Source organism: Pseudomonas sp. ZY71 (assembly GCF_036542145.1).
GTDB lineage: Bacteria > Pseudomonadota > Gammaproteobacteria > Pseudomonadales > Pseudomonadaceae > Aquipseudomonas > Aquipseudomonas koreensis_A.
Genome location: NZ_CP144274.1, coordinates 1,832,700 through 1,889,532, shown reverse-complemented (window position 1 = coordinate 1,889,532; position 56,833 = coordinate 1,832,700). Strand labels below are relative to the sequence as shown.

The 56,833-nt window shown below is 58.4% G+C and carries 55 protein-coding genes and 2 pseudogenes (2 of these 57 only partly in view); 24 read left to right on the top strand and 33 right to left on the bottom strand.

The features are described from left to right. The 3 genes in view from purM to VY732_RS08410 are tightly spaced (at most 8 nt apart) and all read left to right on the top strand, a layout consistent with a single transcriptional unit that may run on beyond the window. Positions 1–188, top strand: the final stretch of a protein-coding gene (gene purM / locus VY732_RS08420; RefSeq protein ID WP_077571719.1) for a phosphoribosylformylglycinamidine cyclo-ligase. 871 nt of this gene lie to the left of the window's left edge; the window shows 188 of its 1,059 coding nt (coding positions 872–1,059); its start codon lies off the left edge, out of view; it ends in the stop codon at positions 186–188. Next, complete coding sequence (gene purN / locus VY732_RS08415) at positions 188–838, top strand: phosphoribosylglycinamide formyltransferase (RefSeq protein WP_137219631.1); 651 nt, start codon at positions 188–190, stop codon at positions 836–838. The genes purM and purN overlap by 1 nt, the downstream gene beginning before the upstream one ends. A gap of 8 nt (positions 839–846) precedes the next feature. Further along, positions 847–1,560 (top strand): DUF3108 domain-containing protein, encoded by a 714-nt coding sequence (locus VY732_RS08410; protein WP_034156239.1) that lies wholly within the window; start codon positions 847–849, stop codon positions 1,558–1,560. A gap of 400 nt (positions 1,561–1,960) precedes the next feature. Here VY732_RS08410 and VY732_RS08405 read toward each other — a convergent pair whose 3' ends face one another. Together VY732_RS08405 and VY732_RS08400 are read right to left on the bottom strand one after the other, a co-directional pair. After that, on the bottom strand, positions 1,961–3,586 hold the full coding sequence (locus VY732_RS08405) for a methyl-accepting chemotaxis protein (RefSeq protein WP_331695166.1): 1,626 nt from the start codon (positions 3,584–3,586) through the stop codon (positions 1,961–1,963). A gap of 130 nt (positions 3,587–3,716) precedes the next feature. Further along, positions 3,717–4,748, bottom strand: a complete 1,032-nt coding sequence (locus VY732_RS08400; protein ID WP_331695165.1) for an amidohydrolase family protein — start codon at positions 4,746–4,748, stop codon at positions 3,717–3,719. 153 nt (positions 4,749–4,901) lie between these two features. Between VY732_RS08400 and VY732_RS08395 the strand changes: the two genes are divergently transcribed. Next, entirely contained in the window at positions 4,902–5,318 is a 417-nt protein-coding gene (locus VY732_RS08395) for an OsmC family protein (RefSeq protein WP_007919858.1), read from the top strand. Between the two features lie 61 nt (positions 5,319–5,379). Then, positions 5,380–6,246, top strand: a complete 867-nt coding sequence (locus VY732_RS08390; protein WP_331695164.1) for a pirin family protein — start codon at positions 5,380–5,382, stop codon at positions 6,244–6,246. Positions 6,247–6,725: 479 nt separating this feature from the next. Here the strand turns inward: VY732_RS08390 and VY732_RS08385 are convergent, their stop codons facing one another. The 4 genes from VY732_RS08385 to VY732_RS08370 all read right to left on the bottom strand — a co-directional run bounded on the left by VY732_RS08385 (position 6,726) and on the right by VY732_RS08370 (position 10,435). Beyond that, positions 6,726–7,454 (bottom strand): dienelactone hydrolase family protein, encoded by a 729-nt coding sequence (locus VY732_RS08385; RefSeq protein WP_331695163.1) that lies wholly within the window; start codon positions 7,452–7,454, stop codon positions 6,726–6,728. Positions 7,455–7,522: 68 nt separating this feature from the next. After that, positions 7,523–9,427, bottom strand: coding sequence for a molecular chaperone HtpG (htpG, locus tag VY732_RS08380; RefSeq protein ID WP_077572237.1), 1,905 nt, complete (start codon positions 9,425–9,427; stop codon positions 7,523–7,525). An 82-nt stretch (positions 9,428–9,509) separates the two neighbouring features. Further along, positions 9,510–9,962 (bottom strand): PaaI family thioesterase, encoded by a 453-nt coding sequence (locus VY732_RS08375; protein WP_331695162.1) that lies wholly within the window; start codon positions 9,960–9,962, stop codon positions 9,510–9,512. Then, positions 9,959–10,435 (bottom strand): PaaI family thioesterase, encoded by a 477-nt coding sequence (locus tag VY732_RS08370; RefSeq protein ID WP_331695161.1) that lies wholly within the window; start codon positions 10,433–10,435, stop codon positions 9,959–9,961. Before VY732_RS08370 ends, VY732_RS08375 begins: the two co-directional genes overlap by 4 nt. Positions 10,436–10,593: 158 nt before the next feature. Between VY732_RS08370 and VY732_RS08365 the strand changes: the two genes are divergently transcribed. Further along, on the top strand, positions 10,594–10,830 hold the full coding sequence (locus VY732_RS08365) for a hypothetical protein (RefSeq protein WP_007959016.1): 237 nt from the start codon (positions 10,594–10,596) through the stop codon (positions 10,828–10,830). A 78-nt stretch (positions 10,831–10,908) separates the two neighbouring features. Here the strand turns inward: VY732_RS08365 and VY732_RS08360 are convergent, their stop codons facing one another. From VY732_RS08360 to sdhC, 12 genes are all read right to left on the bottom strand, one after another. Continuing rightward, on the bottom strand, positions 10,909–11,310 hold the full coding sequence (locus VY732_RS08360) for an MAPEG family protein (protein WP_077571710.1): 402 nt from the start codon (positions 11,308–11,310) through the stop codon (positions 10,909–10,911). After that, positions 11,310–12,047 (bottom strand): DUF599 domain-containing protein, encoded by a 738-nt coding sequence (locus tag VY732_RS08355; protein ID WP_077571709.1) that lies wholly within the window; start codon positions 12,045–12,047, stop codon positions 11,310–11,312. Before VY732_RS08355 ends, VY732_RS08360 begins: the two co-directional genes overlap by 1 nt. Before the next feature lie 203 nt (positions 12,048–12,250). After that, positions 12,251–13,564, bottom strand: coding sequence for a branched-chain amino acid transport system II carrier protein (brnQ, locus tag VY732_RS08350; protein WP_077571708.1), 1,314 nt, complete (start codon positions 13,562–13,564; stop codon positions 12,251–12,253). Positions 13,565–13,967: 403 nt separating this feature from the next. Continuing rightward, complete coding sequence (gene sucD, locus VY732_RS08345; protein ID WP_008082972.1) at positions 13,968–14,849, bottom strand: succinate--CoA ligase subunit alpha; 882 nt, start codon at positions 14,847–14,849, stop codon at positions 13,968–13,970. Next, positions 14,849–16,015, bottom strand: a complete 1,167-nt coding sequence (gene sucC, locus VY732_RS08340; protein ID WP_007919879.1) for an ADP-forming succinate--CoA ligase subunit beta — start codon at positions 16,013–16,015, stop codon at positions 14,849–14,851. Before sucC ends, sucD begins: the two co-directional genes overlap by 1 nt. Positions 16,016–16,197: 182 nt before the next feature. Next, a complete protein-coding gene (gene lpdA / locus VY732_RS08335) occupies positions 16,198–17,634 on the bottom strand; it encodes a dihydrolipoyl dehydrogenase (RefSeq protein ID WP_053118492.1) in 1,437 nt (478 codons plus the stop codon). A gap of 97 nt (positions 17,635–17,731) precedes the next feature. Then, entirely contained in the window at positions 17,732–18,955 is a 1,224-nt protein-coding gene (gene odhB, locus VY732_RS08330; RefSeq protein WP_123592697.1) for a 2-oxoglutarate dehydrogenase complex dihydrolipoyllysine-residue succinyltransferase, read from the bottom strand. A 42-nt stretch (positions 18,956–18,997) separates the two neighbouring features. After that, positions 18,998–21,829 (bottom strand): 2-oxoglutarate dehydrogenase E1 component, encoded by a 2,832-nt coding sequence (locus VY732_RS08325; RefSeq protein ID WP_077571705.1) that lies wholly within the window; start codon positions 21,827–21,829, stop codon positions 18,998–19,000. A 251-nt stretch (positions 21,830–22,080) separates the two neighbouring features. Then, positions 22,081–22,785 carry a succinate dehydrogenase iron-sulfur subunit gene (locus VY732_RS08320; RefSeq protein WP_077571704.1) on the bottom strand — a complete coding sequence of 235 codons (705 nt, stop codon included), beginning with the start codon at positions 22,783–22,785 and terminating at the stop codon, positions 22,081–22,083. Positions 22,786–22,796: 11 nt separating this feature from the next. Beyond that, positions 22,797–24,569: a succinate dehydrogenase flavoprotein subunit gene (sdhA, locus tag VY732_RS08315; RefSeq protein ID WP_008077944.1), complete on the bottom strand. Its 1,773-nt coding sequence runs from the start codon at positions 24,567–24,569 to the stop codon at positions 22,797–22,799. A gap of 3 nt (positions 24,570–24,572) precedes the next feature. Continuing rightward, positions 24,573–24,941 carry a succinate dehydrogenase, hydrophobic membrane anchor protein gene (sdhD, locus tag VY732_RS08310; protein WP_003222999.1) on the bottom strand — a complete coding sequence of 123 codons (369 nt, stop codon included), beginning with the start codon at positions 24,939–24,941 and terminating at the stop codon, positions 24,573–24,575. Continuing rightward, a complete protein-coding gene (sdhC, locus tag VY732_RS08305; protein ID WP_017127965.1) occupies positions 24,935–25,309 on the bottom strand; it encodes a succinate dehydrogenase, cytochrome b556 subunit in 375 nt (124 codons plus the stop codon). The genes sdhD and sdhC overlap by 7 nt, the downstream gene beginning before the upstream one ends. Positions 25,310–25,672: 363 nt before the next feature. On the opposite strand from sdhC, the gene gltA reads away from it, so the two are divergent. Further along, the gene (gltA, locus tag VY732_RS08300; protein WP_003222994.1) at positions 25,673–26,962 is read left to right on the top strand and encodes a citrate synthase; all 1,290 of its coding nucleotides are present in this window, start codon (positions 25,673–25,675) and stop codon (positions 26,960–26,962) included. 1,395 nt (positions 26,963–28,357) lie between these two features. On the opposite strand, the gene VY732_RS08295 is transcribed toward gltA, so the two are convergent. The 3 genes from VY732_RS08295 to VY732_RS08285 form a co-directional block, all read right to left on the bottom strand. Continuing rightward, positions 28,358–30,016: a cation acetate symporter gene (locus VY732_RS08295; protein ID WP_038363942.1), complete on the bottom strand. Its 1,659-nt coding sequence runs from the start codon at positions 30,014–30,016 to the stop codon at positions 28,358–28,360. Beyond that, on the bottom strand, positions 30,013–30,324 hold the full coding sequence (locus tag VY732_RS08290) for a DUF485 domain-containing protein (RefSeq protein ID WP_116032387.1): 312 nt from the start codon (positions 30,322–30,324) through the stop codon (positions 30,013–30,015). The genes VY732_RS08295 and VY732_RS08290 overlap by 4 nt, the downstream gene beginning before the upstream one ends. Positions 30,325–30,565: 241 nt before the next feature. After that, complete coding sequence (locus VY732_RS08285; protein ID WP_034151546.1) at positions 30,566–31,417, bottom strand: glycine betaine ABC transporter substrate-binding protein; 852 nt, start codon at positions 31,415–31,417, stop codon at positions 30,566–30,568. Positions 31,418–31,703: 286 nt separating this feature from the next. Here VY732_RS08285 and VY732_RS08280 point away from each other — a divergent pair, with 286 nt between their 5' ends. Then, complete coding sequence (locus tag VY732_RS08280) at positions 31,704–33,299, top strand: glycoside hydrolase family 17 protein (RefSeq protein ID WP_331695160.1); 1,596 nt, start codon at positions 31,704–31,706, stop codon at positions 33,297–33,299. A 97-nt stretch (positions 33,300–33,396) separates the two neighbouring features. Here the strand turns inward: VY732_RS08280 and VY732_RS08275 are convergent, their stop codons facing one another. Beyond that, positions 33,397–33,765, bottom strand: coding sequence for a hypothetical protein (locus VY732_RS08275; protein WP_331695159.1), 369 nt, complete (start codon positions 33,763–33,765; stop codon positions 33,397–33,399). A gap of 224 nt (positions 33,766–33,989) precedes the next feature. On the opposite strand from VY732_RS08275, the gene VY732_RS08270 reads away from it, so the two are divergent. Both VY732_RS08270 and VY732_RS08265 read left to right on the top strand, forming a co-directional pair. Beyond that, a complete protein-coding gene (locus tag VY732_RS08270) occupies positions 33,990–35,288 on the top strand; it encodes a hypothetical protein (protein ID WP_064117369.1) in 1,299 nt (432 codons plus the stop codon). Beyond that, positions 35,281–36,069 carry an MlaA family lipoprotein gene (locus VY732_RS08265; protein ID WP_108226817.1) on the top strand — a complete coding sequence of 263 codons (789 nt, stop codon included), beginning with the start codon at positions 35,281–35,283 and terminating at the stop codon, positions 36,067–36,069. The genes VY732_RS08270 and VY732_RS08265 overlap by 8 nt, the downstream gene beginning before the upstream one ends. Positions 36,070–36,244: 175 nt before the next feature. On the opposite strand, the gene VY732_RS08260 is transcribed toward VY732_RS08265, so the two are convergent. Continuing rightward, positions 36,245–37,159, bottom strand: a complete 915-nt coding sequence (locus VY732_RS08260) for a DUF808 domain-containing protein (RefSeq protein ID WP_116032402.1) — start codon at positions 37,157–37,159, stop codon at positions 36,245–36,247. Positions 37,160–37,294: 135 nt separating this feature from the next. Here VY732_RS08260 and VY732_RS08255 point away from each other — a divergent pair, with 135 nt between their 5' ends. Continuing rightward, entirely contained in the window at positions 37,295–37,900 is a 606-nt protein-coding gene (locus VY732_RS08255) for a TetR/AcrR family transcriptional regulator (protein ID WP_077571699.1), read from the top strand. Positions 37,901–38,002: 102 nt separating this feature from the next. Here the strand turns inward: VY732_RS08255 and VY732_RS08250 are convergent, their stop codons facing one another. Continuing rightward, a complete protein-coding gene (locus VY732_RS08250) occupies positions 38,003–38,461 on the bottom strand; it encodes an REP-associated tyrosine transposase (protein WP_116032405.1) in 459 nt (152 codons plus the stop codon). A 212-nt stretch (positions 38,462–38,673) separates the two neighbouring features. Then, entirely contained in the window at positions 38,674–39,114 is a 441-nt protein-coding gene (locus VY732_RS08245; RefSeq protein ID WP_331695158.1) for a GlcG/HbpS family heme-binding protein, read from the bottom strand. Positions 39,115–39,382: 268 nt separating this feature from the next. Here VY732_RS08245 and gcl point away from each other — a divergent pair, with 268 nt between their 5' ends. The 8 genes from gcl (at position 39,383) to VY732_RS08205 (ending at position 49,019) form a co-directional block, all read left to right on the top strand. Then, the gene (gene gcl / locus VY732_RS08240) at positions 39,383–41,158 is read left to right on the top strand and encodes a glyoxylate carboligase (protein ID WP_008083509.1); all 1,776 of its coding nucleotides are present in this window, start codon (positions 39,383–39,385) and stop codon (positions 41,156–41,158) included. Between the two features lie 177 nt (positions 41,159–41,335). Continuing rightward, complete coding sequence (gene hyi, locus VY732_RS08235) at positions 41,336–42,118, top strand: hydroxypyruvate isomerase (RefSeq protein ID WP_077571696.1); 783 nt, start codon at positions 41,336–41,338, stop codon at positions 42,116–42,118. 156 nt (positions 42,119–42,274) lie between these two features. Further along, entirely contained in the window at positions 42,275–43,168 is an 894-nt protein-coding gene (locus VY732_RS08230; protein WP_007919937.1) for a 2-hydroxy-3-oxopropionate reductase, read from the top strand. A gap of 154 nt (positions 43,169–43,322) precedes the next feature. Further along, on the top strand, positions 43,323–44,597 hold the full coding sequence (locus tag VY732_RS08225; protein ID WP_116032409.1) for a glycerate kinase type-2 family protein: 1,275 nt from the start codon (positions 43,323–43,325) through the stop codon (positions 44,595–44,597). Then, positions 44,594–46,009, top strand: coding sequence for a pyruvate kinase (gene pyk / locus VY732_RS08220; protein ID WP_116032412.1), 1,416 nt, complete (start codon positions 44,594–44,596; stop codon positions 46,007–46,009). The genes VY732_RS08225 and pyk overlap by 4 nt, the downstream gene beginning before the upstream one ends. Before the next feature lie 146 nt (positions 46,010–46,155). Beyond that, positions 46,156–47,070: an urea transporter gene (locus VY732_RS08215; protein WP_150752215.1), complete on the top strand. Its 915-nt coding sequence runs from the start codon at positions 46,156–46,158 to the stop codon at positions 47,068–47,070. Positions 47,071–47,091: 21 nt separating this feature from the next. Next, entirely contained in the window at positions 47,092–47,916 is an 825-nt protein-coding gene (locus VY732_RS08210) for an ion transporter (RefSeq protein WP_038363916.1), read from the top strand. 104 nt (positions 47,917–48,020) lie between these two features. Further along, positions 48,021–49,019 (top strand): sulfate ABC transporter substrate-binding protein, encoded by a 999-nt coding sequence (locus VY732_RS08205; RefSeq protein ID WP_016771033.1) that lies wholly within the window; start codon positions 48,021–48,023, stop codon positions 49,017–49,019. 238 nt (positions 49,020–49,257) lie between these two features. Here VY732_RS08205 and VY732_RS08200 read toward each other — a convergent pair whose 3' ends face one another. Continuing rightward, positions 49,258–49,869, bottom strand: coding sequence for a DUF5666 domain-containing protein (locus tag VY732_RS08200; RefSeq protein WP_077571692.1), 612 nt, complete (start codon positions 49,867–49,869; stop codon positions 49,258–49,260). 243 nt (positions 49,870–50,112) lie between these two features. Here VY732_RS08200 and VY732_RS08195 point away from each other — a divergent pair, with 243 nt between their 5' ends. Then, the gene (locus VY732_RS08195) at positions 50,113–51,300 is read left to right on the top strand and encodes an MFS transporter (protein WP_212622684.1); all 1,188 of its coding nucleotides are present in this window, start codon (positions 50,113–50,115) and stop codon (positions 51,298–51,300) included. Between the two features lie 69 nt (positions 51,301–51,369). On the opposite strand, the gene VY732_RS08190 is transcribed toward VY732_RS08195, so the two are convergent. Both VY732_RS08190 and VY732_RS08185 read right to left on the bottom strand, forming a co-directional pair. Next, positions 51,370–51,774, bottom strand: a complete 405-nt coding sequence (locus VY732_RS08190; RefSeq protein ID WP_077571690.1) for a type II toxin-antitoxin system HicB family antitoxin — start codon at positions 51,772–51,774, stop codon at positions 51,370–51,372. After that, a complete protein-coding gene (locus VY732_RS08185; protein WP_077571689.1) occupies positions 51,774–51,986 on the bottom strand; it encodes a type II toxin-antitoxin system HicA family toxin in 213 nt (70 codons plus the stop codon). The genes VY732_RS08190 and VY732_RS08185 overlap by 1 nt, the downstream gene beginning before the upstream one ends. Positions 51,987–52,156: 170 nt before the next feature. Between VY732_RS08185 and VY732_RS29930 the strand changes: the two are divergent. The 4 genes and pseudogenes from VY732_RS29930 to VY732_RS08165 all read left to right on the top strand — a co-directional run. Further along, a pseudogene (locus tag VY732_RS29930) lies at positions 52,157–52,271 on the top strand (SDR family oxidoreductase); the annotation flags it as partial. A gap of 26 nt (positions 52,272–52,297) precedes the next feature. Beyond that, positions 52,298–52,411, top strand: a pseudogene (locus tag VY732_RS08175) (LysR family transcriptional regulator); the annotation flags it as partial. 83 nt (positions 52,412–52,494) lie between these two features. Next, positions 52,495–52,962 carry a helix-turn-helix domain-containing protein gene (locus tag VY732_RS08170; protein WP_077571688.1) on the top strand — a complete coding sequence of 156 codons (468 nt, stop codon included), beginning with the start codon at positions 52,495–52,497 and terminating at the stop codon, positions 52,960–52,962. A gap of 81 nt (positions 52,963–53,043) precedes the next feature. Beyond that, positions 53,044–53,547 carry a PIN domain-containing protein gene (locus VY732_RS08165; protein ID WP_331695157.1) on the top strand — a complete coding sequence of 168 codons (504 nt, stop codon included), beginning with the start codon at positions 53,044–53,046 and terminating at the stop codon, positions 53,545–53,547. A 57-nt stretch (positions 53,548–53,604) separates the two neighbouring features. Here VY732_RS08165 and VY732_RS08160 read toward each other — a convergent pair whose 3' ends face one another. The 5 genes in view from VY732_RS08160 to VY732_RS08140 are tightly spaced (at most 25 nt apart) and all read right to left on the bottom strand, a layout consistent with a single transcriptional unit that may run on beyond the window. Continuing rightward, complete coding sequence (locus tag VY732_RS08160; RefSeq protein ID WP_331695156.1) at positions 53,605–54,009, bottom strand: hypothetical protein; 405 nt, start codon at positions 54,007–54,009, stop codon at positions 53,605–53,607. 25 nt (positions 54,010–54,034) lie between these two features. Next, entirely contained in the window at positions 54,035–55,237 is a 1,203-nt protein-coding gene (gene ccmI, locus VY732_RS08155; protein WP_116033274.1) for a c-type cytochrome biogenesis protein CcmI, read from the bottom strand. After that, complete coding sequence (locus VY732_RS08150) at positions 55,234–55,704, bottom strand: cytochrome c-type biogenesis protein (RefSeq protein ID WP_331695155.1); 471 nt, start codon at positions 55,702–55,704, stop codon at positions 55,234–55,236. The genes ccmI and VY732_RS08150 overlap by 4 nt, the downstream gene beginning before the upstream one ends. Then, positions 55,701–56,237, bottom strand: a complete 537-nt coding sequence (locus VY732_RS08145; protein ID WP_007919961.1) for a DsbE family thiol:disulfide interchange protein — start codon at positions 56,235–56,237, stop codon at positions 55,701–55,703. The genes VY732_RS08150 and VY732_RS08145 overlap by 4 nt, the downstream gene beginning before the upstream one ends. After that, positions 56,234–56,833, bottom strand: the 3' end of a protein-coding gene (locus VY732_RS08140; protein ID WP_331695154.1) for a heme lyase CcmF/NrfE family subunit. 1,389 nt of this gene lie beyond the right edge of the window; 600 of the gene's 1,989 nt are visible here — the last part of the coding sequence; its start codon lies beyond the right edge, outside the window — the gene reads right to left on this strand; the stop codon is at positions 56,234–56,236. The genes VY732_RS08145 and VY732_RS08140 overlap by 4 nt, the downstream gene beginning before the upstream one ends.

The window sequence follows — 56,833 nt, the reverse complement described above, 5'->3', positions numbered from 1 at the left end:
ACGAGACCGAGATGCACCGCGTGCTGAACTGCGGCGTTGGCATGGTCATCTGCGTGGCTCAGGAACACGTTGAAGTTGCGCTGAACACCCTGCGTGACGCCGGCGAACAGCCTTGGGTCATCGGTCAGATCGCTGCCGCTGCCGAAGGCGCTGCTCAGGTTGATCTGCAGAACCTTAAGGCTCATTAATGTCCGCAACCTGTGATGTCGTGGTGCTGTTGTCCGGCACCGGCAGTAACTTGCAGGCTCTGATCGACAGCACGCGGGCCGGCGACAGCCCGGTCCGCATCGCTGCAGTGATTTCCAATCGCGCCGACGCCTACGGCCTGCAACGCGCCAGTGACGCGGGTATCGCTACCCGTTCGCTGGATCACAAGGCATTCGAAGGTCGCGAGGCCTTCGATGCTGCTCTGATCGAACTGATCGACGAATTCAATCCGAAACTTGTGGTGCTGGCCGGCTTCATGCGCATTCTCAGCGCTGATTTCGTTCGCCACTATCAGGGTCGCCTGCTCAACATCCACCCGTCGCTGCTGCCCAAATACAAAGGGTTACACACTCATCAGCGCGCGCTGGAGGCCGGCGATACTGAGCACGGCTGCTCCGTGCACTTCGTCACCGAGGAACTCGATGGCGGACCACTGGTCGTACAGGCAGTATTACCGGTAGAGTTGCACGACACGCCGCAGAGTCTTGCGCAGCGAGTTCACGTTCAGGAACACCTGATCTACCCGATGGCAGTTCGCTGGTTTGCCGAAGGCAGACTGGCACTCGGTGAACACGGTGCTTTACTGGATGGCCAGTTACTCGCGGCCAGCGGCCACTTGATTCGACACTAGGAGATATTATGCGTCGCGCCCTGCTCTTCGCTTGCGCTCTGCTCGCCCTGCCCTTCGCGCAGGCAGCGGAACTTCAACCGTTCTCCGCCAGCTACACCGCCGACTGGAAACAGCTGCCCATGAGCGGCACCGCCGAGCGCAGTCTGGTCAAGGAGGCCAACGGCGTCTGGAAGCTCAGCTTCAAGGCCTCGATGATGATCGCCAGCCTCACTGAAGAAAGCACCCTGACCCTGGACAAGGACACCTTGCTGCCGCAGTCCTACCACTTTGAACGTGGTGGCCTGGGCAAAGCGAAAAAGGCTGATCTGGATTTCGACTGGAACAGCAAAATGGTCACCGGCACCGACCGTGGCGACGCGGTGAAAATCCCGCTGAACCGCGGCATGGTCGACAAGTCCACCTATCAACTGGCGCTGCAACATGATGTGGCTGCTGGCAAAAAGACCATGAGCTATCAAGTGGTCGATGACGGCGAAGTCGATACCTATGACTTCCGCGTGCTGGGTTCGGAAAAAGTCGAAACCAAGGCTGGCAAGATCGATGCGATCAAGGTCGAGCGCGTGCGCGACCCGACACAAAGCAAGCGCACCACCGTCCTCTGGTTCGCCAAGGATTGGGATTACCTGCTGGTCCGCCTGCAACAGGTTGAAACCGACGGCAAGGAGTACAACATCATGCTCCAGGACGGCACGGTCAACGGCAAAACCGTTAAAGGCAGCTGATCCGCCGCAAGAACAAAGAGCCCCGCGAAATGCGGGGCTTTTTTTTGCCTGCGTTTAACTCGACTTTTTGTGTCACCTTCGCCCCTCACCCCAGCCCTCTCCCGAGGGAGAGGGAGCCGACCGAGATGTCTCACCAGCTACATCGACCTGAAAGACCGAGTCGATTATGGATTAGATCAGGTCGGCGTAATTTTCTAATCTCCCACGGTCAGCCCCCTCTTCCCTTGGGCGAGGGAGCCGACCGAGATGTCTGGCGCTATGCATCGACCTGTAAGATCGAGTCGATTATGGATTCACCAAAGAACACTCAGGTCGGCGTAACTCGCCAATCTCCCACGGTCAGTCCCCTCTCCCCCTGGGAGAGGGTTAGGGTGAGGGCAGCCTCAGGTTCACCACACACTCAAACCGAAAACTTCGCCACCATGCTGTTCAAATCCACCGCCAACCGCGACAACTCCTGACTCGCCGCACTGGTCTGATTGGCCCCCGCCGAGGTCTGCATCGCCAGATCACGAATGTTCATCAGATTGCGATCCACCTCGCGCGCCACTGCCGCCTGCTCCTCCGAAGCACTGGCGATCACCAGATTGCGCTCGTTGATCAAGGTAAACGCGGAGGCGATTTCCTCCAGCGCCACACCAGCAGCCTTGGCCAGTTCCAATGTTGAGCGCGCCCGCACATTGCTCTGCTGCATCGAACTGACCGCCGAATCAGTGCCCTGCTGAATCCCGCCGATCATCTGCTCGATTTCCTGAGTCGACTGCTGTGTACGATGCGCCAGTGCGCGCACCTCATCGGCCACCACCGCAAATCCGCGCCCGGCATCCCCGGCCCGCGCTGCCTCGATCGCAGCATTCAAAGCGAGCAAATTGGTCTGCTCGGCAATCGAGCGAATCACATCCAGCACTTTGCTGATGCTGTAGACCTTTTGCGCCAAATCTTCTACTTGGCTGGCATTGGCCGTCACATCATCGGCAAGCGATTCGATGGACAACACCGTTTGATGCACCTGTTCCCGGCCATGCTGGGCAATACGATCGGATTCACGAGAGGCCTCGGACGTGGCCACGGCATTGCTGGCAACCTCCTCCACTGCAGCCGTCATCTGATTGACCGCCGTAGCCGCCTGTTCGATTTCCAGGCTCTGCTGGTGCAACCCGCGCGTTGCATCCTCCGTAACGCAACTCAGCTCTTCCGACGCCGAGGCCAATTGACTGGAGGACTCGGAGATTTGCCGAATCGTGTCGCGCAGGTTGTGCTGCATGCTCTTGAGCGCGTGCAGCAGTCGCGCCGGCTCGTCCTTGCCACTGATGTTGATATCGCCAGTCAGATCACCACCGGCCACCACCTCGGCGACACCCAACGATTGCGCCAGCGGCAGCACGATGCTGCGCGTCAGCAGCAGGGCCAGGCCGATGGTAATCAGCGCAGTGACACCGATCATCACGCCGACCCACACCCGCGAACTGGTAAACACCAGCCGCGCTGCTTCGGTGGCGAGATTGGCATTGTGTTTATTCAGCTCAACCAGCTCGCGTAAGAGCACTGCGATTTCATCGGCCAAGGGACTCATCTGCCCATTGAGAATGGTCGCGGCCTCCTCGACCCGATTCTGCGCCGACAACTGCATGACCTGTGCCTGAAACTCCAGATACTGGTGCTCGGCAACCTTGAAGCGATCAAACAGTTTGCGCTCCTCGGGCAACACGATCAGCACGTCATATCGCTGCTGGGCCTCACTGAGCACTCCGCGTAGTTCATTGAGTTTGGCAACGTTCTGTTCGAGCGCCTGCGGATCCCGATTGAGCAACAGGCGCATGGTCAACGCCCGCAGGCGCAACATGTCCTGACTCATCTCACCGACCGCCATCACACTCGGCAGCCAATTGTTATCAACCTCGTCGGACTGCGCGCGCATGTTCGACATTTGCAATAAAGCGAACGCCCCAAGGGCAAATACCATCAGCGCCAACAGACCAAAACCGAGGCCTGCGCGCGGGGCAATATTGAGACTACGGATACTCATTGCTCTGGTTCCTTCCAAAAGCGCTGCATCAACCCTGCAGCTGGTTGCTTTAGAAGGTATCGGCCCCGCGGAAAAATGCGTAAGACGAAAAGGCGATATCAAAAGGCCTTGATCCTTCGAACCGTTGGCATTAACGATTCAGCGTAGTTTTCTCGGACTTGAGCACCGTTCGCGGCAAGATCGCCAGGAAGTTATCCCGAGCGACTTTTTTCGCAACGTCCTCGGGCAACGCATCGAGGAATGGCTTGAAGCTGTGCATTTCCTCACCGAGTTTGTTGAATCGCCCGACTACGTCTGAACCCAGCATGAAGCGCTCTGGGTATTTCTTGACCAGCGCCAGCCATTCCGGACGCGGTTTGCCCTGCTCGTCCAGCAGATACGGCGTGAGCATGCTCCATGACAAGTCGATGAACAGATTGGGATACGCCTCAAGCAGGCGTGTCAGCGTAGGCAACAGGAAATTCAGCTGGGTCTGATGCCGATGGATTTCTGCGCTGGTGCCGGCGTGCGCCCAAATGAATCGCGTGTGCGGGTGATGACGCAGCGGTTCTTCGATTTCCTTCAGGTACAGCGGATTTCTCTCACGCTTGGAAGTGATGTTCGAATGCAGCATCACCGGCAGATCGTTCTCGGCGGCCAGATGATAGATCTTGGTCATGGCTTCGTTGTTGGCGCGCGGCGTGTCGCCGGACGTCAGCGCCGTGAGATCGTCATGACGAGTGAACACTTCGCCGATGCCCTGCCACAGCCCCGGGTACAGATCGAGCATGCGCTGGATGTGTGCGGCGGAGTTCTTGTCGTTGGGGTTGAAGCCGGAAAGAAACGGATGAAAGTACGGGCGTTGTTCTGCGCTCAGCTTTTGCACCGCATCGGCAACAATCACGTCGGTCGCGCTATACCAGTAAGCATCAGCGTCATCCCCGGCGTAATAGCGCGGGCGCTTGGGTTCGTCCTCATGCCACTTCTTGGCGACCGGAATGCCAGAAATCATCACATGCTCGACGGACCCGTCCTGCATGGCTGTCAGCAGTTTCGCCATGCCTGCGCTTTCCTGGAAAAAATCCACGTAATGCAGGTGCGCATCGCTGTAGGTGTATTCGCGGGCGCTGACGTTGCCGGCAAATACCAACAAACAGGCAAGACTCAAACGATACAGGGACACAAGTAATCTCCAGGAAGTAGGCTTAGCCTAGACCCTGCCCTGACGACAAGGGTTCATCCCGCAGGAAAGTGGAACGCGTACCGGTGGGAATGCTCTATAACTGCAAGGTCTTTTTTGATCGAAGCGACTTTTCCTACTGCCAGTGAGGTTCCCATGACTGTTACCGTCAATACCGTCTCCGCTGAAGGTTTTCGTCACACCGTACAGATTGATGATCACGAATTGTTTGCCGACGTACCGAAATCCGCCGGCGGCGAAGGCTCGGCACCCGAGCCGCATGATTATTTCGATGCGGCCCTCGGCGCCTGCAAAGCCCTGACCCTGAAGATGTACGCGAAGAAGAAAGACATCCCGCTGACCGGCGTCGGGGTCGATGTCAAACGCGACAACAGCGAAGAGCAGAAAGGCAAATACGTCTTGCACGTCACCCTCACCCTGAAAGGCGTGCTCACCGACGCCCAGCGCGAGGAACTGCTGCGCGTTGCCGATCGCTGCCCGATTCACAAGCTGATGACCACCACCGACGTCAGCATCGAAACCCACGCCCCGCAAGGCTTCGATAGCCAGTAATCCTCCTGATGCCAGCGGCGGGTTATGCTTCTGGCATCACCCGCTCAGCCTGGAATGCACCATGGACACGCAACCTCTGATCATTCGCCCGCGCGCCGAAGACGTCGAAGGCCAGCCGATTCTGCGCCCGCTGCCGTCAGCCAAATGCCGCAGCGTCGGGCCTTTCGTGTTTTTTGATCACATGCTCGAGACGGTTTATCCGACGGGCAAAGGCATGAACATCCGACAGCACCCGCACATCGGTCTGTCGACACTCACCTATTTGTTTGAAGGCCAACTCCTGCACAAGGACAGCCTTGGCTCGGACCAGGTGGTCAGCGCTGGAGATGTCAGCTGGATGACCGCCGGCGGCGCGATTGCACACGTCGAGCGCACGCCGGAACCGTTGTGGGACCAGAGCTTCACCATGCACGGCTTGCAGATCTGGCTGGCCTCGCCCAAGGATCATGAACAAGGTCCCGGGCATTACAGCCATCACCCGGCGGCGACACTGCCGGTCAGCGATAACCTCGGCGTACAGATTCGCATGATTGCCGGGTCAGGCTTTTGCCTGGAATCGCCGGTGCCGGTGCTTTCTCCTACGTTGTATGCCGAAGTGCAGATGCAAACCGCGACTACCCTGCTGATTCCGACCGAGCATGAAGAACGTGCGGTGTATGTGTTGAGTGGGGATGCGCAGTTGAATGGCGAGGCGATTGAGCCGCATGCGCTGGTCGTGTTGCCGGCTGGGGAAGAGATGAGTTTGTTTGCCGACAGTGATGTGCACGCGGTGGTATTTGGCGGCGCGCCATTGGACGGGCCTCGGCGGATCAACTGGAATTTTGTGGCGAGTGATCCAGCGGCGATTGATGAAGCGCGGCGCAAATGGGCGGCCGGGGATTGGCCGACGGTGCCGGGGGAAGTTGAACGGATTGAATTACCAGGTTAAGCCTTTACCCTCACCCCAGCCCTCTCCCAGAGGGAGAGGGAGCCGACCGAGGTGTCTTGCGTCATACATCGACCTGAAAAATCTTGGCGATTATGGATTCACCAAGACACTTTCAAGGCGACGCGTTGGTTGAGCACCCACCATCAGTACCCTCACCCCAGCCCTCTCCCAGAGGGAGAGGGAGCCGACCGAGGTGTCTTGCGTCATACATCGACCTGAAAAATCTTGGCGATTATGGATTCACCAAGACACTTTCAAGTCGACGCGTTGGTTGAGCACCCACCATCAGTACCCTCACCCCAGCCCTCTCCCAGAGGGAGAGGGAGCCGACCGAGATGTCTCAGGTTATACGCTGACCTGAAAAGTCTTGGCGACTATGGATTCAGCACAGCCCTTTCAGGTCGGCGTTACCCTCAAGTATCCCCCAATCGGTCCCCTCTCCCTCTGGGAGAGGGTTAGGGTGAGGGGCTCTTCGCTTTTCAGCCCTTGAACACTTCATCCAGCAAATCATGCATCGACTTGAACGCGCGCTTGGCGGTCTTCGCGTCGTACATCATCTTGCCCGGCACATTGGCATGCGGATCGGTAAACGAGTGCACCGCACCGCCATAGCTGAGCAACTGCCAATCGACCTTCGCCGCATTCATCTCGTCTTCAAACGCCGGCAACTGCTCCTTCGGCACCAACGGATCGGAAGCACCGTGCAGCACCAGCACCGAGCCCTTGATGTTCTGCGCATCCGCCGGGTTCGGCGAATCCAGCGTACCGTGGAACGACACCGCTGCCTTCACTGGCGCGCCCGTGCGAGCCAGATCCAGCGCACAGCAACCGCCAAAGCAGAAACCGAACACTGCCAGTTTCGACGTATCAACCGCCGCCTCACCCTGCTTCTGCAACTGCTCGAACGCCGCTTGCATACGCGTGCGCAGCAACGCACGGTCCTCCTTCAACGGCATCATCGCCGCGCCAGCCTGATCGGCGTTCTGTGGACGCACAGCCTGACCGTAAACGTCAGCAATCAACACCACGTAGCCCTTGGCCGCCACCGATTTGGCGATTTCTTCGGCACCGGCGCTGACGCCCATCCAGTTCGGCGCCATCAACAAACCCGGACGCGCACCTTTGTGCTCAGCGTCGAACGCCAGGCGACCCTCATAGGGCTGGCCGTCGATCTGATAGACCACGGAACGTACAGTGACTTGGCTCATTTCTGACTCCTGATTGGTTAAACCCCAGAATGAAAAAACCCGCCGAAGCGGGTTTTTCTACGACTTGATTAAACCGACAGTTCAACCAGCAGCTTGTTCAGACGGCGCACATAAGCAGCCGGATCCTTCAAGCTGTCACCAGCCGCCAGCGCAGCCTGATCAAAGAGGATGTGCGACAAGTCGCCAAAACGCTCTTCGCTCTGCTCGCCATCGAGTTTCTCGATCAGCGGGTGGCTTGGGTTGAATTCGAAGATCGGCTTCGAATCCGGCACCTTCTGCCCGCTGGCTTCGAGGATCTGACGCATTTGCAGACCCAGATCCTGCTCGCCGATGGCCAGGATGGCCGGCGAATCGGTCAGACGATGCGATACGCGAACTTCAGCCACGGAATCGCCCAACGCGGTTTTCAGACGCTCAACCAGACCTTCTTTGGACTTGGCGACTTCTTCTGCGGCTTTCTTGTCCTCTTCCGAGTCCAGATTGCCCAAATCGAGATCACCGCGTGCCACGTCAACGAAAGTCTTGCCGTCGAACTCGCTGAGGTAGCTCATCAGCCACTCGTCGATGCGGTCGGTCAGCAGCAGCACTTCGATGCCTTTCTTGCGGAAGACTTCCAGGTGCGGGCTGTTTTTGACCTGCGCGTAGGTTTCGCCGGTGAGGTAGTAGATCTTGTCCTGACCTTCCTTGGCGCGTGCCAGGTAGTCGGCCAGACCGACGATCTGCTCGCCTTCGTCGCCATTGGTCGATGCGAAACGCAGCAGACCGGCAATTTTCTCTTTGTTGGCGAAGTCTTCGGCCGGGCCTTCTTTCATGACCTGACCGAAGTTCTTCCAGAAGCCTTTGTATTGCTCAGGCTCGTTCTTCGCCAGTTTTTCCAGCATGTCGAGCACGCGCTTGGTCAGCGCGGTCTTCATCGAATCGATGATCGGGTCTTTCTGCAGGATCTCGCGCGACACGTTCAGCGACAGGTCGTTGGAATCAACCACGCCTTTGATGAAGCGCAGGTACAGCGGCAGGAACGACTCGGCCTGATCCATGACGAACACGCGTTGCACGTACAGCTTCAGGCCTTTCGGCGCTTCACGCTGGTACAGGTCGAACGGTGCGCGGGCCGGCACGTACAGCAGCGAGCTGTATTCGAGTTTGCCTTCGACTTTGTTGTGGCTCCAGGCCAGCGGGTTTTCAAAGTCGTGAGCGATGTGCTTGTAGAACTCTTGGTATTCCTCGTCCTTCACTTCAGTGCGCGGACGGGTCCACAGGGCACTGGCGCGGTTGACGGTTTCCCACTCAACGGCCGGAGCCTCTTCGCCTTCGGCAGCTGCAGCTTCTTTCGGCAGCTCGATCGGCAAAGCGATGTGGTCGGAGTACTTCTTGATGATGTTGCGCAGACGCCAGCCATCAGCAAACTCGTCTTCTGCAGCTTTCAGGTGCAGAACGATGCGGGTGCCGCGCTCCGGTTTGTCGATGGTGGCGACTTCGAACTCGCCCTCGCCTTTCGACGACCAGTGCACGCCTTCGCTGGCCGGGGTGCCGGCGCGACGGGAGTACACGTCAACCTGGTCGGCAACGATGAAGGCGGAGTAAAAGCCCACACCGAACTGGCCGATCAGATGCGAATCTTTCTTCTGATCGCCCGAGAGGTTCTTCATGAAATCAGCGGTGCCGGATTTGGCGATGGTCCCCAGGTGGGTGATCACATCGTCACGGTTCATGCCGATACCGTTGTCTTCGAGGGTGACGGTCTTGGCGTCCTTGTCGAAGCTCACACGGATTTTCAGATCAGCGCCACCTTCGAGCAACTCTGGCTTGGCCAGGGCTTCGAAGCGCAGCTTGTCGACAGCGTCAGAGGCGTTCGAGATCAATTCGCGAAGGAAAATTTCCTTGTTGGAATACAGCGAATGGATCATGAGGTGCAGCAGCTGCTTTACCTCGGTCTGGAAGCCCAGGGTTTCCTTTTGAGTTTCCACACTCATGGTCATCAAACTCCAATCAGATGGCAGTGGCCGCGACCCGAAATGGTCGGCGGCGGGTTGTCTTGTGAGTTTGGGGCGCTGTTCAGGATTTCAAGGGCTCATCGATTTTGAAGTGTGCACGCGCGGTGGCAATCGGTTCGCTTTCGGTACTTTGCCAGGCCGTGATCGCGACGTTGGCCACGCGCCGGCCCTGGCGGCAGACCTGACACTTGGCCCAGGTGTCGCGAAACTGCCCGGCGCGCAGGTAATCAAGGGAGAAATCGATGATCTTCGGCACGCCCGGGGTCTCGGTGAAAATCAACAAATGCAGCGCGGCTGCCAACTCCATGAACCCGGCAATCACCCCACCGTGAATCGCCGGCAATAAAGGGTTACCAATGTTGTCCTTGTTCGCCGGCAGCTTGAACAGCAATTCATCGCCGACACGTGAGCATTCGATGCCGATCAGCCCGGCGTAGGGAATCAACTGCAACAGCGGCGCGTAGTCGCCCTCAGCGTGAGCCTGCTGCAACTGCTGTTTCAGATCATCGCTCATTGCCCTGCTCCCTTGATCGCGCCGCCGAAGCCTTTGGTGCCTTTAAGGCCCTTGCCCATGCGCATGAACGTACCGACGACGTGGGCGATGGGTTGTTCGGGATCGTCCTGATAGGCGAAACCACGAGCGAAGATCACATCGGTGGTTACCCGGTAGCACTGGGCGTAGCCATAGACGTCTTTGTTCGGTTCGGCGGCGTGCATATAGTCAATGCGCAAATCGAGGGTCGGGCAGACTTCGAATTCCGGCAACACACAGAGCGTCGACATCCCGCAAGCGGTGTCCATTAACGAGGTAATTGCGCCACCATGAATGACCCCAGTCTGCGGATTACCGACGATTTGCGGGCTATAAGGCAGGATCACCGTAAGCCCTTCGCTGGAGGCTTCATGTACTCGCAAACCAAGTACCTGGCAGTGTCTTAACGCTGAAAGAAATCGCGTCGCGCGCTCAAAAACGGGGTTTTCACCCATATGATAATTACTCTCGTTAAAGCCATTGGCCAGTAGTAGCGAACAGACCAAAAGTTCCGTAGCAAAACAAACTTATATATCTGAAACAAATGAGGAACTTAACCTGTAGCGCCAAGCTCTTAAGGCCAGTAGTTATTTTCCATAAGGAGAAACACCCCATGCGTAAGACTTTAGCTATTGCCTTGATGTTGACCGCTTCCCTCGGTCTCGCTGCCTGCGATAAAAAATCCGAGGACAAAGCTCAAGATGCCAACCAACATGCTGAACAAGCTCAGCAAGACATGAACAAAGCTCAGGATAAAGTGAACGACGCTGCGAAAGAAAACGCCGAAGCTGCCAAAGCTCAGGCTGAATCGAACGCTGCCGCGCAAGAAGAAGCTGCCAAGAAGCAATAATTCGCTTTTTGCTGCAGAAAAAAGAAAACCCGCCAAGTGCGGGTTTTCTTTTGCCTGTCATTTAGTGACAAGGTCGCCTTAGAGCAAGACCGTTCTAAAAGTCGGACTAATCATCAACAACAGCGAACACACTATGCCAACTACCCAGGCCAGACTGCGCAGCTTGGGAAGATCGGCGAGATAGAACCACAAGTAGATGATCCGTGCGATCACGAAAATGATCGCCAACGTATCGATCAGCCATCCTGCCGTCTGGGTGGTATGCGCCATCAGCACACCGACCGCGAACAACATGAACGCTTCAATCGTATTCTGATGCGCCGCCAGCGCCCGCGCGCCGTAGCCGGTCAGTTGCGCTTGTTGCTGGCGCGGCAAGTGGTTGTTGTAACCGCCCTGCTCTTTCATCGCCTTGCCCACCGGCATACGCGCGATGTAAATCAACAGCGCAGTGATAAACACACACCAGAACGGAATACTCATCAAGCGACCTCTTTGTTTGTTTCAGGAAGGGGGGCTTCTGTAGGGGTATAGACCATGACATCGAGAACGTCGGAATGAAACTCGCGGCGGTACAGGACCAATACCACACCGGCGCTCATTAGCATGAACAGCCACGGACTGACGAACCACGCGAGCATGGTCATGCCGAAGTAGTATGAGCGCAGCCCGAAGTTGAACTGGTTGGCCGCCATCGAAATCACTCGCGCCGCCCGCGCAGCGAACGCCTTGCGCTCCTGTTCGGAGACATGTCGCTCACCGATCATTGGCGCCGAGCCGACCAAAACCGCCGCAAAGTTGTACTGACGCATGCACCAGCTGAAAGTGAAGAAGGCATAGACGAACACCATCGCCAGACACAGCAACTTGATCTCCGACATGCCCTGCGACGCCTGTTGCACCATCGGAATATCTGCCAGCAACGACACTGCCCGCTCCGACGCGCCAAGCACAGTGAGAATACCGGCGAGAATAATCAGCGTGCTCGAGGCGAAGAACGAGGCGTTACGCTCAAGATTCCCGATCACACTGGCGTCGGCGATGCGGTTGTCACGCAGCAACATGCGGCGCATCCAGTCTTCGCGGTACAGGTGCAGTACGCTCGCCAGACACGCTGTATCGCGGCCCTTCCAGGAGGCATAACGGGTATAACCGCCCCAGCAGATGACAAACCAGACGGCCGCGAGCAGGTGGATCAGGTTGGCTTGGATGAACGACATGCAATTCCTTGTGAGGTGTGTACACGCACTGATTACTTGTGGGAGCGAGCTTGCTCGCTCCCACATTGAGATTTAGGCAACCCTTCGACGTTAGCTCAGGGAAAAAGACACTGCCTGACGCGCATAAAAAATGCCCCGTATCGATTGATACGGGGCATTTCTGTTTAAGCGTTGAAGACCCGCTTTTGGCGGGTCAGACAACGTCAGGCGACCGCTTCGCTGCGCTTGCCCAGCAGGCGATCGCAAACCACTGCAACCACCAGGGTCATCACGCACGGCACCAGCCACGCGAGGCCCTGCTCGCTCAGTGGCAGGTGCGACATTTGCGATGGCATCCAGTCGGCCAGACCGGCGCCTTTCAACGCGTCGATGGTGCCGAAGACGAACGACACCAGCATCACCGGGCCGAGAATGCGGCCGTGCTCATGCCAGAAGTCTTTGCAGAAGCTCAGCGCCACCAGCACGATGCACGGCGGATAGATTGCGGTCAGCACCGGAATCGAGAAGGCAATCAGCTTGGTCAGGCCCAGGTTGGATACCAGCAGCGAGAACGCCGCCAGAATGATCACCAGGGTCTTGTAGGACAGTGGCAGCACACGGCTGAAGTATTCGGCACACGCACAAGTCAGACCGACCGCCGTCACCAGACACGCCAGCGAGATCAGTACCGCGAGGAAACCGCTGCCCAGCGAACCGAAGGTGTGTTGCACATACGCGTGCAGTACCGCCGCGCCGTTGGTCGCGCCCACGGCCACTTCGTGGCTGCCGGAACCGAGGCGGAACAGGCTGATATACACCAGCGCCAGACCGACACCGGCAATCAGGCCAGCGATGATCGCGTAACGGGTGATCAGCGCCGGCGACTCGACGCCACGGGAGCGGATCGCGTTAACGATGACGATGCCGAACACCAGTGCTCCGAGGGTATCCATGGTCAGGTAACCATTGATGAACCCTTGAGAAAACGGTGCCGCCACGTATTCCGGCGTACCGTGGCCGATGTCACCCGCCGGCAAGGCGAATGCAGCGATGCCGAGGACTGCCAGCGCGATGATTTTCAGCGGCGCGAGGAAGCGGCCAACGGTGTCCAGCAAGCGCCCAGGGTAGAGCGAGATGAAGAACACCAGCAGGAAGTACACCGAGCTGTAGAGGAACAGTGCCAACGGGCTTTCGCCGGTCAACGGCGCCAAGCCTACTTCAAAGGATACGGTTGCGGTACGCGGGGTGGCGAACAACGGGCCGACTGCCAGGTAGCACGCAGCCGCGAGAATGCCGCCAGCGATCTTGCCGATCGGGCTGCTCAGCGCATCCATCGCCCCACCGACCTTGGCCAGTGCAACGACAGTGATCACCGGCAAACCCACTGCGGTGATCAGAAAGCCCAGCGCGGCCATCCAGACGTGAGGTCCGGCCTGCAAGCCAACGATAGGCGGGAAAATGATGTTGCCAGCCCCGACGAACAGAGCAAACGTCATAAAACCAAGTGCCAGGATGTCCTGACCTTTCAAAACTTTCATTAAGGTAATACCACACTACTGAATCGGAATTTAGAGGGGGATTGCCCTGTGTAATTAGGGAAATGCTGTCGATCCGTATGGGACTGACCCTTAAAGCGCGTTGCATGCCTTGTGGGCGGCAGACGCAAAAATGGCTGCTAGCCTAACGAATTTGGCGTGTAAACGCACTGTTAGAGGGCGAACTATCCGATACGCGACGTTTCCGTGTCGCGTTTTTGCATGTAATTGGGTAGATGTCTATAAATCGCCTTCGCGAGCAAGCTCGCTCCCACATTGAAATGCGTACAAATGTGGGAGCGAGCTTGCTCGCGAAGGCGATATCACTGATGACGCAGGTGCCAGAAACGACAAAGGCCACCCGAAGGTGGCCTTTGTTTGGTGAAGCGTCAGCTAAGCGCGAGGCTTACTTGACAGCCCAACCAGTCAGCTCGGCCAGGGCCTTGCCGATGTCTGCCAGCGAACGCACGGTTTTAACGCCTGCGTCTTGCAGTGCAGCGAATTTCTCGTCTGCAGTGCCTTTGCCGCCAGAGATGATTGCGCCAGCATGGCCCATGCGCTTGCCCGGAGGAGCAGTCACACCAGCGATGTAGGAAACAACCGGCTTGGTCACGTGTGCCTTGATGTAGGCAGCCGCTTCTTCTTCAGCCGAACCGCCGATCTCACCGATCATCACGATCGCTTCGGTCTTCGGGTCTTCCTGGAACAGCTTCAGGATGTCGATGAAGTTCGAACCCGGGATCGGGTCACCACCGATGCCGACGCAAGTCGACTGACCGAAACCGGCGTCAGTGGTCTGCTTCACAGCTTCGTAGGTCAGGGTGCCGGAACGCGAAACGATACCGACCTTGCCTGGCAAGTGAATGTGACCTGGCATGATGCCGATCTTGCACTCGCCCGGAGTGATAACGCCTGGGCAGTTAGGGCCGATCAGGACTACGCCCAGCTCGTCGCACTTAACTTTAGCGTCCAGCATGTCCAGGGTAGGAATGCCTTCGGTGATGCAGACGATCAGCTTGATGCCGCCGAATGCCGCTTCCAGGATCGAATCTTTGCAGAAAGGAGCCGGAACGTAGATCACGGAAGCGGTAGCGCCAGTGGCTTCTACTGCGTCTTTAACGGTGTTGAACACTGGCAGACCCAGGTGCTCGGTGCCGCCTTTGCCAGGAGTAACGCCACCAACCATTTTGGTGCCGTATTCGATGGCTTGCTGGGTGTGGAAACTACCTTGCGAACCGGTAATACCCTGGCAGATAACTTTGGTGTCTTTATTGATCAGGACGCTCATTATTTGCCCTCCGCAGCTTTGACAACTTGTTGAGCAGCGTCGGTCAGGCTGGTAGCAGCGATGATGTTCAAACCGCTTTCTGCCAGTACTTTAGCGCCCAGCTCAGCGTTGTTGCCTTCAAGGCGAACAACAACCGGGATTTTCACGCCGACTTCTTTCACAGCGCCGATGATGCCTTCGGCAATCATGTCGCAGCGAACGATGCCGCCGAAGATGTTGACCAGTACTGCAGCGACGTTGGTGTCGGACAGGATGATCTTGAACGCTTCAGTTACGCGTTCTTTGGTAGCGCCACCACCTACGTCGAGGAAGTTGGCTGGCTTGCCGCCATGCAGGTTGACGATGTCCATGGTACCCATGGCCAGGCCAGCACCGTTGACCATGCAGCCGATGTTGCCTTCCAGTGCTACGTAGTTCAGTTCGAACTTGGCAGCGTGCGCTTCGCGCGGATCGTCTTGCGACGGATCGTGGAAAGTCTTCAGCTTAGGCTGACGGTACATTGCGTTGGCGTCGATGTTGATCTTGGCGTCCAGGCAGTGCAGATCGCCGTCAGCCTTGATCACCAGCGGGTTCACTTCCAGCAGAGCCAGGTCGTGATCCTTGAACAGTTTGGCCAGACCTACGAAGATCTTGGCGAACTGAGCAACCTGCTTGCCTTCCAGACCCAGCTGGAATGCCAGCTCGCGACCCTGGAATGGCTGAGCGCCAACCAGTGGATCGATAGTGGCCTTGAGAATTTTTTCTGGAGTGTCGTGAGCGATTTTCTCGATGTCCACGCCACCTTCGGTGGAAGCCATGAACACGATGCGACGGCTCGAACGGTCAACGACAGCGCCCAGGTACAGCTCTTTAGCGATATCAGTGCACGATTCAACCAGGATCTTGGTGACTGGCTGGCCATTGGCGTCAGTCTGGTAAGTCACCAGACGCTTGCCCAGCCACTGCTGTGCGAAGGCTTTGGCGTCTTCTTTGCTGCGAACCAGCTTGACGCCGCCCGCTTTACCGCGACCACCGGCGTGGACCTGGGCTTTGACAACCCACTCGCTGCCGCCGATTTTGTCGCAAGCTTCTGCTGCTGCTTCCGGGGTGTCTACTGCGTAACCAGTGGAAACTGGCAGGCCGTATTCAGCGAACAGCTGCTTACCCTGATACTCGTGAAGATTCATGCTTTTTACCGTCTTCGTTAGGTACTGCGCATTCGGCGCTGCGCTCGTTTGAGTGCCGCGCCACCTGTGACTGCTGCTTGCGTAGCTGAGCTACGCAAGACTGCGTCCAGCGGACATTCCGCGGTGAGACTTGCTCGCAAGGCTCACGACGGGCCGTTACCGCCGTGGTTTCTTATTGTGTCTTAACGCTTCTTGCGATTGGCAATGTGGATGGCGCCGCCATTCACAGCCAGAGCAGCTTCGTGCAAGGCTTCAGACAGGGTCGGATGGGAGAAAACCATCATGCCCAGGTCTTCAGCGCTGGTGCCGAATTCCATACCGATCGCGCCCTGCTGAACCAGTTCTGCAGCGCTCGGGCCGATCACGTGCACGCCCAATACGCGGTCAGTCTTGGCATCAGCGATGACCTTGACGAAACCACCGGTATCGTTGGCGGCCATGGCACGGCCGGAAGCGGCGAACGGGAAGGTGCCGACGTTAACTTCAACGCCTTCAGCTTTCAAGGCCTGCTCGGTTTTGCCAACCCACGCGATTTCCGGGTGAGTATAAATAACCGAAGGGATCAGGTCATAGTTCATCTGGGCTTTGTGGCCCTTGATGCGCTCGACAACCATGATGCCTTCTTCGGATGCCTTGTGCGCCAGCATCATGCCGCGAACCACGTCACCAATGGCGAAAACGCCCGGTACGGTGGTCGCGCAGTGATCGTCAACGTGCACGAAACCGCGCTCGTCGAGGGTCACGCCGCTGTCGGAAGCCAGCAGATCAGTGGTCACCGGACGGCGACCAACGGCTACGATCAGCTTGTCGAAAGTGATGGTCTGTTCGCCGTTGGCATCGGTGTAGTTCACAACGACTTCGTCGCCGTTGACTTTCGAGCCGGTTACGCGAGCGCCCAGTTTGATGTCCAGACCTTGTTTGGTCAGGGTTTTCAGCGCTTCCTTGGAAACAGCGGTGTCCGCTGCCATCAGGAAGGTGTCCAGAGCTTCCAGGACAACCACTTCAGAACCCAGACGCGACCACACCGAACCCAGTTCCAGGCCGATCACGCCAGCGCCGATCACGCCCAGACGCTTAGGTACGGTCTGGAATTCCAGAGCGCCAGTCGAATCGACGATGACGTTCTGATCGACCGGAGCCGGTGGAATGTCGATCGGACGCGAACCTGGAGCCAGGATGACGTTTTCCGCTTCGATGACTTCAACCGAGCCGTCTGGCTTGGTGACTTCGACTTTCTTGCCAGCCAGCAGTTTGCCGTGACCCTGGATCGAAGTAACGCCGTTGGCCTTGAACAGGGTGGCAACGCCGCCGGTCAGGTTCTTGACGATGCCAGCCTTGCGGCCAACCATCGCAGCGACGTCCATCTTGACTTCGCCGGTCGAGATACCGTGAACGTTGAAGCTTTCTTTCGCTTCCTTGTATTTCCAGGAACTGTCGAGCAGCGCCTTGGAAGGAATGCAGCCCACGTTCAGGCAGGTGCCGCCCAGGGCTTGCTTGCCTTCTGCGTCGGTGTACTTCTCGATGCAGGCAGTGGTCAGACCCAGCTGCGCGGCCTTGATGGCAGCCACGTAGCCACCAGGGCCAGCACCGATCACTACTACGTCAAATTTCTGCGACATTCAAAAAATCCTCTTTAGCGAAAAGCTTCAAGCCGCGCGCTCCAAGCCAAGCTGCCCTTTCCTGCAGCTTGAAACTTGAAGCCCGCGACTGCTTCTATCAGATATCCAGCAACAGACGAGCCGGATCTTCCAGCAGGTTCTTGATGGTCACCAGGAAGGTCACAGCTTCTTTGCCATCGATCAGACGGTGATCGTAGGACAGTGCCAGGTACATCATCGGACGGATAACGACCTGACCGTTGATGGCCATAGGACGCTGGATGATGTTGTGCATGCCCAGAATCGCTGCCTGCGGCGGGTTGACGATCGGGGTCGACATCATCGAACCGAAGGTACCACCGTTGGTGATGGTGAAGGTACCACCGGTCATCTCGTCCATCGACAATTTGCCGTCACGGGCTTTCTTGCCGAAAGTGGCGATGCCGCCTTCGATTTCAGCCAGGCTCATCAGCTCGGCGTTACGCAGAACCGGAACCACCAGGCCACGATCGCTGGAAACGGCAACGCCGATGTCCGCGTAGCCGTGGTAAACGATGTCGCCGCCGTCGATCGACGCGTTGACAGCCGGGAAGCGTTTCAGCGCTTCGGTAGCAGCCTTGACGAAGAACGACATGAAGCCCAGGCGTACGCCGTTGTGGGACTTCTCGAACAGGTCCTTGTACTTCGAACGCAGGGCCATGACTTCAGTCATGTCGACTTCGTTGAAAGTGGTCAGCATCGCCATGTTCGACTGTGCTTCAACCAGACGCTTGGCCACGGTGGCACGAACGCGGGTCATCGGTACGCGCTTCTCGATGCGGTCGCCAGCAGCGAACACAGGAGCAGCAGCCGATGGAGCAGCAGCCTTGGCAGGCGCGGCAGCCGGAGCGGCTTTCTTGGCAGCAACAGCAGCCACCACGTCTTCCTTGGTCACACGACCGCCTTTGCCGGTGCCGGCAACGGAAGCGATGTTGATGCCGTTTTCTTCAGCCAGCTTGCGCGCAGCAGGAGCAGCAACAGGATCGTCTTCGCCTTCGGCAGCAGCCGGTGCAGCGGCAGCAGTGGCCGGAGCAGCAGCGGCGGCTGGAGCAGCGGCAGCAGCGCCGCCCGCTTCGATGGAGCCCAGCACTTCGTCGGACAGAACGGTGTCGCCTTCATTCTTGACGATTGCGCCCAGCACGCCGTCGGCGGTAGCCAGAACTTCCAGTACGACTTTGTCAGTTTCGATGTCGACGATCAGGTCGTCACGCTTGACGGCGTCGCCCGGTTGCTTGTGCCAGGTGGCAACGGTGCCATCGGCAACCGATTCCGGGAAAGTGGGGGCTTTGATCTCGATAGCCATTATCTGTAGTTCCTTAAATTCGGTTTCAGGTGCGCGAAGGCGTTAAATGGTAAACGCGTCTTGCAGGAGTTTTTCCTGCTGCTCGGCGTGCATCGATGCGTAACCACAAGCTGGGGCAGCAGAAGCCTCACGGCCCGCGTACTCAAGTACGAGAGACTTGTCGAGGTTCCCGATGCTGCGACGCAAGTGGTGCTGGCTGCAGTACCAGGCGCCCTGGTTCATCGGCTCTTCCTGACACCAAACGGCATTTTTGACGTTGGTGTATGGAGCCAGGACTTCTTTCAAGTCGTCCTCAGGGAATGGGTACAGCTGCTCGATACGCACGATGGCGATATCTTCACGGCCTTCGGCACGGCGTTTTTCCAGCAGGTCGTAGTAGACCTTGCCGCTACACAGAACAACACGCTCGACCTTTTTCGGGTCCAGAGTATCGATTTCCGGGATCACGGTCTGGAACGAACCTTCGGCCAGATCTTCCAGGGTCGAGATGGCCAGCTTGTGGCGCAGCAGCGACTTCGGCGTCAGCACGATCAACGGCTTGCGCAGCGGACGAATCACCTGACGACGCAGCAAGTGGTAGATCTGTGCTGGCGTGGTCGGTACCGCTACCTGAATGTTGTGCTCGGCGCACAGTTGCAGGTAACGCTCAAGACGTGCCGAGCTGTGCTCAGGGCCCTGACCTTCGTAACCGTGTGGCAGCAACATGGTCAGACCGCAGAGACGGCCCCACTTGTGCTCGCCGCTGGTGATGAACTGGTCGATTACAACCTGTGCACCGTTGGCGAAGTCGCCGAACTGGGCTTCCCAGATCACCAGCGCATCCGGCGTGGTGGTCGAGTAACCGTATTCGAATGCCAGTACCGCTTCTTCCGACAGGAACGAGTCGTACAGGTCAAAGCGTGGCTGACCGTCGTACAGGTGCTGCAACGGAATGTAGGTGCCCGCGTCTTTCTGGTTGTGCAACACAGCGTGACGGTGCGAGAACGTACCGCGGCCGATGTCCTGACCGGTCATGCGAATCGGGTGACCTTCGAACGCCAGGGTCGCGTACGCCATGGTTTCAGCGTAACCCCAGTTGATCGGCAGGCCGCCGGCTTGCATCTTCTGACGGTCTTCGTAGATCTTCGAAACCTGACGCTGAACCACGAAGCCTTCCGGAATTTCCAGCAGCTTGGCGGACAGTTCTTGCAGGGTCTTCAGATCAAAGCGGGTGTCGTGACGCGCAGTCCAGGCGTGGCCCAGATACGGACGCCAGTCCACGAACAACTCTTTGTTCGGCTCTTTGACCAGCGATTTCACGACGTGCAGACCGTTGTCCAGCGCGTTGCGGTATTCGTCGACTTTCGCCTGAACACGCTCTGCGTCCAGCACACCGCCCTGGGTCAGACGATCAGCGTACAGCTCACGGGTGGTGCGCTGCTTGGTGATCTGCTGATACATCAGAGGCTGGGTACCGCTTGGCTCGTCGGCCTCGTTGTGGCCGCGACGACGGTAGCAGACCAGGTCGATCACCACGTCACGCTTGAACTGCATGCGGTAGTCGATGGCCAGCTGGGTCACGAACAACACGGCTTCCGGATCATCACCATTCACATGGAGGATCGGCGCCTGGATCATCTTCGCAACGTCGGTGGCGTACTCGGTGGAACGCGAGTCCAGCGGGTTGCTGATGGTGAAACCAACCTGGTTGTTGATCACGATGTGCACGGTACCGCCGGTTTTGAAACCGCGGGTCTGCGACATCTGGAAGGTTTCCATGACCACGCCCTGACCTGCGAATGCAGCGTCACCGTGGATGGAGATCGGCAGAACCTTCTCACCGGTCGGGTCGTTACGACGATCCTGACGGGCGCGAACCGAACCTTCTACCACGGGGGAAACGATTTCCAGGTGGGACGGGTTGAACGCCATGGCCAGGTGAACTTCACCGCCGGCGGTCATCACGTTGGACGAGAAGCCCTGGTGATACTTAACGTCACCGGAACCCAGCTCGACCTTCTTCTTGCCTTCGAACTCGTCGAACAGCTCGCGCGGGTTCTTGCCGAAGGTGTTGACCAGTACGTTCAGACGGCCACGGTGGGCCATGCCGATGACGACTTCCTTGGTGCCGTAGGAACCGGAACGCTGGATCAGTTCGTCGAGCATCGGAATCAGGCTTTCGCCGCCTTCCAGACCGAAACGCTTGGTGCCCGGGTATTTGGTGCCCAGGTATTTTTCCAGGCCTTCACCGGCGGTCACGCGCTCAAGCAGGTGGCTCTTGATGTCGGCGGAGTACGTCGGACGACCACGCACGCTTTCCAGACGCTGCTGGAACCACTGGCGCTGCTCGGAATCGGTGATGTGCGTAAATTCAGCGCCGATGGTGCGGCAATATGTCTGCTGCAACGCTTCGTGAATTTCGCGTAGGCTCGCTTCCTCTTTGCCGATGAACAGGTCGCCGGCACGGAAGGTCGTATCAAGATCGGCATTGGTCAAGCCGTAATGATTGATCGACAGGTCTGCAGGTGCAGGACGCTGCCACAGCCCCAGCGGGTCAAGCTGGGCTGCCTGGTGGCCACGCATACGGTAGGCTTGGATCAATCGCAACACTTCAACTTGCTTCTTCTCGTGCTCACTGCTCACGCTCCCGGCGGAAACCGGTTGAGCGCGGCGCTGGTTCTTTGCCAGCAGCACGAAATGATCGCGAATTGTGGAGTGCGAAACATCAGTGGCAGAGTTGCCGTCGGCAGGCAACTTCTGAAAGTAGGTGCGCCACTCTTCTGGCACAGCGTTAGGGTCGTGCAGGTAGAGCTCATAAAGCTCTTCCACATAGGCAGCGTTTCCACCTGAAAGGTAGGCGCTGTTCCACATGCGCTGCATCACGCTTTCTTGCATGCTTGGTCACCCTCGGTTAGGGGAACACCATCGATGTCGACACCGAGCAAACTTGCAGAAGTCCGAATGCAGCGACTAAAACAAGCCACTTAGGATCACACTGATAGTCCGGGTACCAGCCCGGATGCCCCTGCTTGTCTCATTTCTTCAAAATAAGAGCGGCAGCTTGTGGCTACTGCTCTGGTTATAGCCATGACGCGGGTTGAAGCCCGCGCCACAGCCTCTACGGTACAGCGGTTACAGCAGCTGAATCACACGCCGCTCGAAAGCAGCATGTTACGGATGTGACCGATGGCCTTAGTCGGGTTCAGGCCTTTCGGACATACGTTGACGCAGTTCATGATGCCCCGGCAGCGGAAGACGCTGAACGGGTCATCGAGCGAAGCCAGACGCTCGCTGGTCTTGGTGTCACGGCTGTCTGCCAGGAAGCGATAAGCTTGCAGCAGTGCAGCTGGACCCAGGAACTTGTCCGGGTTCCACCAGAAGGACGGGCACGAAGTCGAGCAGCAAGCGCACAGGATGCACTCGTACAGACCGTCGAGCTTTTCACGCTCTTCTGGCGACTGCAGACGCTCGATGGCCGGAGCCGGCGTGTCGTTCTGCAGGTAAGGCTTCACCTTCTCGTATTGCTTGTAGAAGATGCTCATATCGACGACCAGGTCACGGATAACCGGCAAACCTGGCAGTGGACGAACGATCAGCTTGTTACCTTTTACAACGGCAGACAGCGGCGTGATGCACGCCAGACCGTTCTTGCCGTTGATGTTCATGCCGTCGGAACCACAAACGCCTTCACGGCAAGAGCGACGATAGGAGAAACCTTCGTCCTGCTCTTTGATCAGGGCCAGTACGTCCAGCACCATCAGATCTTTACCACCGGTATCGATCTGGAATTCCTGCATGAACGGCGCGGCGTCCTGATCAGGGTTGTAACGATAAACGCTGACTTGCAACATGGCGGCCACCCTTAATAAGTCCGAATCTTAGGTTCAAAAGTCGGAACAGTCTTCGGCGAGAAGTTCACGGCACGCTTGGTGACGCGCTTGTCACCCGGGAAGTACAGGGTGTGGCACAGCCAGTTTTCGTCGTCACGGTCTTCGAAGTCTTCACGGGCGTGAGCACCGCGCGACTCTTTGCGGACTTCAGCGGCGATGGCGGTAGCTTCAGCCACTTCCAGCAGGTTTTGCAGTTCCAGCGCTTCGATACGGGCAGTGTTGAACGCCTGCGACTTATCGTTGATTTTCACATTGGCGATGCGGGTACGCAGGTCAGCAAGCTGAGCGATACCTTTCTGCATGTATTCGCCAGTACGGAATACACCGAAGTAGTTCTGCATGCAGTTCTGCAGCTCGCGACGCAGGGTAGCCACGTCTTCGCCATCAGTACGGCTGTTCAGCGCGTTCAGACGCGACAGGGCAGCTTCGATGTCGGCTTCGGTAGCGTCGTCGTATTCGATGCCGTCGGTCAGGGCTTTTTCCAGGTGCAGGCCGGCAGCGCGGCCGAATACCACCAGGTCGAGCAGCGAGTTGCCGCCCAGACGGTTGGCACCGTGAACCGACACGCAAGCCACTTCGCCCACAGCGAACAGACCAGGAATGATCTTGTCGACGCCTTCAGCGTCCTGGGTGATCGCCTGACCATGAATGTTGGTGGCAACGCCGCCCATCATATAGTGGCAAGTCGGAACAACCGGAACCGGCGCAACAACCGGGTCAACGTGAGCGAAAGTCTTCGACAGTTCGCAGATGCCTGGCAGACGGCTGTGCAGTACTTCCTCGCCCAGGTGGTCGAGTTTGAGCAGTACGTGGTCGCCATTCGGGCCGCAACCGTTGCCGGCGATGATTTCTTTAACCATCGAGCGAGCAACCACGTCACGACCGGCAAGGTCTTTGGCGTTCGGAGCATAACGCTCCATGAAACGCTCGCCGTGTTTGTTGATCAGGTAACCACCTTCACCACGGCAACCTTCGGTCACCAGTACACCGGCGCCGGCGATGCCGGTCGGGTGGAACTGCCACATTTCGATGTCTTGTACCGGCACGCCAGCACGCAGAGCCATGCCGACGCCGTCACCGGTGTTGATCAGGGCGTTGGTGGTGGAAGCGTAGATACGACCTGCACCGCCGGTAGCCAATACGGTGGCCTTGGCGCGGATGTAGGTGGTTTCGCCGGTTTCGATGCAGATCGCGATCACACCGACGAAGTCGCCTTCCTGGTTTTTCACCAGGTCGACAGCGTAGTACTCGTTCAGGAACGTGGTACCGGCTTTCAGGTTGCCCTGATAAAGGGTGTGCAGCAGCGCGTGACCGGTACGGTCGGAAGCGGCGCACGTACGGGCAGCCTGCCCGCCTTTGCCGTAGTCCTTGGACTGACCACCGAACGGACGCTGGTAGATTCGGCCCTGTTCGGTACGCGAGAACGGCATGCCCATGTGGTCCAGCTCATAAACAGCAGCCGGGCCTTCCTGACACATGTATTCGATAGCGTCCTGGTCACCAATGTAGTCGGAACCCTTGACGGTATCGTACATGTGCCAGCGCCAGTCATCGTTCGGGTCAGCGGACGCGATTGCGCACGTGATGCCGCCCTGAGCGGATACGGTGTGCGAACGGGTCGGGAAAACCTTGGTGATCACGGCAGTCTTGTGACCGCCCTGTGCCAGTTGCAGCGCAGCGCGCATGCCGGCACCGCCACCACCAATAATGATGGCGTCGAAAGAAATCGTTGGAATGTTAGCCATGACTCAGATACCCCAGAGAATCTGCACACCCCAGACGAAGTAAGCGAACATCGCAACGCCGCATACCGCCTGGAAAAGGAAACGTATCGCCGTTGCGGACTTGCCGAACGCCATTGGCGTCAGGTAGTCAGTCGCGATGGTCCACATGCCGACCCAGGCGTGAGCGCCGAGAGCAACAAGGGCCAGGAGGCTGAAAATACGCATCCCGTTGTGGGCGAACAGTTCATGCCACTGGGCATACTCGAGGCCAGGGTGGGCCACGACGTATCCGATCAGAAAGATGAAGTAAGCCGCGAGAACGACCGCAGACACACGTTGCGCCATCCAGTCATAGAGGCCCGAACGCGACAGGTTCGTGACGTTAGTTACCATATCCAAACTCCTGCCAGAACGATTACCACCACGGAAACGGCGATAACGATTTTCGAGCCCAGTTTGCCGCCTTCCAGCGTCTCACCGATGCCCATGTCCATGATCAAATGGCGCACACCGGCTACCAGGTGATACAGCAGAGCGGACAGGATGCCCCAAATCACTAGCTTGGCTAGCGGACTGGTCAGACACGCTTTCACCTGACCGAAGCCTTCCTCGGAGCTCAGCGACTTGTCCAATGCGTAAAGCATGATGGCCAGGCTGACAAAGAGGATGACACCGGAGATACGGTGAAGAATGGACGTGTAAGCAGTGACTGGGAGTTTGATGGTCCTTAGGTCTAGGTTTACAGGTCGTTGGCTTTTCACGGCTTTTTTTTCACACTGAAGAGCCCCTAACAATCAGGGCAAAGTTGTTGGGGAGTGCACTGGTCAGGTAACCACCACCCAGGGATGCGACCCCCAATGAAAGCAAGCCCAAAAGCCCTTGGCGGTCGGTGGCCGAGTATAGACAGTTAGGCTACTAATGACAACGCAATCACCTACCCCAAATAGCTGATTGCACAAGTCGTATAAAAGGCGTAAATGGCAGTCAATTTCGAGGAAAAAGTGCGCTTAAAGCCTTCTGGAGCAAGACTTTAGGCAAATTGACATTCGAATTTATCTCACTATAGTGGTGCGGGCCCTGCGTGGGGGGTCTGTCTGATGGTTCAAGCATAAATAGGAGGCCACATGGCTGACAAAAAAGCGCAGTTGATCATCGAGGGCGCAGCCCCCGTCGAGCTGCCCATTTTAACCGGCACCGTTGGTCCCGATGTAATCGATGTTCGGGGCCTGACGGCCACGGGCCGCTTCACTTTCGACCCTGGTTTCATGTCGACCGCCTCGTGCGAATCGAAGATCACCTATATCGACGGCGACAACGGCATTCTGTTGCACCGCGGCTACCCGATCGAACAGCTGGCTGAAAAATCGGACTACCTGGAAACCTGCTACCTGCTGCTCAACGGCGAACTGCCGACCGCAGAGCAGAAGGCCCAGTTCGTCAGCACCGTGAAAAACCACACCATGGTTCACGAGCAGTTGAAAACCTTCTTCAACGGTTTCCGTCGCGACGCCCACCCGATGGCCGTCATGTGCGGTGTAGTCGGCGCCCTCTCGGCCTTCTACCACGACTCCCTCGACATCAATAACCCGCAGCATCGCGAAATCTCCGCGATCCGTCTGGTTGCGAAGATGCCGACCCTGGCAGCGATGGTTTACAAGTACTCCATGGGCCAACCCATGATGTACCCGCGCAACGACCTGACGTACGCGGAAAACTTCCTGCACATGATGTTCAACACCCCGTGCGAGATCAAACCGATCAGCCCGGTGCTCGCCAAGGCCATGGACCGGATCTTCATCCTCCACGCCGACCACGAGCAGAACGCGTCGACTTCCACCGTACGTCTGGCCGGTTCTTCGGGTGCCAACCCGTTCGCCTGTATCGCCGCCGGTATCGCCGCACTGTGGGGCCCTGCCCACGGCGGTGCGAACGAAGCCGTGCTGACCATGCTTGACGAGATTGGCGATGTGTCGAACATCGACAAGTTCATCGCCAAGGCCAAGGACAAGAACGATCCGTTCAAACTGATGGGCTTCGGTCACCGCGTTTACAAGAACCGCGACCCTCGCGCGACTGTAATGAAGCAGACCTGCGACGAAGTACTGAAGGAACTGGGCATCAACAACGATCCGCAACTCGAACTGGCCATGCGCCTGGAAGAGATTGCGTTGACTGACCCGTACTTCATCGAACGCTCGCTGTACCCGAACGTCGATTTCTACTCGGGGATTATCCTCAAGGCGATCGGCATTCCAACCAGCATGTTCACCGTGATTTTCGCGCTGGCACGTACTGTTGGCTGGATTTCGCACTGGAAAGAGATGCTCTCCAGCCCGTACAAGATTGGCCGGCCGCGCCAGCTGTACACCGGCTACGAGTCGCGTGACATTACCAAGCTGGAAGACCGCAAATAAGACCTGTCTTGCGATAACGTCTTGAAGTTGTACCGGGAACGGCCTCTATTTATATAGGGGCCGTTTTTGTTTGCCTGGGGTTTGGGGTTTGGGGTTTGGGATTTTGGGTTTTGGGTTTTGGGTTTTGGGTTTTGGGTTTTGGGTTTTGGGTTTTGGGTTTTGGTTTTGGGTTTTGGGTTTTGGGTTTTGGGTTTTGGGTTTTGGGTTTTGGGTTTTGGGTTTTGGGTTTTGGGATTTGGGATTGGGGGCATATCCGTTGCTGCGGGTGTTGCCGCTGGCGGTTTCGCTCTTACAGCGACTCACTTTTCCAGACGCCGAAAAGTAAGCAAAAGGCTTTGCCCCTGGCGTACGGCACTTCGCTGAGGCTCAGTGTTCCCTCGCTACGGCGTCCATCAGGGGGCATCGCCTACGGTTTGCTTCGCTGCACCTCCTCTCGATGAATGCGGCTGCGCCGCACGGCGCTGCGCGCCTACCCCCTGATGAACACCTACGCTCGACCTGCCGAAAGGGGCAAAAGATCAAAAGCCAAAGCTAAAGCCAAAGCAAGATCACAAGCCCCTCACCCTAACCCTCTCCCGGAGGGAGAGGGGACTGATAGCGGTGTTTGGGGGAGGTACGCCGACGTGAAATACCGAGTCGAACTCAGATTTTTGAAACAGATCAAAAGCCCCTCACCCTAGCCCTCTCCCGGAGGGAGAGGGGACTGACCGCGTGGACTGGAAGAGATACGCCGACGTGCGATACCGAGTCGAACTCAGATTCTGAAACAGATCAAAAGCCCCTCACCCTAGCCCTCTCCCGGAGGGAGAGGGGACTGACCGAGGTGATTGCGAGAGTTACGCCGACGTGCAATACCGCGTTGAATTCCGGCCTTGATAAGACCACAAATCGGCTCCCTCTCCCTGGGGAGAGGGCTGGGGTGAGGGGCAAATCCACCACAAAACCAAAGCCGAACACGCTGTTGCTCTTCACCACTCAACAGGATGAGCGTTAGCTCGGCTGCAGCTTTTGATCTGTAAGGCGACGTCGGAAGGCTGAGTGGAGGGATTGATCCGGGCGTGGGAGCGCAGCGACCGTTTGGCGAAGCCAAACACAGCGAGAGGAGGTGCAGCGAAGCAAACCGTAGGCGCTGCGCCCGGATCGATCCCGCAGCGAAGGAACCCCGAGCCCCAGCGAGCGGGCCGTACGTAGGAGCAAGCGTTTTTTGCTTACTTTTTTTGGCGTTTGAAAAAAAGTGAGTCGCCGTAAGGGCGAAACCCTAAGCCGCCGTTACCGCAGCAACAGATATGTACACGATCCGAACAAAAAACAAGGCCTGCCCGATAACCGCCCACAAAAAATGCCCCGATCTCTCAACCGGGGCATTCAGCAAACATTTAAACAAGCATCAAGCGATCAATGCGAAACCGCCCCACTCGCCCCCAACCCCGTCTGCGAACGCACAAATTGCGGGAAGAACAACGCCCGCTCCTTGTCCGCAGCCGCCGACTTGTCGGTAATCGAGAAGAACCAGATCCCGACAAAGGCAATGATCATCGAGAACAACGCCGGATACTCGTAAGGGAAGATCGCCTTCTCATGATGCAGAATCTGCACCCAGATGGTCGGCCCAAGGATCATCAAACCAACGGCACTGACCAGCCCCAACCAGCCGCCAATCATCGCACCACGAGTGGTCAACTTCTTCCAGTACATCGAAAGCAACAGCACCGGGAAGTTACAGCTCGCCGCGATCGAGAACGCCAGACCAACCATGAACGCAATGTTCTGGCTTTCGAACAGGATGCCCAAGCCAATCGCCAGCACCGCCAAGGCAATGGTGGTGATCTTCGAGACACGAATCTCGTCCTTCTCGTTCGCCTTGCCCTTTTTGATCACACTGGCATACAGGTCGTGAGAAACCGCCGAAGCACCCGCCAGCGTCAGACCGGCAACAACCGCCAGAATGGTCGCGAACGCCACCGCCGAGATAAAGCCGAGGAAGATACTGCCACCGACCGCGTTGGCCAGGTGCACCGCCGCCATGTTGTTGCCGCCCAACAGCGCGCCAGCAGCATCTTTGAAGGCCGGGTTAGTGCTGACCAGCAGGATCGCGCCGAAGCCGATGATGAAGGTCAGGATGTAGAAGTAACCGATGAAGCCAGTTGCGTAGAGCACGCTTTTGCGAGCTTCTTTTGCGTCACTCACGGTGAAGAAGCGCATCAGAATGTGTGGCAGGCCAGCCGTACCGAACATCAGCGCCAGACCCAGCGAGAATGCCGAAATCGGATCCTTGACCAGACCGCCCGGGCTCATGATCGCTTCGCCCTTGGCGTGAACCTTGATCGCTTCGGAGAACAGTGTGTTGAAGTCGAAGCCTACGTGCTTCATGACCATCAGCGCCATGAACGAGGCACCGGACAGCAACAGCACAGCCTTGATGATCTGCACCCAAGTGGTCGCCAGCATGCCGCCGAACAGCACGTACATGCACATCAGCACACCGACCAGAATCACCGCGACGTGGTAGTCCAGACCGAACAACAGCTGGATCAGCTTGCCGGCACCGACCATTTGCGCAATCAGGTAGAACGCCACCACCACCAGCGAACCGCAGGCAGACAGGGTGCGGATCTGGGTTTGCCCGAGGCGGTAGGACGCCACGTCGGCAAAGGTGTATTTACCCAGGTTACGCAGGCGCTCGGCGATCAGGAACAGAATGATCGGCCAGCCCACCAGGAAGCCGATCGAGTAGATCAGGCCATCGTAGCCGGAGGTGAACACCAGCGCGGAAATCCCCAGGAAGGACGCCGCCGACATGTAGTCACCGGCAATCGCCAGACCGTTCTGGAAACCGGTGATCTTGCCGCCCGCCGCATAGTAGTCGGCCGCCGAGTTGTTTTTCTTCGAGGCCCAGTAGGTGATGTACAGCGTCGCACCGACGAACGCCACGAACATCAGGATCGCCGGAATGTTCAGCGGCTGTTTGGCCACCTCCCCCGTCAGTGCGTCAGCCGCCCAGACACCCGGCGCGAAAGCCGCAACACTCAATAAAGCCAGTAGACGCCGGATCATTGCTGAGCCTCCTTGAGAATCGCATTGTTCAGGTCGTCAAACTCGCCATTGGCGCGGCGCACGTAGATAGCGGTGAGGATGAATGCCGAAAGAATCAGTCCGACACCGATCGGAATACCCCAGGTAATCGAGGACTCAGGACTGAGTTTCGCGCCCAGAATATGTGGCCCGTAAGCGATCAAAAGGATGAAGCCAGAGTAAAGCCCGAGCATGATCGCCGAGAGTATCCAGGCGAACTTTTCCCTTTTCTGAACCAGCTCCTTGAATCGGGGACTGTTTTGAATCGAGAGGTAAATGCTGTCGTTCATTGTTTTTATCCTCGCAGCACAGATTATTGTTGGAACATAGCTAATGTATGCGGCTGCGGGAGCGGTAACAGACGACCTTAGTAGTAGAACGCCATGACACTTTTGCCAATTTCCGGTACACACAAAACAACTGTAGGAGTGAGCCTGCTCGCGATGGCGTCGTATCAGTCGACATTTTCATCAACTGACAGGACGCTATCGCGAGCAGGCTCACTCCTACAGGGGTACGGCGGTGAGGCGGTTATTTAGTCCAGTCAGCCACGCGATCCGGGTGTTTGGCCACCCAATCCTTGGCCGCGGCTTCAGGCTTGGCACCGTCCTGAATCGCCAGCATGACTTCGCCGATTTCGTCTTTCGACGCCCACTGGAAGTTCTTAAGGAACTTGGCCACTTCCGGCGCTTTGGTTGCCAGTTCTTTGCTGCCGATGCTGTTCACGGTTTCAGCTGCGCCGTATACGCCTTTCGGGTCGTCGAGGAAGCGCAGTTTCCACTTGGCGAACATCCAGTGCGGCACCCAGCCAGTGACGGCGATGGATTCGTTTTTCTTCTCGGCACGGGTCAGCTCGGCAATCATGCCGGCGCCGGAACTGGCTTTGAGGCTGTATTTGTCGAGACCGTAATCCTTGATCGCCTGATCAGTCTTGAGCATGACGCCCGAACCGGCGTCGATACCGACGATGCGATTTTTGAAGGTGTCATCGGTTTTCAGGTCTTCGATCGACTTGGCTTTTACATACTCCGGTACGATCAGGCCGATTTTTGCATCCTTGAAGTTCGGGCCGTAATCGACGACCAGATCCTTGTTCTTCGTCCAGTATTCGCCGTGGGTCACTGGCAGCCAGGCCGAGAGCATGGCGTCGAGTTTGCCGGTGGCCACGCCCTGCCACATGATCCCGGTGGCAACGGCCTGCAGTTTCACGTCGTAGCCGAGTTTCTGCTTGATCACTTCGGCCGCCACGTGAGTGGTCGCGACGCTGTCGGACCAGCCGTCAACGTAACCGATGTTCAGGGTCTGTTTTTCTGCACTGGCGAACGTGGAACTCATCGCAAGCACCAGAGCAGCACTTGCGCCTAAAAGTCGTCGCATCTTCATCGTTACTTCCCCGAAATGCTGCGCCCGACGGATGACGGGCGGCGTCAACGTATTGTTATGGTGCACAGCGCCCCCATCACGCCTGACCGCAAACTCGTTAGAACATCAGCGGAGTACTGACACTTCGATCATCGACCTGACGACAATAGCGACCTGCTCTGCCAGCGACCTCAAGGCAACGAGAAACGACATCAGAAGGCCATTAATTGCGACTATATAAATGACGCCAAATAATCCGCCCGAACTTTGCATGTCAAAATCATGCGGGCCACCAACCCCTCTATAAATGCAGGTAACATGCGTCGCTTTGCAGCCACTCGGCCTGACCATGTCCGCGACTTCCCGTTTTCCCTTTCTGCCTTATCTCTTCGCCTGCCTGCTGGGGCTGTTTGCACTGGGTGGCTTCTGGTACGGCCTCGGCCAACCGGTGATCCTGCCGGACGCAGCGACCCCAACGCATAAATTGCAGTGCGCCTCCTACACCCCGTTCGATAAAGATCAGTCGCCGTTCGACGTGCCGTTCAAACTGCGCCCGGAGCGCATGGACGCCGATCTCGCATTGCTGGCGACACGCTTTGAGTGCATTCGCACTTATTCGATGACGGGCCTTGAGGCGCTGCCGGATCTGGCGCGCAAACACGGCTTGAAATTGATGATCGGCGCGTGGGTCAACAGCAACCCGGTGGACACCGAGAAAGAAGTCGACCTGCTGATCAAATCGGCCAACGCCAACCCGGACGTGGTCAGCGCGGTAATCGTCGGCAACGAAGCCCTGCTGCGCAAAGAAGTCACCGGCGCGCAACTGGCGAAGCTGATCAATAAGGTCAAAAGCCAGGTCAAGCAACCGGTCACCTATGCCGATGTCTGGGAGTTCTGGCTCAAGCATCCGGAAATCGCGCCGGCGGTGGACTTCCTGACCATTCACCTGCTGCCGTACTGGGAAGATGATCCGTCGAACATCGACGTCGCCCTGCAGCATGTCGCGGATGTGCGCCAAGTGTTCGGCAATAAGTTCGCGCCGAAAGACGTAATGATCGGCGAAACCGGCTGGCCGAGCGAAGGCCGCCAGCGCGAGACCGCCCTGCCGAGCCGGGTCAACGGGGCCAAGTTCATTCGTGGTTTTGTCGCGATGGCCGAGAAGGAAGGCTGGCATTACAACCTGATCGAAGCGTTTGACCAGCCGTGGAAGCGCGGCAGTGAAGGCGCAGTCGGTGGCTATTGGGGCTTGTTTGACGCCGATCGTCAGGACAAGGGTGTGCTGGCCGGGCCGGTGACCAACGTGCCGTATTGGAAGGAATGGCTGGCGGTCGGTGGACTGATCTTCCTCGGCACGCTGATGCTTGGCGGTCGCGTTCGCACCACGCGTTCGGCGCTGGTATTGCCGCTGCTGGGCGCCCTCGCCGCCTGCTCCATCGGCGCCTGGGGTGATCTGGCGCGGGTGACTACGCGGTTTGCCAGTGAGTGGCTGTGGGTCGGCTTGCTGACGACGTTGAATCTGTTGGTGTTGGCACACGCTGCGCTGACGCTGAGCGCGCGTGCCGGCTGGCGTGAGCGGGCGTTCAATCTACTGGAGCGCCGTGCCGGCTGGCTGGTTGCGGCGGCAGGTTTTGCTGCGGCGGTGATGATGCTCGAGATGGTCTTCGATCCGCGTTATCGCAGTTTTGCGAGCATGGCGTTCGTGCTGCCGGCGCTGGTTTATCTGTGCCGTCCGGTCAGTGTGCCGCGTCGCGAGATTGCCCTGCTGACGTTTATTGTCGGGGCGGGGATTGCGCCGCAGTTGTATCAGGAAGGGTTGCAGAATCAGCAGGCGTGGGGTTGGGCGCTGGTAAGTGTGTTGATGGTGGCTGCTTTATGGCGCTGCCTTCGTGTTCGCAAGACCTGATTTTCAGCGAGGCTAAAGACCTCTTCGCGAGCAAGCTCGCTCCCACAGGAGAATGCATTCCAAATGTGGGAGCGAGCTTGCTCGCGAAGACTGCCTGTCAGGCGCTACGGGACTTACGGACCAGCCGCAACCCGGCAATCACCAACGCAAACACCGCCAACGTGGTGTTGTACAACGCCAGTGCCGGCACCCCAAACACCAGCGCCAGCACCGCCAGCCACCACCCGGCCCGCCCGGGCACGACAAAACCGATCAGCGCCGCGCCCAGTGCCGTCCAGCCCAGCACCTTGAAGTGAATCATCAAGCCCAGGTTCGAGCGCACCTGGCATTCCCAGCGACTGGCCTCATCCACGCAGATACCGACCCATTGCCCGTCCTCCATAAAGCCATAACGCGCGCCATAACTGGCAGCCAGCCACAACGGCAACAGAACGAGCAGCAGAATCACGGGCAAACGGCGGGACATGAAACACTCCAATCTTCGGAAATCGGCGGCCAGCTTAATCTGCCGCCAGCCGTGTGCAAGAACTAACAACTGTTAACTGTTCATTCAGGCAGTGCAAAGTGTATCGTCCAGCTACTATTACTCCGAATTCTGCCTGTTTGGTGCCGCAGCATGGCACTTTGGCGCAAACCCGGTGGTCATAGCCTGCGAACTTCATTCGGCACCTTCCTCTAAGGGATCTAGTCATGCTCCGTTCCTTGCGCTTCGCCGCGCTGTTCAGCGGCCTTATTCTGAGTGCGTCCGCACTGGCGGTGGATATCGACGCCGCCAGTTATGGCTACCCCCTGACCAACCCGTTCGAGGCGACCATCGCCACGACGCCACCGGACTTGCGCCCGGAATTGCCGCTGGACGACGACATCAATCAGTCGGACCGCAGCCTGACGTTGCGTCCGGAACGAGAGTTCATCCTGCCGGACAACTTCTGGGCGGTGAAAAAGCTCACCTACCGCATCGCCACCCAGGACAAACCAGCACCGCTGATCTTCCTGATCGCCGGCACCGGCGCGCGCTATGACAGCACGCTCAACGAATACCTGAAAAAGCTCTACTACAAGGCCGGCTACCACGTCGTGCAATTGTCGTCGCCAACCAGTTTCGACTTCATCAGCGCCGCCTCGCGTTTCGCCACCCCGGGCGTAACCAAGGAAGACGCCGAAGACATGTACCGGGTGATGCAGGCCGTACGCGCGCAGAATCCCAAGCTGCCAGTCACCGAGTACTACCTGACCGGCTACAGCCTCGGTGCTCTGGATGCCGCGTTCGTTGCGCATCTGGACGAGACGCGCCGCAGCTTCAACTTCAAGAAAGTGCTGCTGCTCAATCCGCCGGTCAACCTTTACACCTCGGTCACCAACCTCGACAAACTGGTGCAAACCGAAGTTAAAGGCATCAACAACAGCACGACATTCTATGAGCTGGTGTTGTCCAAGCTGACCCGCTACTTCCAGCAGAAAGGCTACATCGACCTCAACGATGCGCTGCTCTACGACTTCCAACAGTCCAAGCAGCACCTGACCAACGAACAGATGGCGATGTTGATCGGCACCTCGTTCCGCTTCTCGGCCGCCGACATTGCGTTCACTTCGGACCTGATCAACCGTCGCGGCCTGATTACCCCGCCGAAATTCCCGATCACCGAAGGCACCAGCCTCACGCCGTTCCTCAAGCGTGCGCTGCAGTGCGACTTCGACTGCTACCTGACCGATCAGGTGATCCCGATGTGGCGCGCGCGCACCGACGGCGGCAGCCTGCTGCAACTGATCGATCAGGTCAGCCTGTATGCGCTCAAGGATTACCTGCACGACAGCCCGAAAATCGCCGTGATGCACAACGCCGATGACGTGATCCTCGGCCCGGGCGACCTCGGGTTCCTGCGCAAGACCTTCGGTGATCGTCTGACCGTTTATCCACTGGGCGGCCATTGCGGCAACCTTAACTACCGCGTCAACAGCGACGCCATGCTGGAGTTCTTCCGTGGCTAAATATCTCCTGCTGATGGCAGCGCTCCTCTGCGCAGGCGTGGCCCAGGCCGACAACAGTAAAGCCAACGCGCCAGTGGTCGTCGACAGTGACGGCTTCAAGGAACCGCTGTCCAAACTCAAATTCAACCCGGGGCTGGATCAGCGCGAATTCGAGCGCTCAACGCTCAACGCGCTAAACGTCTACGACCCGCTGGAATCGTGGAACCGCCGGGTTTACCACTTCAACTATCGTTTCGACCAATGGGTGTTCCTGCCGGTGGTCGATGGCTACCGTTACATCACGCCAAGCTTCGTGCGTACCGGGGTGAGCAACTTCTTCAACAACCTCGGTGACGTGCCGAACCTGGTCAACAGCCTGTTGCAGTTCAAAGGCCAGCGCTCGATGGAAACCACCGCGCGCCTGCTGCTCAACACCACCATCGGCATCGCCGGCCTGTGGGATCCGGCCACCGCCATGGGCCTGCCGCGTCAGAGCGAAGACTTCGGCCAGACTCTGGGCTTCTACGGTGTACCGGGCGGCGCCTACTTCGTACTGCCGATCTTCGGCCCGTCGAACATCCGTGACACCGCAGGTTTGGCCGTCGATTACACGGCCGAATCGGCGATCAACTTCCTCAACGTCTCGGAAGTCAGCTCCAACCACCCGGAAATCTGGGCCCTGCGCGCGGTCGACAAGCGTTATCAGACCAGCTTCCGCTACGGTCAGATGAACTCGCCGTTCGAGTACGAGAAAGTGCGTTACGTGTACACCGAAGCGCGTAAGTTGCAGATCGCCGAGTAGTTTTCGGCAGGTACAAAAAAGGGCCATTCGATGCGAGTCGAATGGCCCTTTTTCATGGGATTGCACAGATCAAATGTAGGAGTGAGCCTGCTCGCGATAGCGGTGTACCAGTCACTACCTGTATGGCTGACAAACTGCTATCGCGAGCAGGCTCACTCCTACAGGGAGTTTGCGTTCAGCCTTTGATCGCGCGCCAGATCTTGCCGACAACGGAAACCACCGCCAACACCACTGCCCCGGCGATAATCCCCGCCACACCATTGAGCAACATCGGCACCGCAAACCCGACGCTGCCGGCCGCGGCACCAACGCCTTCGATCCAGTGATGCAGCACCGGCACGCCGTGAGTGAGGATGCCGCCGCCGACCAGGAACATCGCCGCCGTACCAACCACCGACAAGGTTTTCATCATGTATGGCGCGGCGCTGAGAATGGCGCTGCCGACTTTCTTGGCGAACTGACCTGGCTTCTGGGTCAGCCACAAACCGAGATCGTCGAGTTTGACGATACCCGCCACCAGGCCATAAACGCCCACCGTCATCACAATCGCAATGCCGGACATGACAATCACTTGCTGAGTCAGCGAGGCAGTTGCCACGGTGCCCAGAGTGATCGCGATAATCTCTGCCGAGAGGATGAAGTCGGTGCGAATCGCGCCTTTGATCTTGTCCTTCTCGTACGCCACCAGATCCGTCGCCGGATCCGCTACCGCCTCAGTCAGTTGCGCATGTTCGGCTTCATCTTCAGCCGCACTGTGCAGAAACTTGTGCGCGAGCTTCTCGAAGCCCTCGAAACACAAGTACGCACCACCGACCATCAATAACGGCGTCACCAGCCACGGCACGAATGCACTGATCGCCAGCGCCGATGGCACCAGAATCAGCTTGTTGACGAACGAGCCCTTGGCCACGGCCCAGACTACGGGGATTTCCCGTTCGGCACGCACGCCGGAGACCTGCTGGGCGTTGAGCGCCAGATCATCGCCGAGCACACCGGCGGTCTTCTTGGCGGCCATTTTGCTCATCAACGCCACGTCGTCCAGCACGGTGGCAATATCGTCGACCAGCACCAGCAAACTGCTTCCTGCCATGAATCCTGTTTCCTTTTATGTATGAATGTTGCGAAGCATAACGCGACCTTAGACCACGCGGGGCATTCTTGAGCGCCGCGCGAGGCCGGTGCTACCATGCGCAACCGCCAGAACAGGCAAGGAACCACCGGGTTTATGAGCACAATCCGCGAGCGCAACAAAGAACTGATCCTGCGTGCCGCCAGTGAGGAGTTTGCCGACAAGGGCTTCGCTGCGACCAAAACCAGCGACATCGCCGCCAAGGCGGGATTGCCCAAGCCCAACGTCTACTACTACTTCAAGTCCAAGGAAAACCTCTACCGCGAGGTATTGGAAAGCATCATCGTGCCGATTTTGCAGGCCTCGACCCCGTTCAATCCGGACGGCGTACCGAGCGAAGTGCTGAGTGGTTACATCCGCTCGAAGATCCGCATCTCCCGCGATCTGCCGTTCGCTTCGAAAGTGTTCGCCAGCGAAATCATGCACGGTGCGCCACATTTGAGCGCCGATCTGGTCGAGCAGCTCAACGGCCAGGCCAAGCACAACATCGACTGCATCCAGAGCTGGATCGACCGCGGCCAGATCGCCCCGATCGACCCGAATCACCTGATGTTCAGCATCTGGGCCGCGACCCAGACCTACGCCGACTTCGACTGGCAGATTTCTGCCATCACGGGGAAGGACAAGCTGGACGAAGCGGATTATGAAGCGGCGGCGCAGACGATTATCCGGTTGGTGTTGAAGGGGTGTGAACCGGACTGAAACACCGTAGAGACGCCATCGCGAGCAGGCTCACTCCTACATTTGGAATGCGTTCCCCTGTAGGAGTGAGCCTGCTCGCGATCGAGGCAACTCGGTTTCAGCTCAAACCCAAATAGCATCCCACAGCGGATAGTCGCCAAGCTTCTCCACCAGCCCGGCCCGCAACGGGTTGGCCACGACATATCGCGCCATTTTCACCAAATCGTCTTCCCGCCTCAGCGCGCGGTCATGAAACCCTCTCTGCCAGAGAACGCTGTTTCCACTGGAAGCTTGCCTGACAGCCTTGGTGCTCAGCGATTTGGTTTTTTGCATCACCTCACTCAATGAACCTCGTCGCAATTCAATCAGCCAATGGAAATGATCTGGCATCACTACCCAGGCTAATGAGCTCACCAGCCCCGAATCTTGCGCGTGTCGAAATTGATCAGCGACCAGTTTTCCCAAGGCAAAATTCGTGAAAATCGGCTTTCGTTGATAAGTGGTGCTGGTTAACAGATAGATTCGACTGACTTCGGTATAGCGCCCGACTCTCAATTTATGTGCAGCAGGTAGATCCGGCATTCCTTTGCCCTCTGTGATCAGGTCATGACAAGGCTAGTACCGGGAAAGACAAATGGGGCGGTCAACTGTTGGCAGGATGTGTCTGGTAGATAGCTATCGCGAGCAGGCTCACTCCTACAGGGGATCTGGGGTGTTCAAACATTTTGTGTCTGAACACAAATCCCTGTAGGAGTGAGCCTGCTCGCGATAGCGGTTATTCAATCAACGCAGATTCAAGCAGCCACCCCCGCATCCGCCTTCAACTCCAACGCCTCCACCGCTTTAATCGCCACTTGCTCATCAATATCCGACAGATCGCCGCTGATGCCGATCGCGCCCAGCACGTTCCCCGCCTGATCCCGAATCAACACACCACCCGGTGCCGGCACGACGCTGCCCTGGCCCATGCTGTTGAGTGCGGCAATAAACGCCGGACGTTGTTGTGCGTCCAGTGCCAGCAGGCGTGAGCCCTTGCCTAGGGCGATCGCGCCCCAGGCTTTGCCGATGGCGATGTTCGGGCGCAACAGGCTGGCGCCGTCTTCGCGTTGCAGGGTGATCAGGTGGCCGCCGGTATCGAGTACCGCGATGGTCAGCGGCGCGGCGTTGATGCCGCGCCCTGCGTTGATGGCTTCGTTGACCAGGTTGACTGCGACTTTCAAGGTTAAAGCGCTCATGGTGCCGTCCTCATTTTGTTATAGGGAAAGTCGTGGGCCTGCGCTTTTCTGCCGCAGGCCGATGCAACAAATAGAACACAATGAGTTATTTTTTTGTATACAATAATTCTCGAAAAGCGCCACATGCGACGAAAAGCCACAGTCAGACAGGCTTCCGACGAATGAAACAGGCGCTTGAGAAAATGGATTGACCTGCGCCGTCCGCCGTGAATACACTCTGCGCAAAGCCACTTGTATACAATTACAAAACGTAAAGAGGCACAAAACCATGAGCAAAATGAGAGCAATCGAAGCCGCCGTTCTGGTGATGCGCCGTGAAGGGGTTGATACCGCTTTTGGCATCCCGGGCGCAGCCATCAACCCGCTGTACTCCGCCTTGCAGAAGGTCGGTGGCATCGATCACGTCCTTGCTCGCCACGTTGAAGGCGCCTCGCACATGGCCGAGGGCTACACCCGCACCAAGGCCGGCAACATCGGCGTGTGCATCGGCACTTCCGGCCCTGCCGGTACCGACATGGTCACCGGGCTCTACAGCGCCTCGGCCGACTCGATTCCAATCCTCTGCATCACCGGCCAGGCACCCCGCGCCCGTATGCACAAGGAAGACTTCCAGGCTGTCGACATCACCAGCATCGTCAAGCCAGTCACCAAGTGGGCGACCACTGTTCTGGAGCCGGGCCAAGTGCCTTACGCGTTCCAGAAAGCGTTCTTTGAAATGCGCTCCGGCCGTCCAGGCCCAGTGCTGATCGACCTGCCGTTCGACGTGCAGATGGCCGAAATCGAATTCGACATCGACGCTTACCAGCCGCTGCCATTGGCCAAGCCGACCGCGACCCGCGTGCAGGTCGAGAAGGCTCTGGCGCTGCTCGATCAGGCCGAGCGTCCATTGCTGGTGGCCGGCGGCGGCATCATCAACGCCGACGCCAGCGATCTGCTGGTTGAATTCGCTGAGCTGACCGGCATTCCGGTGATCCCGACCCTGATGGGCTGGGGCACTATCCCGGACGATCACCCGCTGATGGTCGGCATGGTTGGCCTGCAGACTTCGCACCGTTACGGCAACGCGACGATGCTGAAATCCGACGTGGTGTTGGGGATCGGTAACCGTTGGGCCAACCGTCACACCGGTTCGGTTGACGTTTACACCGAAGGCCGCAAATTCATTCACGTCGACATCGAAGGCACGCAGATCGGTCGTGTGTTCACGCCGGATCTGGGCATCGTTTCCGACGCCGCTGCAGCACTGACCGTGTTCATCGAAGTGGCGCGTGAATGGCAAGCCGCCGGCAAGCTGAAAAACCGCAGTGCCTGGCTGCAAGACTGCCAGCAGCGCAAAGCCAGCCTGCACCGCAAGACCCACTTCGACAACGTGCCGGTAAAACCACAGCGCGTTTACGAAGAAATGAACCAGGTGTTCGGCAAGGACACCTGCTACGTCAGCACCATTGGTCTGTCGCAGATTGCCGGCGCGCAGTTCCTGCACGTCTACAAGCCGCGTCACTGGATCAACTGTGGCCAGGCCGGCCCGTTGGGCTGGACCATTCCGGCAGCGCTGGGCGTGGTGAAGGCCGATCCGAACCGCAAAGTCGTGGCCCTGTCGGGGGACTATGACTTCCAGTTCATGATCGAAGAACTGGCGGTCGGCGCTCAGTTCAAACTGCCGTACATCCACGTCGTGGTGAACAACTCGTACCTGGGTCTGATCCGTCAGGCCCAGCGCGGGTTCGAAATGGACTACTGCGTGCAGCTGTCCTTCGATAACCTGAACGCGCCGGAACTCAACGGTTACGGTGTTGACCACGTCGCAGTGGCTGAAGGCCTCGGCTGTAAGGCACTGCGTGTGTTCGAACCGTCGGAAATCGCCCCTGCCCTGCGCAAGGCCGAACAGATGATCGAAGAGTTCAAGGTGCCGGTGATCGTCGAGATCATTCTGGAGCGTGTGACCAACATCTCCATGGGTACCGAGATCAACGCCGTCAACGAATTCGAAGACCTGGCGCTGGTCGGCAACGATGCGCCAACGGCGATTTCGCTGCTTGATTGATCGTAATTAGCTCCCTCTCCCTCCGGGAGAGGGCTGGGGTGAGGGAAAGGTTTTGCGGTGATCGCAAAATTCGGATCAGACTCAGGATCCCCCTCACCCTAACCCTCTCCCCCAGGAGAGGGGACTGATCGCGTCCAGTCTGACCAACCGTGTCACATCCGTTTTTAGGAGACCACCATGCCGCGTTTCGCAGCCAACCTGTCCATGCTGTTCACCGAACAGGATTTCCTTGCCCGTTTCGACGCCGCCGCCAAGGCCGGTTTCAGCGGTGTCGAATACCTGTTCCCGTACGACTTCAGCTCCGCCGAAATCAAGGCCAAACTCGACGCCAACGGTCTGACCCAAGTGCTGTTCAACCTGCCGGCCGGTGACTGGGCCAAGGGCGAACGCGGTATCGCGTGCCTGCCGGATCGTGTCGAAGAGTTCCGCGCCGGTGTCGATCTGGCCATCGCTTACGCACAAGTGCTGGGCAACACCCAGATCAACTGCCTGGCCGGTATTCGTCCGCAAGGCGTTGACGATGCCACCGTGGAAAAGACCTTCGTTGCCAACCTGAAATACGCCGCCGACAAGCTGCAAGCGGCGGGCATCAAACTGGTGATGGAAGCGATCAACACCCGTGACATTCCGGGTTTCTACCTGAACAACACGGCGCAAGCCCTGTCGATTCGCGAGCAGGTCGGCAGTGCCAATCTGTTCCTGCAATACGACATCTATCACATGCAAATCATGGAAGGCGATCTGGCCCGCACCCTGCAATCGCACCTGGGCGAGATCAACCATGTGCAGCTCGCGGACAACCCGGGCCGTAACGAACCAGGCACCGGTGAAATCAACTACCGCTTCCTGTTCGAACACCTCGATCGCATCGGTTATCAGGGTTGGGTCGGTTGCGAATACAAGCCGCTGACCACTACCGAAGCAGGCCTCGGCTGGCTGAAAACCCATAACGCAATCTGACGCAAATCCCCTGTAGGAGCGAGCCTGCTCGCGATGAATTCACCTCGGTACACCTGATGTACCTCAGCGCCTGAATCGCGAGCAGGCTCACTCCTACATAAAAGCACCTGCTGCCCCCTATTTGCTTGAGCAAGACAAAAACAAGAGGATTTTCTCATGGCTAAAATCGGATTTATCGGCACCGGCATCATGGGCCACCCAATGGCTTCGAACCTGCAGAAAGCCGGTCACAGCCTGTTCCTGTCGGCGCACCACGACGCCGCCCCGGCCGACCTGGTCGCCGCTGGCGCCGTTGCTTTGGCCAACCCGCGCGAAGTCGCGCAGGAAGCTGAATTCATCATCGTCATGGTCCCGGATACCCCACAGGTCGACGACGTGCTGTTCCGCGCCGACGGCGTTGCCGCCGGCCTGAGCAAAGGCAAAATCGTTATCGATATGAGCTCGATCTCGCCGACTGCGACCAAAGCTTTCGCCGCGAAGATCAACGAGAAAGGCGCGCAGTACCTCGACGCACCGGTTTCCGGCGGTGAAGTCGGCGCCAAAGCCGCGACCCTGAGCATCATGATCGGTGGCGACGCCGATGCCTTCGAACGCGCGCTGCCGCTGTTCCAGGCCATGGGCAAGAACATCACCCTGGTCGGTGGCAATGGCGACGGTCAAACCGCCAAAGTCGCCAACCAGATCATCGTCGCGCTGAACATTCAGGCCGTTGCTGAAGCCCTGCTGTTCGCTTCGAAAAACGGTGCTGATCCGGCCAAGGTGCGTGAAGCACTGATGGGCGGTTTCGCCTCCTCGAAGATCCTTGAAGTGCACGGCGAGCGCATGATCAAAGGCACTTTCGATCCAGGCTTCCGCATCAGCCTGCACCAGAAAGACCTGAACCTGGCCCTGCAAGGCGCCAAGGAGCTGAACATCAACCTGCCGAACACCGCCAACGCCCAGCAAGTGTTCAGCACCTGCGCAGCGATCGGTGGCAGCAACTGGGACCACTCGGCTTTGATCAAAGGTCTGGAACACATGGCCAACTTCTCGATTCGCGACAACAAATAAGCCCTGCACCAAACCCTGTGGGAGCGAGCCTGCTCGCGAAAGCGGTTGCACATTCAACATCCATGTTGGCTGACACACCGCCTTCGCGAGCAGGCTCGCTCCCACAAGGGTTCCGAGTTGCCCTTTCGAATAACAAGAATTCCGGGAGCCCGCCATGTCGGTCGATCCGCAACAACTGCTGCGCGAGCTGTTTGCCACAGCCATCGACGCGGCCCATCCGAACCAAGTCCTCGAAGCCCATTTGCCCGCCGACCGCAGCGGCCGGGTGATCGTCATCGGTGCCGGCAAAGCCGCTGCCGCGATGGCGCAAGTGGTCGAGCGCAGCTGGCAAGGTGAAGTGTCTGGCCTGGTTGTGACCCGTTACGGTCACGGCGCCCCGTGCGAAAAAATCGAAGTGGTCGAAGCCGCGCATCCGGTGCCGGACGCTGCCGGTCTGGCCGTGGCCAAACGCGTGCTCGAACTGGTCAGCAACCTGACTGAAGACGACCGCGTAATCTTCCTGCTCTCCGGTGGCGGCTCTGCCCTGCTGGCCCTGCCGGCCGAAGGCATCACCCTCGCCGACAAGCAGTCGATCAACAAAGCCCTGCTGAAATCCGGCGCGACCATCGGCGAGATGAACTGCGTGCGCAAGCACCTCTCGGCGATCAAGGGCGGGCGTCTCGGCAAGGCTTGCTGGCCTGCCACTGTCTACACCTACGCGATTTCCGATGTACCGGGCGACCTCGCCACGGTCATCGCGTCCGGCCCGACCGTGGCCGACCCGAGCACTTCCGCCGAAGCGCTGGCGATCATCAAGCGCTACGGCATCGAGATCCCGGTCTCGGTGCGCAACTGGTTGCAAAGTCCTGAATCGGAAACCGTCAAACCCGGCGATCCGAGTCTTGCGCGCAGCCACTTCCAGTTGATCGCCCGCCCTCAGCAGTCACTGGATGCCGCGGCGGTGAAATGCCGTCAGGCCGGTTTCAGCACGCTGATCCTCGGCGACCTCGAAGGTGAATCGCGCGAAGTGGCGAAAGTCCACGCCGGTATCGCCCGCCAGATCATCAACCACGGTCAGCCACTGGCAGCGCCGTGCGTGATTTTGTCCGGCGGCGAAACCACCGTGACCGTGCGCGGCAATGGCCGTGGCGGACGCAACGCCGAATTCCTCCTCAGCCTCACCGACAGCCTCAAGGGCCAGCCCGGCGTCTACGCGCTAGCCGGTGACACCGACGGCATCGACGGCTCGGAAGACAACGCCGGCGCGATCATGACCCCGGACAGCTACGCCCGCGCCGCCGCCCTCGGTTTGAGCGCCAGCGACGAGCTGGATAACAACAACGGCTACGGCTATTTCGCGGCGCTCGACGCGCTGATCGTCACCGAGCCGACCCGCACCAACGTCAACGACTTCCGCGCCATTCTGATCCTTGAGAGCTGCAAATCATGACGCCTGATAAAAAGGTCAAAATCCTCGCCACCCTCGGGCCTGCCGTCGATGGCATCGAAGACATCCGTGAACTGGTCGAGGCCGGGGTGAATATCTTCCGCCTGAACTTCAGCCACGGCGATCACGCCGACCACGCCAAGCGCTATCAGTGGATCCGCGAAGTCGAGCGCCAGCTCAACTACCCGCTGGGCATTCTGATGGACTTGCAGGGGCCGAAACTGCGCGTCGGCAAGTTCGCTGACGGCAAGGTGCAACTGCACCGCGGTCAGGCCTTCCGCCTGGATCTGGACGCGACACCGGGCGATGAGCGCCGGGTGAATCTGCCGCATCCGGAAATCATTGCCGCGCTGGAAGCGGGCATGGATCTGCTCCTCGACGACGGCAAACTGCGTCTGCGCGTAGTGACCAAGTACGACGACGCGATCGACACCACCGTGCTCAACGGTGGCGAACTGTCGGACCGCAAAGGCGTCAACGTGCCGCAAGCGGTGCTCGACCTCAGCCCGCTGACCGCCAAGGATCGCCGCGACCTGAGCTTCGGTCTGGAGTTGGGTGTGGACTGGGTCGCGCTGTCGTTTGTACAGCGTCCGCAAGACATCATCGAAGCCCGCGCATTGATCGGCGACAAAGCCTTTTTGATGGCGAAAATCGAGAAGCCTTCGGCGGTTGAACAACTGCGTGAAATCGCTGAACTGAGCGACGCGATCATGGTGGCCCGTGGCGACCTTGGCGTTGAAGTGCCAGCCGAGAGCGTGCCGCAGATTCAGAAGAACATCATCACCACCTGCCGCGAACTCGGCAAACCGGTGGTGGTGGCAACGCAGATGCTGGAGTCGATGCGCTTCTCCCCTGCCCCGACCCGCGCCGAGGTGACCGACGTTGCCAACGCCGTGGCCGAAGGTGCCGATGCGGTGATGCTGTCGGCGGAAACCGCGTCCGGTGAGTACCCGCTGGAAGCCGTGCAGATGATGAGCAAGATCATCCGTCAGGTGGAGAACGGCCCGGATTATCAGACGCAGCTCGATGTCAGTCGGCCGAAAGCCGAGGCAACCGTTTCCGATGCGATCAGTTGCGCGATCCGGCGTATCAGCAACGTGCTGCCGGTAGCGGTTCTGGTCAACTACAGCGAATCGGGCGCATCGAGTTTGCGTGCGGCGCGGGAACGGCCGAAAGCGCCGATCCTCAACCTGACGCCGAACCTGCAAACCGCGCGGCGTTTGAGCGTGGCGTGGGGGATTCATTCGGTGGTCAACGATCGCCTGCGTCAGGTCGACGAAGTCTGCTCGACCGCGCTGGAAATCGCCCAGGCGCAGGGTATGGCCGAGCGTGGTGACACGCTGCTGATCACTGCCGGCGTGCCGTTCGGGCAGCCGGGTTCGACTAACTCGCTGCGTATCGAAACATTGATTTAGCGCCTGTACCGGCCTCTTCGCGAGCAGGCTCGCTCCCACAGTTGATTTGTGTGCATCACAAATTCAATGACTGAACAGAGATTCAGTGTGGGAGCCCGCCTGCTGGCGAAACAGGCGCCTCGGTTTCACTGACTTTCAGAACTGCCATGCCTGCCAATCATTTCAACACCCACTGCCCCGACTGGGCCGAGGCTTTGCTCAACGGTTTCAGTCAAATATTCCTCCAGCGCCATCCGCTGTGCGGCCTGCTGTGCCTGTTGGCGATCCTGCTGACCGCACCGGTGCTGTTCGCCGGTGCGCTGCTCGGTGCCGTCGCCGGATTGCTCACCGCGCAACGGCGCAACTACGCCAAGGCTGATCGCCAGGCTGGGTTGTTCAGCTACAACGGCATCTTGCTCGGCCTGTTGCTGAGCCTGTATTTCCCCTGGTCACCGCTGCTGCCGCCGCTGATTCTCGCCGCTGGCGGCTTGAGCGCGATGGTCACACAGCAATGGCTCAAACTCGTGTACCGCAGCCGATCGATTCCGGCCTACACCTCGCCGTTCGTGGCCATGAGCTGGGTTCTGCTGCTGTTCGCCGAACCTTCAGCGCCGATGGCGCACATCGAGATGAACACGCTGAATTTGCTCGCCGCCGAACTGCGCGGTTTGGGCCAGGTGATGTTCCTTGGTCATCCACTGGCCGGCGCATTGATCGCCATTGGTTTGCTGATCGCTGATCGCCGGGCTTTTTGCTGGGCGATGCTGGCTTCGGCGATCGGTCTCGGCTCCAGCCTGCTGCACCACGAAACCAGCGCTGCGCTGTCAGGCCTTGGCAGCTATAACGCCGTGCTCGCCGCCCTCGCCTTCTCTTCGCAACGTCAACAACCGTGGCTGCCACTGCTCGGCATCGTGCTGGCGCTGCTGGTCACGCCACTGTTTGACGCAGTCGGCCTCGGTACTTTGACCGCGCCGTTTATCCTCGCCGGCTGGCTGATCCGCGCCGGGATTCAGATGCTCGGCAAAGCCGTCGTCGAGCGTGCGCCTTGCGCTCACGGGGAGAATCAACCTAGGCTGCGCTGATCTTCGATTCAGGCGTTATCCATGGACAGCAGCAACAGTTGGCGCGAACGGCTTTACGTGATGATTTTCCAGAGCGACACCCGCGCCGGGCGTCGCTTCGACGGCATCCTGCTGTTGATCATCCTCGCCAGTCTGGTGATCGTGATGCTCGACAGCATCGACAGCATTCACCAGAACTACGCGAACGTGCTGGCCTACATCGAGTGGGGCTTCACGATCATCTTTCTCGGTGAGTACATCCTGCGCCTGTACTGTTCGCCCAAGCCGTTGCGCTATGCCTTCAGCTTTTACGGGCTGGTGGATTTGCTGGCGATCGTGCCCGGCATCCTCGCCCTGTATTACAGCGATGCGCAGTACCTGCTGATCATCCGGATCATCCGCATGCTGCGGATCTTCCGGGTGCTCAAGCTCAGCCCGTACCTCAAGCAAGCCAACTATTTGATGTCGGCGCTGCGTGGCAGCAAGCAGAAAATCGTCGTGTTTCTGGTCAGCGTCTGCACCCTGGTAACGGTGTTCGGCACCTTGATGTACGTGATCGAAGGCCCGGAACACGGCTTCACCAGCATTCCCAAAGGCATCTATTGGGCTATCGTCACGTTGACCACCGTGGGCTTCGGCGACATCGTGCCGAAGACCCCGCTGGGCCAGGTGATTTCGTCGCTGGTGATGATCACCGGTTACTCGATCATCGCCGTGCCGACCGGGATTTTCACCGCCGAGCTGGCCAACGCCATGCGCGGCGAACAGCTGCAACACGACTGCCCGGTGTGCAAGAAAAACAGCCATGAACACGGCGCCGCGTTTTGCTCGCGATGCGGCAATGCACTGTTCAAGAAACTGGAATAAGCAAAGAGCTTTTTAATCTTTAAACGACTATGCGCGCCCCGTTATAGTCAGTGGCAATTGAACATCACCCCCTGCTCCTACACAGATAAAACAAGGAATGCGCAGTGAAAAAACTCTTTGGCGCCTCACTTCTCGCCGCCGGCCTGGCCTTGGCCAACATCGCTCAGGCAGCCCCGACGCTGCTTAACGTTTCCTACGACGTGATGCGCGATTTCTACAAGGACTACAACACTGCGTTCCAGAAACACTGGCAAGCGGAGCACAACGAAAACATCACCGTGCAGATGTCCTTCGGTGGCTCTAGCAAGCAAGCGCGCTCGGTGATCGATGGCCTACCGGCTGACGTCATCACCATGAACATGGCCACCGACATCAACGCCCTCGCCGACAACGGCAAACTGGTCCCGGACAACTGGGTTACGCGTCTGCCGAACAACAGCGCGCCATTCACCTCGGCCACCGTATTCATCGTGCGCAAAGGCAACCCGAAAGCCCTGAAAGACTGGCCGGACCTGCTCAAGGACGGCGTGCAAGTGATCGTGCCAAACCCGAAAACCTCGGGTAATGGCCGCTACACCTACCTGTCGGCGTGGGGTTATGTGCTGAAGAATGGTGGCGACGAAAACAAGGCCAAGGACTTCGTTGGCAAACTGTTCAAGCAAGCGCCGGTGCTCGATACCGGTGGCCGAGCAGCGACCACCACGTTCATGACCAACCAGATCGGCGACGTGCTGGTGACCTTCGAAAACGAAGCGGAAATGATTGCTCGCGAGTTTGGTCGTGATCAGTTTGAAGTGATCTACCCGAGTGTGTCCGCTGAAGCCGAGCCACCGGTGTCCGTGGTCGATAAAGTCGTCGACAAGAAAGGTTCGCGTGCGGCGGCTGATGAATATCTGAAGTACCTGTGGTCGCCGGAAGGTCAGGAGATTGCGGCGGCGAACTACCTGCGTCCGCGTGATCCGGCGGTGCTGGCGAAGTACACCGATCGCTTCCCGAAAGTTGATTTCTTGTCGGTTGAGAAGACCTTTGGTGACTGGCGTACGGTGCAGAAGACTCACTTTAATGATGGTGGGGTTTTCGATCAGATTTATAGCGGGCAGTAAGGTTTAAGCAGGTATGAAAGGGCGACCCACCAAGGTCGCCTTTTTTTGTGGCCGCTTTACCCACCCCAGCCCTCTCCCAGAGGGAGAGGGGGCCGACCGAGGTGTCTCGGGTCAAACATCGACCTGAAAGATTGCATCGATTATGGATTCACTAAAGCACGTTCAAGTCAGCGTACCTCTGAAGCATCCCCCAATCAGTCCCCTCTCCCTCCGGGAGAGGGCTAGGGTGAGGGTGCTTTTACATCGGCGGAGTGACGCCATCCTTCCCCGCAGAAATCGATTGCGCCGTCAGCGTGCCATCCGCACTCTGCGTGACGAACGTAACGATCTTCACCCCAACCTTCAGCAAGCTCCGATCCCCCGGCACCAAATTCACAATCGGCACATCCTCCGGCACCAGTATCTTCTGCTGCCCACCCTTGTAGTTCACCGTCAGCACCCGCCCGTTGCTCACCACCAGATCGCCGACGCTGCCATTGGTCATGCTGCTGCCCTTGGCCAGATCGAACGGCCGATGCCCGTCGCCGCTACCCGCCAGCTCCGGCGGAAACACATGCACTTCCAGCGCCTTGAGCGTGCCATCCTCCTGCGGTATCGCCGCCGAACCGATGTAGCTGCCGGGTTTGATGTCTTCGATATTGGCGAGGGTGACGGCGCGTACCTTGGTGTCACCGGTCAACTGAATCACCACGTTCTCGCCGCTGTTGACGTGGACTTTCAAGGTCTCGGCGCTGACCGCGGTGATCTCGCCGCGCACGCCGAGGCGCATCCCCGGTGCGTCGGCGGCCTGCACGCTCATCGCGCCGAGCAGGCTAGTCAGGACAATCGTTGCGATAAGACGAAGCTTCATTGCAATCCTCCGGTCATGAATGTTGAACAAGCCAATACAAACATAAGCACGCTATCGAACAGGATGTAAGTGAATGTATCATCGACCCCCAACGGTCGGACGCAAGGTCTGCCGATGGATGACAAACCGATACCACCCGGTCATTCCGCAACGGAATAACTGATATCAACCGAAGGTGCCTTCTGCCCATCGGGTTTGTCCCATAGCCTCACCGCATTCCCTTTCGCTGGATCGAGAAACCTTATGACCACAACCACTCACGCAATGACCCGAGGCATGGTGCTGCTGTTCGCCTTCTGCTGCGGCGCCATCGTTGCCAACATCTACTACGCACAGCCGATCATCGGCCTGATCGCGCCGGACATCGGCCTGAGCGACACCATGGCCAGCTTCATCGTCTCGCTGACGCAGATCGGTTATGCGCTGGGCCTGTTCTTCCTCGTGCCGCTGGGCGATCTGCTGGAAAACCGTCGGTTGATGATCATCACCACCGTGGTGGCGATCGCCAGCCTGTTGGCGGCGGCGTTTACCGATCAGCCGAATGTGTTTCTGCTGATCTCGTTGCTGGTCGGTTTTAGCTCGGTGTCGGTACAGATCCTGATTCCACTGGCGGCGCATCTGGCACCGGAAGAGTCTCGCGGTCGTGTCGTCGGCGGGATCATGGGTGGTTTGCTGCTGGGTATTCTGTTGGCGCGGCCGGTGTCGAGCGTGGTCGCTGACCATCTCGGCTGGCGGGCGATGTTCATGATTGCTGCCGCGTTGATGGCGGCGATCAGCGTGGTACTGGCGCTGACCGTGCCCAAGCGCCAACCGGATCACAGCGCCACCTACGGCCAACTGATCGGTTCGCTGTGGACGCTGTTGCGCCAGCAACCGGTACTGCGCCAACGGGCGTTTTATCAGGGCTGCATGTTCGCCACGTTCAGCCTGTTCTGGACCGCGGTGCCGCTGGAACTGGCGCGCAACCATGGTCTGTCGCAAAGCGAGATCGCCATCTTCGCCCTGGTCGGCGCCATCGGCGCCATTGCCGCGCCGATCAGCGGACGCCTGGCCGACGCCGGCCACACCCGCATCGCTTCGCTGCTGGCCATGGTCTTCGCCAGCCTGAGCTTCCTGCCCGCCTTCATCCACCCGGCCTACAGCGTCATCGGCTTGGCCGTGACCGGCGTGGTATTGGACTTCTGCGTGCAGATGAACATGGTCCTGGGCCAACGCGCGGTGTATTCGCTGGACGCGAAAAGCCGTGGCCGTTTGAACGCGCTGTACATGACCAGCATCTTTATCGGCGGCGCCTTCGGCTCATCGGTGGCCAGTGCGGTGTATGAGCATGGCGGCTGGTTGTGGATCGTGATTGTGGGGAGTGTGTTTCCGCTGTTGGCGTTGTTGCGGTTTTTGAGTGCTTCCCAGCGTGGTTCATTGGCGACGGCATAAGGCGCCAAAAGCTTCGCGAGCAGGCTCGCTCCCACAGGTTATTCACTGAGCCTGGGGGAGCGAGGAAGCTTAATAACGAACCAGTTTCTCCATGGCCGCATCCGCCAGAAAGGAGGAGCGACTTTTAACGTTGTGTTCGCGCACATAACGATCGATTCGCTGAATCACATAACCGGGCAGCGTTACGTTGACCTTTTCGGTTTTGCCGAGATAGGGCGAAATGTCCAGCTCAAGCATGCCCCAGCCCATCTCGGCAAAGTCCGGATTACTGCGATGAGCGGATGCCGAAGTCGGCATAGGAATCGACTCCCCGTCCGCCGCAATCTCCTGCAGCATGATGTGGGCGACTTCGACCGCCGCCTTGTAGGCATCTTCAAAGCTATCCCCTGCAGTAACGGCGCCGGGAATATCGGGGATCTGAATACCGATGGCGGTATTTTCGTCACCCCATTCGATGCAGATTGGATATTGCATTACGGATCTCCTTCATAACTGGCTGGCGGGTTGTACAACCCGGCACGCCTCCTGATGCTTTTGACCGTCCCCAACGGCAAATCCTTTTTCGGATGAGGAACGGGAATCGTGTAAGGGTTGTAACGGTGCCTGAAGATGTGATGACTGCCAGTGACCCGATCCAGCGTCCAGCCCGCCTCCTCCAACTCCTTGATCAATTGCCTGCTCTGCACCAACCGCCTCCTTGCCTGGGCCTCATAAAAATAACTCTAGAGTTACCTTTACTCAAGCACAGAAATTCTGGAAGCGACGCCCGGTTGTTTTACAGAGTGTGATTGATTGCATCGCAACCGGACCCAATCACACTCAGCGGCTCAGATCCAGAGCCCTGAACAATAGAAGACCAGAAGAGATTGCTATGGCAATGGCGGTTTCTACCTTCAGAACAGGGTGGCTTCATCACCGGGCAGACATTGTTCGTCGATGGCGGCGCCTCGGTCGGTAAAGCCTCGTTTTAATCAACAACACGACTCCCCTGTAGGGGTGGACGCTGCCGGATCAGGGTTTGTGGGCGGTGTTTCCGACGGGGCGGATGGCGAGTGCCAAGGCAAGGGCGATTGTTGAGTGTGTCCACGGGCTTCTAGTGAGCAACCATTGACGCGTAACGTTTCGTTTATTGCGATTTTCGTTTAATTCGAATAACGTCCCGACATTGTCTTTTCAGAAAGCTGGAAAACCATCATGTCGATTGTTATTCATCCGCCGGTCACCCTCCCCGTAGAGTGCGAGATCAAAGCCGCCATCGAGGGCCAGCGTGCCTTGGCCGCTTACCTCGCTACCCAATTCGAAACCCAGCACATACAGATCTTCGATGAGCAGAACGAAGCTCATCGTGTCGAGTTGCCAACGTCGGCCCTGCGCCTGCTTGCTGACATTCTTGCAGCGCTGGCAGAGGGCAACGCCGTTAAAGTCGTGCCAGTACACGCCGAACTGACCACCCAGGAAGCCGCTGATCTGCTCAATGTCTCACGCCCGCACATGATTAAACTGCTGGAGAGTGGCGAGATTTCCTACCACAAAACCGGCAAGCACCGACGTGTGCGCTTTGCCGATCTGATGGATTATAAGACCCGGCGTGACAGCGCCAGCGAGCAGGCAATGATGCTTCTCGCAGAGCAGGCACAAGCGTTAAGGACAGGTTACGAGTGAGGCATTCCTCTTTCACTGCTGCCTCGCCAATAAAGAGCCGATGCATGTGTTTTGTACCCAGCCCCATTGAGAGACTTTTTGATGTGGTTAGCCCTCTCAGGGCGATTTCGGGCACGATGGACCAAGGAGATTCACGGCGAATGGAAACGCAATCTTTTGAAAAACCGCACTGACCTGACAATCGAGCAATTGGACCGTACCTCGCAACTGATGGATCAGGCGATACCTGATGCGTGCGTCTACGACTATGAAGATTTGGTCAACGGATTGTCATTGCCCGATCTAGACGACCGTCATGTTCTGGCAGCCGCGATTCGTTGCAATGCTGGCGTGATCGTGACGTTTAATTTGAAGGATTTTCCCGACAAATACCTCGCCCCTTTCGGTATTGAGGCACAACACCCGGATGAGTTCGTCGAAAACCTGTTTCATCTGGATTCGGCAGCCGTTGTCGCGGCCGCACAGCGTCAGCGCAAACAGCTGAAAGCACCCACGCTGGACATTGAATCGTTTTTAAATCTGTTGCAGCGCCAAGGGCTGACGCAATCAGTTCAGGCACTCAGCGGGTATCGCGCCATGCTTTGAGTTCACTACGCGCAAACGACAGGCAACAAAACGGCGATCCAAAGATCGCCGTTTCATTCACTGCCCGAACTGCTTGCCCAACCCCGGGGGCACGCCGTGGATGTTGGTGTCTTCCCACGGGCCACTGGGGCTGACGGCGCGGCTCCAGCCGTTGTTCCAGCGGTAGTAGGTGCGCTGGCGGTAGAAGGTGTTGGGCTGGTCGTCGAGGACGTAGACGCCGAGTTTCTGGTCCCAGTGGCTGTTGCCGCCCGGTGGCGGTGCGAAGCTGGCCGAGGTGCGCGGAACTGGTTTGGCTGGTTTCGCCGGGATGCTTTTTCCCGGTGTTGGTGAGGTCGATGGGGTCGGGCTTGGTTGCGACGGCGGAATCGGCGGCAGGTTGGTGGTCGGTTCCGGTCGTTGCACCGCACATGCACTCAAGCCCAGGGCCAGTGTGAGGACTGTGATTCGGGCGATGGTGTGCATGGCGGTGCTTTCCTGTTGTGTCCGGCTATTGGTCCGGGCTGTCGATGGTCAGTTTTTGGAGCGCAGTGGTGCTGCTGGCCAGAGGGCCGCTGCGACCGACCCACTCACCAGCGGTCGGTTGACCTGCCCGTGAGATGCGCGCAACCAGTTGGACTTCAGGGAAGTTCGACAGTTTCAACTGCGGCATCATTGCATCGGCATCGCCCAGTTCGACAGTCACTGGCAGATCGGCCACGGTCAGGCGCTTGGCTGCCAGCGGTGCCGGTGGGCCGGAGGTGGCGCGAGCGAAGATGAACACGCTGTCGCCCGGTTGCACTTTGCTTCTGAGTTCGCTGGCCAGATCGACGCTGACTTTCAACAGCGCGGCTTTCGCGGCTACCGGTGCCTGAGCGACTTTGCCGCCGCTGGCTTCCAGGCGTTCGGCGGCACGCTTGATCCCGCCTTGCAGTGCGGCGCGGGAGTTGTCCTCCGGCGGTAGTTGAGCGAGCAGACGGTTCCAGTAATCGATGGCTTCTTGATAACGCTCGCCTTCAAACGCAGCGATGCCGAGCAGACCGAGGCTGGTGACTTCTTTCGGATCCGCCTTCAGTGCTTCGTCGGTCAGCGTCTGAATCTTCGCCGACCACTTTTTGCCATCCGCAAAATACTGCGCCTGGGCCCACTGGCCGAGCAGTTCCGGCTGGCGACCGGCCAGATTGGCGGCGCGTTCGAACATCTTCGCCGCGTCCGCCGGACGCTCTTGCGCCATGTAGGTACGGCCGAGGAAATACAGGCCTTCGGCAGAATCCGGTTGCGCCGCGACGGCGCGTTCCAGACGCTGGGTCATTTCTTCCATCGACTGCGGCGCCTGGGCGAATTCGCGGGTCAGCTCGACCTTGTCGGCAGCACCGAAGTGCATATAGAGGCCCAGACCCAACACAGGCACCAACACCGCCGCCAGCAACGGCAACGGTTTACCCAGTTTCGAGATACGCGGTGCGGCAACCCCTTCGGTATCGGCCAGCAACTCACGCGCTGCCTCGGCACGACCGCTGTCCATTTGTGCAGCGTCGAGCACGCCTTCAGCCTGTTGCGCTTGCAACTCGGCGACACGCTCCTGATACAGCGCAACGTTCAGGGCAGTACGATCCTCTTCACGCTGGGCGCGACGTTCACGCAAAACCGGGATCAGCAGAAAACTCAGGGCGACCAGAAGCAACAGCCCTGCGGCAAGCCAGAAATCAATCATTCTTGGTTTTTATCCAACAGTTGGTCGAGGCGCTGACGTTCTTCAACGGACAGCGCTTGCGGAGTCTCGGCGCGCTGGCCGCGACGACGGCGGACGATCACCGCGATCACCACAACACCACCGAGCAACAGACCGGCCGGGCCGAACCACAGCAACGCCGTTTTGGCATTGAGCGCCGGTTTGTAGCGGACGAAATCACCGTAGCGATCGACCATGAAGTCGATGATCTGCTGGTTGTCCTTACCCTCACCGAGCATGCGGAAAATCTCTTTGCGCAGGTCAGCAGCAATCGGCGCGTTGGAGTCGGCGATGTCCTGGTTCTGGCACTTGGGGCAGCGCAGTTCCTTGGTCAGTTCGCGGAAACGCTCACGGTCGCCTTCTTTGGCGAACTCGTAGGTGTCGATGGCGGCATGGGCCACACCGACCAGACTCAAGCCCAACACCACAGCGGCTAAAAAACGCTTCATGGCTTGGCCTCATCGACCAGCGCCTGATACTTGGCAGCGAGTTTTTCGCGCCAGACCTGCTCGTCGATCACGCCGACATACTTGTCGCGGATGATGCCCTTGGCGTCGATGAAGAAGGTTTCCGGCGCGCCGTAAACCCCGAGGTTGAGGCCCAGCGAGCCTTCGTCGTCACGAATATCCAGCGCATACGGATTGTGGAATTCGGCCAGCCATTTCAAGGCATCGGCGTTGGTGTCCTTGTAGTTGATGCCGTAGATCACCACACCGCGCTCGGCGAGTTTGTTCAGCACCGGATGCTCGACCCGGCAGGAAATGCACCAGGTGCCCCAGACGTTGACCAGCGCCGGTTTGCCGAGAATGTCAGCCTTGGTCAGGCTCTTGTCGCCCTGCACGTTTGGCAGGGAAAACTCCGGGAACGGCTTGTTGATCATCGCCGACGGCAACTCCGCCGGATCGAGGTACAGACCGCGATAAAGAAACACCGCCACCAGCAGGAAAATCGCCAGTGGCACCAGCATCAACCAACGTCTCATGCAGCCGCTCCCGTCATGCCCAGTGCTTCACGCACCTTGGCTTTCACCTTGACCCGATAACGTCGATCCAGCGCCGCCAGCAATCCACCAAAACCAGTGAGCAAGCCGCCGAACCAGATCCAGCGCACGAACGGTTTGACGTGCACGCGCACCGCCCACGCGCCGTTGTCCAGCGGTTCACCGAGGGCAACGTAGAGGTCACGGGTGAAACCGGCGTCGATGCCGGCTTCAGTCATCATCGAGCTTTGCACGGTGTACAGACGTTTTTCCGGGTGCAGCACGCTGATTTCCTTGCCGTCGCGGATCACCCGAATGGTGCCTTTGTCGGAGGTGAAGTTCGGCCCTTCGAAGTGCTTGGCGCCTTCGAAGACGAAGTGATAACCGGCCAGGTCCATCGACTCGCCGGGCGCCAGACGCAGGTCGCGTTCGGCACTGTTCTGGCTCGACAACACCACGCCCAGCGCGCAAACAGCGATGCCGAGGTGGGCGATCTGCATGCCCCAGTAGCTGCGGGTCAGCGTCGGCAGGCCTTTGATCAGGCCTTTGTGGCGAGTCTTGTCGACGATGTCTCGGACACCGGCGAGCAACACCCACGC

Coding starts and splice junctions, on each gene's coding strand:
- hyi (WP_077571696.1), top strand. CDS start 41,336: ATGCCGCGTTTCGCAGCCAACCTGTCCATGCTGTTCACCGAACAGGAT.
- VY732_RS08255 (WP_077571699.1), top strand. CDS start 37,295: ATGAGCACAATCCGCGAGCGCAACAAAGAACTGATCCTGCGTGCCGCC.
- VY732_RS08405 (WP_331695166.1), bottom strand. CDS start 3,586: ATGAGTATCCGTAGTCTCAATATTGCCCCGCGCGCAGGCCTCGGTTTT.
- sdhD (WP_003222999.1), bottom strand. CDS start 24,941: ATGGTAACTAACGTCACGAACCTGTCGCGTTCGGGCCTCTATGACTGG.
- htpG (WP_077572237.1), bottom strand. CDS start 9,427: ATGAGTGTGGAAACTCAAAAGGAAACCCTGGGCTTCCAGACCGAGGTA.
- VY732_RS08395 (WP_007919858.1), top strand. CDS start 4,902: ATGACTGTTACCGTCAATACCGTCTCCGCTGAAGGTTTTCGTCACACC.
- VY732_RS08150 (WP_331695155.1), bottom strand. CDS start 55,704: ATGAAGCGTTTTTTAGCCGCTGTGGTGTTGGGCTTGAGTCTGGTCGGT.
- gcl (WP_008083509.1), top strand. CDS start 39,383: ATGAGCAAAATGAGAGCAATCGAAGCCGCCGTTCTGGTGATGCGCCGT.
- VY732_RS08320 (WP_077571704.1), bottom strand. CDS start 22,785: ATGTTGCAAGTCAGCGTTTATCGTTACAACCCTGATCAGGACGCCGCG.
- VY732_RS08410 (WP_034156239.1), top strand. CDS start 847: ATGCGTCGCGCCCTGCTCTTCGCTTGCGCTCTGCTCGCCCTGCCCTTC.
- VY732_RS08295 (WP_038363942.1), bottom strand. CDS start 30,016: ATGATCCGGCGTCTACTGGCTTTATTGAGTGTTGCGGCTTTCGCGCCG.
- VY732_RS08355 (WP_077571709.1), bottom strand. CDS start 12,047: ATGTCGTTCATCCAAGCCAACCTGATCCACCTGCTCGCGGCCGTCTGG.
- purN (WP_137219631.1), top strand. CDS start 188: ATGTCCGCAACCTGTGATGTCGTGGTGCTGTTGTCCGGCACCGGCAGT.
- VY732_RS08250 (WP_116032405.1), bottom strand. CDS start 38,461: ATGCCGGATCTACCTGCTGCACATAAATTGAGAGTCGGGCGCTATACC.
- odhB (WP_123592697.1), bottom strand. CDS start 18,955: ATGGCTATCGAGATCAAAGCCCCCACTTTCCCGGAATCGGTTGCCGAT.
- VY732_RS08195 (WP_212622684.1), top strand. CDS start 50,113: ATGACCACAACCACTCACGCAATGACCCGAGGCATGGTGCTGCTGTTC.
- VY732_RS08280 (WP_331695160.1), top strand. CDS start 31,704: ATGCAGGTAACATGCGTCGCTTTGCAGCCACTCGGCCTGACCATGTCC.
- VY732_RS08230 (WP_007919937.1), top strand. CDS start 42,275: ATGGCTAAAATCGGATTTATCGGCACCGGCATCATGGGCCACCCAATG.
- VY732_RS08370 (WP_331695161.1), bottom strand. CDS start 10,435: ATGGGTGAAAACCCCGTTTTTGAGCGCGCGACGCGATTTCTTTCAGCG.
- VY732_RS08285 (WP_034151546.1), bottom strand. CDS start 31,417: ATGAAGATGCGACGACTTTTAGGCGCAAGTGCTGCTCTGGTGCTTGCG.
- brnQ (WP_077571708.1), bottom strand. CDS start 13,564: ATGAAAGTTTTGAAAGGTCAGGACATCCTGGCACTTGGTTTTATGACG.
- VY732_RS08270 (WP_064117369.1), top strand. CDS start 33,990: ATGCTCCGTTCCTTGCGCTTCGCCGCGCTGTTCAGCGGCCTTATTCTG.
- VY732_RS08245 (WP_331695158.1), bottom strand. CDS start 39,114: ATGAGCGCTTTAACCTTGAAAGTCGCAGTCAACCTGGTCAACGAAGCC.
- VY732_RS08260 (WP_116032402.1), bottom strand. CDS start 37,159: ATGGCAGGAAGCAGTTTGCTGGTGCTGGTCGACGATATTGCCACCGTG.
- pyk (WP_116032412.1), top strand. CDS start 44,594: ATGACGCCTGATAAAAAGGTCAAAATCCTCGCCACCCTCGGGCCTGCC.
- VY732_RS08170 (WP_077571688.1), top strand. CDS start 52,495: ATGTCGATTGTTATTCATCCGCCGGTCACCCTCCCCGTAGAGTGCGAG.
- VY732_RS08190 (WP_077571690.1), bottom strand. CDS start 51,774: ATGCAATATCCAATCTGCATCGAATGGGGTGACGAAAATACCGCCATC.
- VY732_RS08200 (WP_077571692.1), bottom strand. CDS start 49,869: ATGAAGCTTCGTCTTATCGCAACGATTGTCCTGACTAGCCTGCTCGGC.
- ccmI (WP_116033274.1), bottom strand. CDS start 55,237: ATGATTGATTTCTGGCTTGCCGCAGGGCTGTTGCTTCTGGTCGCCCTG.
- VY732_RS08385 (WP_331695163.1), bottom strand. CDS start 7,454: ATGAGCCAAGTCACTGTACGTTCCGTGGTCTATCAGATCGACGGCCAG.
- VY732_RS08360 (WP_077571710.1), bottom strand. CDS start 11,310: ATGAGTATTCCGTTCTGGTGTGTGTTTATCACTGCGCTGTTGATTTAC.
- VY732_RS08210 (WP_038363916.1), top strand. CDS start 47,092: ATGGACAGCAGCAACAGTTGGCGCGAACGGCTTTACGTGATGATTTTC.
- VY732_RS08165 (WP_331695157.1), top strand. CDS start 53,044: ATGTGGTTAGCCCTCTCAGGGCGATTTCGGGCACGATGGACCAAGGAG.
- gltA (WP_003222994.1), top strand. CDS start 25,673: ATGGCTGACAAAAAAGCGCAGTTGATCATCGAGGGCGCAGCCCCCGTC.
- VY732_RS08215 (WP_150752215.1), top strand. CDS start 46,156: ATGCCTGCCAATCATTTCAACACCCACTGCCCCGACTGGGCCGAGGCT.
- VY732_RS08225 (WP_116032409.1), top strand. CDS start 43,323: ATGTCGGTCGATCCGCAACAACTGCTGCGCGAGCTGTTTGCCACAGCC.
- sucD (WP_008082972.1), bottom strand. CDS start 14,849: ATGAGCGTCCTGATCAATAAAGACACCAAAGTTATCTGCCAGGGTATT.
- VY732_RS08365 (WP_007959016.1), top strand. CDS start 10,594: ATGCGTAAGACTTTAGCTATTGCCTTGATGTTGACCGCTTCCCTCGGT.
- lpdA (WP_053118492.1), bottom strand. CDS start 17,634: ATGTCGCAGAAATTTGACGTAGTAGTGATCGGTGCTGGCCCTGGTGGC.
- VY732_RS08325 (WP_077571705.1), bottom strand. CDS start 21,829: ATGCAAGAAAGCGTGATGCAGCGCATGTGGAACAGCGCCTACCTTTCA.
- sucC (WP_007919879.1), bottom strand. CDS start 16,015: ATGAATCTTCACGAGTATCAGGGTAAGCAGCTGTTCGCTGAATACGGC.
- VY732_RS08290 (WP_116032387.1), bottom strand. CDS start 30,324: ATGAACGACAGCATTTACCTCTCGATTCAAAACAGTCCCCGATTCAAG.
- VY732_RS08375 (WP_331695162.1), bottom strand. CDS start 9,962: ATGAGCGATGATCTGAAACAGCAGTTGCAGCAGGCTCACGCTGAGGGC.
- VY732_RS08390 (WP_331695164.1), top strand. CDS start 5,380: ATGGACACGCAACCTCTGATCATTCGCCCGCGCGCCGAAGACGTCGAA.
- VY732_RS08145 (WP_007919961.1), bottom strand. CDS start 56,237: ATGAGACGTTGGTTGATGCTGGTGCCACTGGCGATTTTCCTGCTGGTG.
- sdhA (WP_008077944.1), bottom strand. CDS start 24,569: ATGGCTAACATTCCAACGATTTCTTTCGACGCCATCATTATTGGTGGT.
- VY732_RS08160 (WP_331695156.1), bottom strand. CDS start 54,009: ATGCACACCATCGCCCGAATCACAGTCCTCACACTGGCCCTGGGCTTG.
- VY732_RS08275 (WP_331695159.1), bottom strand. CDS start 33,765: ATGTCCCGCCGTTTGCCCGTGATTCTGCTGCTCGTTCTGTTGCCGTTG.